Annotated in this window: 53 protein-coding genes and 2 tRNA genes (1 of these 55 cut by a window edge); 29 read left to right on the top strand and 26 right to left on the bottom strand. The window is 66.7% G+C overall.

Annotated features, from left to right (window positions below):
* Positions 1 to 347 precede the first annotated feature (347 nt).
* Positions 348 to 842 (bottom strand): MarR family winged helix-turn-helix transcriptional regulator, encoded by a 495-nt coding sequence (locus LMF57_RS18585; RefSeq protein WP_049467584.1) that lies wholly within the window; start codon positions 840 to 842, stop codon positions 348 to 350.
* Positions 843 to 971: 129 nt separating this feature from the next.
* Here LMF57_RS18585 and hppD point away from each other — a divergent pair, with 129 nt between their 5' ends.
* Complete coding sequence (hppD, locus tag LMF57_RS18580; protein ID WP_170919610.1) at positions 972 to 2084, top strand: 4-hydroxyphenylpyruvate dioxygenase; 1113 nt, start codon at positions 972 to 974, stop codon at positions 2082 to 2084.
* A 78-nt stretch (positions 2085 to 2162) separates the two neighbouring features.
* Positions 2163 to 3461, top strand: a complete 1299-nt coding sequence (gene hmgA / locus LMF57_RS18575) for a homogentisate 1,2-dioxygenase (protein WP_033832408.1) — start codon at positions 2163 to 2165, stop codon at positions 3459 to 3461.
* 165 nt (positions 3462 to 3626) lie between these two features.
* Here hmgA and LMF57_RS18570 read toward each other — a convergent pair whose 3' ends face one another.
* Entirely contained in the window at positions 3627 to 4163 is a 537-nt protein-coding gene (locus LMF57_RS18570) for a hypothetical protein (RefSeq protein WP_229290366.1), read from the bottom strand.
* Between the two features lie 124 nt (positions 4164 to 4287).
* Between LMF57_RS18570 and LMF57_RS18565 the strand changes: the two genes are divergently transcribed.
* Both LMF57_RS18565 and LMF57_RS18560 read left to right on the top strand, forming a co-directional pair.
* A complete protein-coding gene (locus LMF57_RS18565) occupies positions 4288 to 4929 on the top strand; it encodes a hypothetical protein (RefSeq protein ID WP_229290365.1) in 642 nt (213 codons plus the stop codon).
* Positions 4930 to 5002: 73 nt separating this feature from the next.
* The gene (locus LMF57_RS18560; RefSeq protein ID WP_229290364.1) at positions 5003 to 5962 is read left to right on the top strand and encodes a sodium:calcium antiporter; all 960 of its coding nucleotides are present in this window, start codon (positions 5003 to 5005) and stop codon (positions 5960 to 5962) included.
* A gap of 108 nt (positions 5963 to 6070) precedes the next feature.
* Here the strand turns inward: LMF57_RS18560 and LMF57_RS18555 are convergent, their stop codons facing one another.
* The 8 genes from LMF57_RS18555 to LMF57_RS18520 form a co-directional block, all read right to left on the bottom strand.
* A complete protein-coding gene (locus LMF57_RS18555) occupies positions 6071 to 6457 on the bottom strand; it encodes a Na+/H+ antiporter subunit G (RefSeq protein WP_025874597.1) in 387 nt (128 codons plus the stop codon).
* Positions 6454 to 6738, bottom strand: coding sequence for a K+/H+ antiporter subunit F (locus tag LMF57_RS18550; RefSeq protein ID WP_025874598.1), 285 nt, complete (start codon positions 6736 to 6738; stop codon positions 6454 to 6456). The genes LMF57_RS18555 and LMF57_RS18550 overlap by 4 nt, the downstream gene beginning before the upstream one ends.
* Entirely contained in the window at positions 6735 to 7241 is a 507-nt protein-coding gene (locus LMF57_RS18545; protein ID WP_117311600.1) for a Na+/H+ antiporter subunit E, read from the bottom strand. The genes LMF57_RS18550 and LMF57_RS18545 overlap by 4 nt, the downstream gene beginning before the upstream one ends.
* Positions 7238 to 8773 carry a monovalent cation/H+ antiporter subunit D gene (locus tag LMF57_RS18540; RefSeq protein WP_208081540.1) on the bottom strand — a complete coding sequence of 512 codons (1536 nt, stop codon included), beginning with the start codon at positions 8771 to 8773 and terminating at the stop codon, positions 7238 to 7240. Before LMF57_RS18540 ends, LMF57_RS18545 begins: the two co-directional genes overlap by 4 nt.
* Positions 8770 to 9147: a Na+/H+ antiporter subunit C gene (locus LMF57_RS18535; protein ID WP_025874601.1), complete on the bottom strand. Its 378-nt coding sequence runs from the start codon at positions 9145 to 9147 to the stop codon at positions 8770 to 8772. Before LMF57_RS18535 ends, LMF57_RS18540 begins: the two co-directional genes overlap by 4 nt.
* Positions 9147 to 11975 (bottom strand): monovalent cation/H+ antiporter subunit A, encoded by a 2829-nt coding sequence (locus LMF57_RS18530; RefSeq protein WP_208081541.1) that lies wholly within the window; start codon positions 11973 to 11975, stop codon positions 9147 to 9149. Before LMF57_RS18530 ends, LMF57_RS18535 begins: the two co-directional genes overlap by 1 nt.
* Before the next feature lie 332 nt (positions 11976 to 12307).
* The gene (locus LMF57_RS18525; protein WP_025874603.1) at positions 12308 to 12793 is read right to left on the bottom strand and encodes an Mpo1-like protein; all 486 of its coding nucleotides are present in this window, start codon (positions 12791 to 12793) and stop codon (positions 12308 to 12310) included.
* Positions 12794 to 13140: 347 nt separating this feature from the next.
* On the bottom strand, positions 13141 to 14067 hold the full coding sequence (locus tag LMF57_RS18520; RefSeq protein WP_162887706.1) for a phosphoribosylaminoimidazolesuccinocarboxamide synthase: 927 nt from the start codon (positions 14065 to 14067) through the stop codon (positions 13141 to 13143).
* 144 nt (positions 14068 to 14211) lie between these two features.
* On the opposite strand from LMF57_RS18520, the gene LMF57_RS18515 reads away from it, so the two are divergent.
* The 12 genes from LMF57_RS18515 (at position 14212) to LMF57_RS18460 (ending at position 25518) form a co-directional block, all read left to right on the top strand.
* Positions 14212 to 14541, top strand: a complete 330-nt coding sequence (locus LMF57_RS18515) for a DnaJ domain-containing protein (protein ID WP_025874605.1) — start codon at positions 14212 to 14214, stop codon at positions 14539 to 14541.
* A gap of 57 nt (positions 14542 to 14598) precedes the next feature.
* A complete protein-coding gene (rpe, locus tag LMF57_RS18510; RefSeq protein WP_025874606.1) occupies positions 14599 to 15273 on the top strand; it encodes a ribulose-phosphate 3-epimerase in 675 nt (224 codons plus the stop codon).
* 60 nt (positions 15274 to 15333) lie between these two features.
* Positions 15334 to 15813, top strand: a complete 480-nt coding sequence (locus tag LMF57_RS18505; protein ID WP_208081542.1) for a GNAT family N-acetyltransferase — start codon at positions 15334 to 15336, stop codon at positions 15811 to 15813.
* A gap of 26 nt (positions 15814 to 15839) precedes the next feature.
* Positions 15840 to 16427, top strand: coding sequence for a hypothetical protein (locus LMF57_RS18500; protein ID WP_208081543.1), 588 nt, complete (start codon positions 15840 to 15842; stop codon positions 16425 to 16427).
* 256 nt (positions 16428 to 16683) lie between these two features.
* Positions 16684 to 17616 carry a lipid kinase YegS gene (yegS, locus tag LMF57_RS18495; RefSeq protein WP_208081544.1) on the top strand — a complete coding sequence of 311 codons (933 nt, stop codon included), beginning with the start codon at positions 16684 to 16686 and terminating at the stop codon, positions 17614 to 17616.
* A gap of 292 nt (positions 17617 to 17908) precedes the next feature.
* Entirely contained in the window at positions 17909 to 19399 is a 1491-nt protein-coding gene (gene trpE / locus LMF57_RS18490) for an anthranilate synthase component I (protein WP_117311591.1), read from the top strand.
* 79 nt (positions 19400 to 19478) lie between these two features.
* The gene (locus tag LMF57_RS18485; RefSeq protein ID WP_162887705.1) at positions 19479 to 21518 is read left to right on the top strand and encodes an acyltransferase; all 2040 of its coding nucleotides are present in this window, start codon (positions 19479 to 19481) and stop codon (positions 21516 to 21518) included.
* Positions 21519 to 21521: 3 nt separating this feature from the next.
* Positions 21522 to 22298: an SIMPL domain-containing protein gene (locus tag LMF57_RS18480; RefSeq protein WP_229290363.1), complete on the top strand. Its 777-nt coding sequence runs from the start codon at positions 21522 to 21524 to the stop codon at positions 22296 to 22298.
* Positions 22299 to 22300: 2 nt separating this feature from the next.
* A complete protein-coding gene (locus LMF57_RS18475; RefSeq protein ID WP_088101793.1) occupies positions 22301 to 22888 on the top strand; it encodes an aminodeoxychorismate/anthranilate synthase component II in 588 nt (195 codons plus the stop codon).
* Between the two features lie 16 nt (positions 22889 to 22904).
* Positions 22905 to 23936, top strand: coding sequence for an anthranilate phosphoribosyltransferase (gene trpD / locus LMF57_RS18470; protein WP_025874615.1), 1032 nt, complete (start codon positions 22905 to 22907; stop codon positions 23934 to 23936).
* Between the two features lie 74 nt (positions 23937 to 24010).
* Complete coding sequence (trpC, locus tag LMF57_RS18465; RefSeq protein WP_229290362.1) at positions 24011 to 24805, top strand: indole-3-glycerol phosphate synthase TrpC; 795 nt, start codon at positions 24011 to 24013, stop codon at positions 24803 to 24805.
* Positions 24802 to 25518, top strand: a complete 717-nt coding sequence (locus tag LMF57_RS18460; RefSeq protein ID WP_025874617.1) for a haloacid dehalogenase-like hydrolase — start codon at positions 24802 to 24804, stop codon at positions 25516 to 25518. The genes trpC and LMF57_RS18460 overlap by 4 nt, the downstream gene beginning before the upstream one ends.
* A 151-nt stretch (positions 25519 to 25669) precedes the next feature.
* On the opposite strand, the gene LMF57_RS18455 is transcribed toward LMF57_RS18460, so the two are convergent.
* Positions 25670 to 26431: a sulfite exporter TauE/SafE family protein gene (locus LMF57_RS18455; protein WP_117311584.1), complete on the bottom strand. Its 762-nt coding sequence runs from the start codon at positions 26429 to 26431 to the stop codon at positions 25670 to 25672.
* Positions 26432 to 26525: 94 nt separating this feature from the next.
* Positions 26526 to 27215: a cAMP-activated global transcriptional regulator CRP gene (crp, locus tag LMF57_RS18450; protein WP_025874619.1), complete on the bottom strand. Its 690-nt coding sequence runs from the start codon at positions 27213 to 27215 to the stop codon at positions 26526 to 26528.
* Positions 27216 to 27365: 150 nt separating this feature from the next.
* Between crp and speD the strand changes: the two genes are divergently transcribed.
* Together speD and sugE are read left to right on the top strand one after the other, a co-directional pair.
* Positions 27366 to 28160 carry an adenosylmethionine decarboxylase gene (gene speD, locus LMF57_RS18445; RefSeq protein WP_025874620.1) on the top strand — a complete coding sequence of 265 codons (795 nt, stop codon included), beginning with the start codon at positions 27366 to 27368 and terminating at the stop codon, positions 28158 to 28160.
* Positions 28161 to 28325: 165 nt separating this feature from the next.
* Positions 28326 to 28646, top strand: coding sequence for a quaternary ammonium compound efflux SMR transporter SugE (gene sugE, locus LMF57_RS18440; protein WP_025874621.1), 321 nt, complete (start codon positions 28326 to 28328; stop codon positions 28644 to 28646).
* A 95-nt stretch (positions 28647 to 28741) separates the two neighbouring features.
* Here the strand turns inward: sugE and coq7 are convergent, their stop codons facing one another.
* Positions 28742 to 29386, bottom strand: a complete 645-nt coding sequence (gene coq7, locus LMF57_RS18435; RefSeq protein WP_208081548.1) for a 2-polyprenyl-3-methyl-6-methoxy-1,4-benzoquinone monooxygenase — start codon at positions 29384 to 29386, stop codon at positions 28742 to 28744.
* A gap of 196 nt (positions 29387 to 29582) precedes the next feature.
* Between coq7 and rplM the strand changes: the two genes are divergently transcribed.
* Complete coding sequence (rplM, locus tag LMF57_RS18430) at positions 29583 to 30011, top strand: 50S ribosomal protein L13 (protein WP_025874623.1); 429 nt, start codon at positions 29583 to 29585, stop codon at positions 30009 to 30011.
* A gap of 2 nt (positions 30012 to 30013) precedes the next feature.
* Positions 30014 to 30406: a 30S ribosomal protein S9 gene (gene rpsI / locus LMF57_RS18425; protein ID WP_005411311.1), complete on the top strand. Its 393-nt coding sequence runs from the start codon at positions 30014 to 30016 to the stop codon at positions 30404 to 30406.
* A gap of 303 nt (positions 30407 to 30709) precedes the next feature.
* Here the strand turns inward: rpsI and LMF57_RS18420 are convergent.
* Together LMF57_RS18420 and LMF57_RS18415 are read right to left on the bottom strand one after the other, a co-directional pair.
* Positions 30710 to 30784: transfer RNA gene (locus LMF57_RS18420), tRNA-Gln, on the bottom strand.
* 52 nt (positions 30785 to 30836) lie between these two features.
* Positions 30837 to 30913 (bottom strand) — tRNA-Met (locus LMF57_RS18415).
* A gap of 121 nt (positions 30914 to 31034) precedes the next feature.
* Here LMF57_RS18415 and LMF57_RS18410 point away from each other — a divergent pair.
* The 4 genes from LMF57_RS18410 (at position 31035) to bfr (ending at position 32907) form a co-directional block, all read left to right on the top strand.
* Entirely contained in the window at positions 31035 to 31658 is a 624-nt protein-coding gene (locus tag LMF57_RS18410) for an RNA pyrophosphohydrolase (protein ID WP_049466578.1), read from the top strand.
* Positions 31659 to 31768: 110 nt separating this feature from the next.
* Positions 31769 to 31951 carry a hypothetical protein gene (locus tag LMF57_RS18405; protein ID WP_229290361.1) on the top strand — a complete coding sequence of 61 codons (183 nt, stop codon included), beginning with the start codon at positions 31769 to 31771 and terminating at the stop codon, positions 31949 to 31951.
* A gap of 135 nt (positions 31952 to 32086) precedes the next feature.
* On the top strand, positions 32087 to 32296 hold the full coding sequence (locus tag LMF57_RS18400; RefSeq protein ID WP_032951724.1) for a bacterioferritin-associated ferredoxin: 210 nt from the start codon (positions 32087 to 32089) through the stop codon (positions 32294 to 32296).
* A 140-nt stretch (positions 32297 to 32436) separates the two neighbouring features.
* Positions 32437 to 32907, top strand: a complete 471-nt coding sequence (bfr, locus tag LMF57_RS18395) for a bacterioferritin (RefSeq protein WP_025874625.1) — start codon at positions 32437 to 32439, stop codon at positions 32905 to 32907.
* A 1-nt stretch (position 32908) separates the two neighbouring features.
* Here the strand turns inward: bfr and LMF57_RS18390 are convergent, their stop codons facing one another.
* From LMF57_RS18390 to LMF57_RS18380, 3 genes are read right to left on the bottom strand one after another with little or no spacing between them, the layout of a single operon-like run.
* Entirely contained in the window at positions 32909 to 35113 is a 2205-nt protein-coding gene (locus LMF57_RS18390) for an ATP-binding protein (protein ID WP_229290360.1), read from the bottom strand.
* Positions 35114 to 37009 carry an EAL domain-containing protein gene (locus LMF57_RS18385; RefSeq protein WP_229290359.1) on the bottom strand — a complete coding sequence of 632 codons (1896 nt, stop codon included), beginning with the start codon at positions 37007 to 37009 and terminating at the stop codon, positions 35114 to 35116.
* Positions 37010 to 37053: 44 nt separating this feature from the next.
* A complete protein-coding gene (locus tag LMF57_RS18380) occupies positions 37054 to 37671 on the bottom strand; it encodes a DUF4126 domain-containing protein (RefSeq protein ID WP_025874628.1) in 618 nt (205 codons plus the stop codon).
* A 178-nt stretch (positions 37672 to 37849) separates the two neighbouring features.
* Between LMF57_RS18380 and LMF57_RS18375 the strand changes: the two genes are divergently transcribed.
* The 5 genes from LMF57_RS18375 to ampE all read left to right on the top strand — a co-directional run bounded on the left by LMF57_RS18375 (position 37850) and on the right by ampE (position 41542).
* The gene (locus LMF57_RS18375) at positions 37850 to 38593 is read left to right on the top strand and encodes a DUF6776 family protein (RefSeq protein WP_025874629.1); all 744 of its coding nucleotides are present in this window, start codon (positions 37850 to 37852) and stop codon (positions 38591 to 38593) included.
* A gap of 4 nt (positions 38594 to 38597) precedes the next feature.
* A complete protein-coding gene (locus LMF57_RS18370) occupies positions 38598 to 39062 on the top strand; it encodes a polymer-forming cytoskeletal protein (RefSeq protein ID WP_025874630.1) in 465 nt (154 codons plus the stop codon).
* 31 nt (positions 39063 to 39093) lie between these two features.
* On the top strand, positions 39094 to 39486 hold the full coding sequence (gene erpA, locus LMF57_RS18365; protein WP_025874631.1) for an iron-sulfur cluster insertion protein ErpA: 393 nt from the start codon (positions 39094 to 39096) through the stop codon (positions 39484 to 39486).
* Between the two features lie 141 nt (positions 39487 to 39627).
* A complete protein-coding gene (gene nudC, locus LMF57_RS18360; protein ID WP_229290358.1) occupies positions 39628 to 40560 on the top strand; it encodes an NAD(+) diphosphatase in 933 nt (310 codons plus the stop codon).
* A 94-nt stretch (positions 40561 to 40654) separates the two neighbouring features.
* Positions 40655 to 41542 (top strand): regulatory signaling modulator protein AmpE, encoded by an 888-nt coding sequence (ampE, locus tag LMF57_RS18355; protein ID WP_117311579.1) that lies wholly within the window; start codon positions 40655 to 40657, stop codon positions 41540 to 41542.
* Between the two features lie 476 nt (positions 41543 to 42018).
* Here the strand turns inward: ampE and LMF57_RS18350 are convergent, their stop codons facing one another.
* The 8 genes from LMF57_RS18350 to LMF57_RS18315 all read right to left on the bottom strand — a co-directional run.
* Positions 42019 to 42444 carry a DUF2752 domain-containing protein gene (locus LMF57_RS18350; RefSeq protein ID WP_117311578.1) on the bottom strand — a complete coding sequence of 142 codons (426 nt, stop codon included), beginning with the start codon at positions 42442 to 42444 and terminating at the stop codon, positions 42019 to 42021.
* A gap of 43 nt (positions 42445 to 42487) precedes the next feature.
* Positions 42488 to 42772 (bottom strand): CD225/dispanin family protein, encoded by a 285-nt coding sequence (locus LMF57_RS18345; RefSeq protein WP_117311577.1) that lies wholly within the window; start codon positions 42770 to 42772, stop codon positions 42488 to 42490.
* Between the two features lie 33 nt (positions 42773 to 42805).
* On the bottom strand, positions 42806 to 43093 hold the full coding sequence (locus LMF57_RS18340; RefSeq protein WP_117311576.1) for a CD225/dispanin family protein: 288 nt from the start codon (positions 43091 to 43093) through the stop codon (positions 42806 to 42808).
* Positions 43094 to 43274: 181 nt separating this feature from the next.
* Positions 43275 to 45164: an MFS transporter gene (locus LMF57_RS18335; RefSeq protein WP_229290357.1), complete on the bottom strand. Its 1890-nt coding sequence runs from the start codon at positions 45162 to 45164 to the stop codon at positions 43275 to 43277.
* 202 nt (positions 45165 to 45366) lie between these two features.
* Complete coding sequence (gene yccS / locus LMF57_RS18330) at positions 45367 to 47544, bottom strand: YccS family putative transporter (RefSeq protein WP_229290356.1); 2178 nt, start codon at positions 47542 to 47544, stop codon at positions 45367 to 45369.
* A 120-nt stretch (positions 47545 to 47664) separates the two neighbouring features.
* Positions 47665 to 49722: a TonB-dependent receptor gene (locus tag LMF57_RS18325; RefSeq protein WP_229290355.1), complete on the bottom strand. Its 2058-nt coding sequence runs from the start codon at positions 49720 to 49722 to the stop codon at positions 47665 to 47667.
* Between the two features lie 287 nt (positions 49723 to 50009).
* Complete coding sequence (locus tag LMF57_RS18320) at positions 50010 to 53132, bottom strand: efflux RND transporter permease subunit (RefSeq protein WP_099843921.1); 3123 nt, start codon at positions 53130 to 53132, stop codon at positions 50010 to 50012.
* Between the two features lie 31 nt (positions 53133 to 53163).
* Positions 53164 to 56074, bottom strand: partial view of an efflux RND transporter permease subunit gene (locus tag LMF57_RS18315; RefSeq protein WP_229290354.1) — the 3' portion only. The gene runs 323 nt beyond the window's last position; 2911 of the gene's 3234 nt are visible here — the last part of the coding sequence; its start codon lies beyond the right edge, outside the window — the gene reads right to left on this strand; the stop codon is at positions 53164 to 53166.

Genomic DNA, 56074 nt, shown 5'->3' with positions numbered 1-56074 from the left:
CAACCCCGGCAGCGGTGCTCCGCTGCGCGCCTACCCTCGGACCGATGGGACCGGTAGTCCAATAGGCAATGCCACTCGATACGCGAATGTCGATACAGCCGCTCTGTCGGTCAGGACTCTACCGGCCCGATGCCGAAACATCAGGTGGTAAACGCGACACGTTGAGTCGAACCCGGCCGAAAGACCGTTCGTCGGCGGGCCATGAACGCCGCGCGTTGCACGTCATCAATGGCCTGCGCCGGATCCCTCACGGCGCAGCCCGCGACATCATCCACGCGTGGCGTGGATCCATGTGTCGACCAAGGTCGACACCTACCAAGGGCGGCGAGGGCGCCGCCCCGAAGGGGTCAGACCCCTTCGCCCATCCGCTCCAGGCCATCGCCGGCCAGGCGCAGGATCAGTTTCTCCAGCACCTGCTCCTCTTCCTCGCTCAGCACCGACATCAACTTGCGGGTGATCTCGATCACCATCGGCGCGATCGTCTCGTATACCTCGAACCCCGCCGCCGACAGCGCCAGCACCGAACGGCGGCGGTCATCGCCATGCGTCTCACGCTTGATGAAACCGCGCTCCAGCAGGCGGGCCACCGCGCGGCTGACCGCCACCTTGTCCATCGCCGTGCGGTCGGAGACCTCGCTGGCCGACGACCCGGGGTACAGCGCCAGGATGGTGATCACCCGCCACTCCGGAATGGCCAGGCCATAGCGGTCGCCGTACAGCTTGGCGATGTTGCCGCTGACCCGGTTGGACAGCACGCTCAGCCGGTACGGCAGGAACTGTTCCAGGTCGAGCAGGACGTGGGAGGCACGCAGGCGGGTGGAAACGGGATCGGCGGGGCTCATGTTGCGGTGCACCTTGCTGGTGGTTTCAAGTGTAACTATAAGTGTTGGGTCCGTACCCTGCATTCTCGCCGGGTCCAACCCCGCCCGCACCTGGTTTGTGCCGATGCGGCACCGATTCGGAGCCACGCCATGAATACCGCAGTCCCGTCCGCCTCGCATCCCAACCCCGGCATGCAGGTCACCACCTTCGAAAACCCGATGGGCATCGACGGCTTCGAGTTCGTCGAATTCGCCGCACCGGCCGGCCGTGGTGCCGAGCTGCACGAGTACTTCCGCAAGATGGGCTTCAGCGCGGTGCTCAAGCACAAGCAGCGTCCGATTACCGTCTATCGCCAGGGCGACGTCAACTTCCTGGTCAATGAAGACCCCGATTCGTTCGCCGCCGACTTCGCTGAAAAGCACGGCCCGTGCGCCTGCGGCTTCGCCATCCGCTTCAAGAAGCCGGGCGCGGAGGTCTACCAGACCGCGCTGGGCAATGGCGCCGAAGCCATCGCCTTCAAGCCGGAGAGCAAGGCGGTCAACGCCCCGGTCATCAAGGGCATCGGTGACTGCATGCTGTACCTGGTGGACCGCTACGGCGATGCCGGCAGCATCTTCGATGGCGACTACGAGCTGATCGCCGGCGCCGAGCTGCGCCCGAAGGGCTTCGGCCTGACCTTCATCGACCACCTGACCCACAACCTGTACTTCGGCAACATGCAGCAGTGGTCGGACTATTACGAGCGCCTGTTCAACTTCCGCGAGATCCGCTACTTCGACATCAAGGGCCTGAAGACCGGCCTGGTGTCCAAGGCGATGACCGCGCCGGATGGCATCGTGCGCATTCCGCTGAACGAATCGTCCGACCCGAAGAGCCAGATCAACGAGTACCTGGATGCGTACAAGGGCGAGGGCATCCAGCACATCGCCTGCTTCACCGAGAACATCTACGAAACGGTCGAAGCCATGCGCGCGCAGGGCGTGGATTTCCTCGACACGCCGGAGACCTACTTCGATGTGATCGACCAGCGCGTGCCCAACCACGGTGAGGATGTCGCCCGCCTGGCGAAGAACAAGATCCTGATCGACGCCGACCCGGAAACCCACCAGCGCAAGCTGCTGCAGATCTTCACCCAGAACTGCATCGGCCCGATCTTCTTCGAGATCATCCAGCGCAAGGGCAACGAAGGCTTCGGCGAAGGCAACTTCACCGCGCTGTTCGAGAGCATCGAACGCGACCAGATCCGCCGCGGCGTGCTGTAAGGTTTCCACAACGGCACCTTCTCCACCGGTAGCGCCGGGCCATGCCCGGCGGCTTTCCCCAGGCTTCCAGGAACCCCCATGTCTTCCTCCATCACCGCCCGCGGCTACCAGTCCGGTTTCGGCAACGAGTTCGCCAGCGAGGCCGTGCCCGGTGCGCTGCCCGTCGGCCAGAACTCGCCGCAGAAGGTGGCCCATGGCCTGTATGCCGAGCAGCTGACCGGTACCGCATTCACCGCACCGCGCGGCAGCAATCGCCGCAGCTGGCTGTACCGGATCCGTCCGGCGGTTACCCACGGCGAGTTCACTCCCTTCGCGCAATCGCAGCTGCAGTGCGATTTCAGTGCACAGCCGGCTTCGCCGAACCAGCTGCGCTGGAGCCCGCTGCCGCTGCCGGAACTGCCCACCGATTTCGTCGAAGGCCTGTACACCATGGGCGGCAACGGTTCGCCCGACGCGCATGCCGGTGTCGGCATCCATCTGTACGCAGCCAACCGTGACATGGTCGGCCGCTACTTCTACGACGCCGACGGCGAACTGCTGATCGTGCCGCAGCTGGGCAGCCTGCGCCTGCTGACCGAGCTGGGCGTGATCGAGATCGAACCGCAGCAGATCGCGGTGATTCCGCGCGGCGTGCGCTTCCGCGTCGAACTGCCGGATGGCCCGAGCCGCGGCTACATCTGCGAGAACTTCGGCGCACTGCTGAAGCTGCCCGACCTGGGCCCGATCGGTTCCAACGGCCTGGCCAATCCGCGCGATTTCGAGACCCCGCATGCCGCGTTCGAAGACGTCGACGGTGATTTCGAACTGATTGCCAAGTTCGACGGCCGCCTGTGGCGTGCGCCGATCAATCATTCGCCGCTGGACGTGGTGGCTTGGCATGGCAACTACGCGCCATACCGCTATGATCTGCGCCGCTTCAACACCATCGGCTCGATCAGCCACGACCACCCGGATCCGTCGATCTTCCTGGTGCTCCACTCGCCCAGCGACACTCCGGGCACCAGCAACATGGACTTTGCGATCTTCCCGCCGCGCTGGCTGGTGGCGCAGAACACGTTCCGTCCGCCGTGGTTCCACCGCAACATCGCCAGCGAGTTCATGGGCCTGGTGCATGGTGCCTACGATGCCAAGGCCGAAGGCTTCGTGCCGGGCGGTGCGTCGCTGCACAACTGCATGAGCGGCCACGGTCCGGATGCCCCGACCTTCGACAAGGCCTCCAATGCGGACCTGTCCAAGCCGGATGTGATCAAGGACACCATGGCCTTCATGTTCGAGACCCGCGGGGTGATCCGCCCGACCGCGCAGGCGCTGGCAGCAAGCCACCGGCAGGGCGATTACCAGCAGTGCTGGAACGGCCTGCGCAACAATTTCCGTTGATCGTCCGCATCCACGCATGTCGTGGATCTACCGGGAAGCGCGATACCGCATCCACGCATGGCGTGGATCTACCGGAAAGCGCGATACCGCGTGCACGCGTGACGTGGATCCATCCGGGCACGTGATGTAGTAGATCCACGCCATGCGTGGATGCTGTTCACCGGTTCAGGCAATGGCCGCGAACGCGCTGCAATGCTCCACCGGCAGCGCCTCCATCAGCCGCTGCCGCACGCGCTGGCAGTACCCTTCCGAGGTCAGCGCCGGCAGCACCTGCAGCGCCGATTGCATCACCCGCAGCACCTCGCCTTCGGCGCGCGCCTGCTGCAGGTCGCGGAACAGCGCCGCTGCGTTGGGATGCCGCTGCATCTCCAGGATTCCCAGCACATAGATGCGCGCGGCGACCAGCGAGCGGCGGCGCTCGACCGGTGCGGCGGACGCTGCGGCGACTGACGGCGCCAGCGGAGCCGGCATCGCAACCGGCGCAGGTTGCGTGGAGGCGGGGGCGTCCGCAGCGGTCACCAGATATCCGCCCTGGATCAGCTGGATCACCATCGCTGCCGCGTCCTGCCCAAGCAGTGCGGTCAGTTCGGCGATGCTGCGCTGGCCATCACACAGGATCAGCAGCCGTCGCTGGCGCATGTCCAGCGGTGCGCGGTGGGCCTGCAGCGCGGTTCGGGCGAGGTCGGTCTTGCGCGGTTGCATGGGGAGGACAGCCAAGTCGGTGCTCGCCCAGCCTGAATGAGGGCGATGAAACCGCGATGACAATGCAGCGCCTGCACGCCGGCTGCGGTAGCGTGCACCCACCCTGTGCCAAGGATCCGCACCGATGAAGCATCTCCCGATGGCCGGCCTGCTGCTGTTGTCGTTGGCCGCCTGCAACCGTAGTCCCGACACCGCCGCACCGGCAGCGCCGCCCGCCACCGCACCGGCGAAGGATGCCTCCGTTCCCGCCGACGCCGATCTGGCCACCGCTTCGCCGGTGGATCCGCGCAGCGACAGCCCGGCACGCCTGGATGGCTTCGGCGGCGCCACGCTGGGCGCAGGCATCGCCGAGGTCCGCAGTGGCTTCGGCACCCCCTTGCAGGGTCTGGGTACCGACGCCACGGGCAAGCCGCTGCCTGCCGACGATGCCAATGAAGGCTGCTACTTCCTGCGCCCGCAGGGGGCCGAAGACCCGCGCCTGATGTTCGAAGCGCGCAAGCTGGTCCGCTACGACGTACGCAGCCCGTCCATCGTCGCTCCCGGTGGCGGCCGGGTCGGCATGACCCTGGGCGAGCTGCAGGTGCTCTATCCCGAGCGCGCCGACGTCGGTCCTGACAAGTACGACGACAAGGCCCAGCACCTGCGCGTGCGCCCGGCGCAGGAGGGTGCGGCGATCATCGATTTCGCCCTCGGCGCTGACGGCAAGGTCAGCGCCTGGCGGGTCGGCAGGACCCCGCAGGTGGACTACGCAGAAGGCTGCGGCTGATCGGCCGTCCTCGGCTCACCCGCCGCGGGTGGGCCGAGCGTAGAATCGCGCCACGACCGCTGGGGAGCACCCGATGATCGCTATTGCCATTGCCTGGTTCCTGCTCGGCCTGCTGTTGCTGGCCCTGGGTGGGGACTCCATCGTCAAAGCCGTGTCCGGCCTGGCGCAGCGTTTCGGCGCCAGTGCATTCACCGCAGGCCTGCTGTTGCTGGGCATCACCACCTCGCTGCCGGAGCTGGCGGTCAACGCCCGCGCGCTGGTGGTGGGCCAGCCGGAGCTGGCCTTGGGCAATGCCGTCGGCAGCAGCGTGGTCAACCTCGGCCTGACCCTGGCGGTGGCCGCGATGGTGGCGCCGTTGCTGCTGCGCGCGCGCCTGCAGGCCGTGCTGTGGTGGGGGCTGCTGGCCGCGGGCCTGCTGCTGATAGTGTTCGGACTCGATGGCCGCCTGCTGCGCTGGGAGGCCGGCGTGCTGGTGGCCGGGTTCGTGGTGGTGCAGTTGCTGCTGCTGCGTCGCGGACGCCATGAGGGCGCCGAAGTACAGGCGATCATTGCCGAGTCCGCCCTGAGCCGCACCAGCCTGCCGTTGAACGTGCTGCGCCTGCTGGTTGCCGCACTGGCGTTGTATTGGGGCGCGCGCCTGGTGGTCGGTGCCGCCGCTGATTTCGGCGCCGCGCTGGGCTGGACGCCGCTGCTGGTGGGTCTGCTGCCGGTGGCGATCGGCACTGCGTTGCCGGAGGTGGCGGCCGCGGTCGCGGCAGCACGCCGTGGTCACGGCGACATGGTGCTGGGCCACGTGCTCGGCTCCAGCGTGGTCAACCTGATGCTGGTGATCGGTGCGATGGGGCTGCTGCAGCCGCTGGCGTTGCCAGCCTCGTTCGTGCGCCTGGAACTGCCGGCGGTGCTGGCCTTCGCACTGGTGCTGTACCCGATGCTGCGCGGCGACCTGCGCATCAGCCGCATCGAAGGTGCGGTGCTGCTGGGCGCGTTCGTGGCCTGGCTGGGGCTGGAAATCGCGCTGGTCACACCGGTCTGAGGTAGTCCCGGCCGCTGGCCGGCAACCTCGGCGAACTCGCAGCCAGGCATGGCCTGGCTCTACTGGCGGTTATCCGGGGTCGTGCAGACCAACGGTCGGCACCCACCGTCAACGCGCGGTGGTTTCCTCTTCCCGCTCCGGTTCCGGCGGGGGCAGCTGCTCGTCTTCGGCACGCTCGTTGCCCGGCAGGCTGGGGCGCGTTTCCATCAGCAGCGACAGCGCGGCCTTGGCCATCAGGTGCGCGCTGATCGGTGCGGTGATGAACAGGAACACGGTGATCAGCAGCTCGCGCGGCTGCGGGTCCTGGCCCAGGAAGATGTGGTAGCACACCGAGCACACCAGCACGCAGCCCACGCCCAGCGTGCTGGCCTTGGTCGGTGCGTGCAGGCGCTTGAAGAAGGTGGACAGCTTCACCAGGCCCAGCGCGCCGACCAGGATGAAGAAGCAGCCGAACAGCAGCAGGATCGACAGCGCGATCTGGATGAAGGTGATCATTCGACGATGTCCCGGCGCAGCACGAACTTGCTCAGCACCACGGTGCTGCCGAAGCCGAGCATGGCGATGATCAGGGCCGCCTCGAAGTAGATCGCCGAATTGAGGTACATGCCGAACAGCATCAGCTCGGCGATGGCGGTCACCGACAGCGTATCCAGTGCAAGGATGCGGTCGGGCACGGTCGGCCCGCGCAGCAGGCGCCAGGTGGCCAGCAGCATGGCCAGGCCGACCACGTGCATGCACACCACCAGGGTGGTCTGGATGATCTGGAATCCAGTCATGGGAAGATCTCCATCAACGGGGCTTCATAACGGCGCTTGATCGTATCGATCAGCTCCTGCGGGTCGTCCAGGTGCAGCACGTGCACCAGCAGGAATTTGCGGTCGTCGCTGAGGGCAGCCGACACCGTGCCGGGGGTCAGGGTGATCATGCTGGTCAGCGCGGCGATGCCGTGGATGTTGGCGATGTCCAGCGGCAGCCAGATGAAACCAGGGTGGATGTTCTTTTCCGGGCCCAGTACCTGGATGGCCACGCGGATGTTGGACATCAGGATGTCCCACAGGGTCACCAACAGCAGCTTCGGCAGCGGCCGCAGGGTGCCGATGCGGGCGAACTCGCGGTCCAGGCGCGCGGCGAACAGCGGAATGACCACGCCCAGCAGCAGGCCCAGCAGGAACTGGCCGAGCGTGAAGCTGTCGGACATCAACAGCCAGAACACCACCACCATCACGCTCAGCGCGGGTGAGGGCAGCAGGCGGCGGATCGGGGAACGCTTGGCGGTCATGGCTGGCGGATCTCCGGCGTGGTCGCGCGCAGCTGCTGCACGTAGTCGCCCGGCTGCAGCAGCTGGGTGGCGATGGCGTCGGTGTGCTGCATCAGCGGGGCAGCGAACAAGGTCATGCCGATGCCGTAGGCCAGCAGGGCGCAGGCGGCAAACAGCTCCACACGGCGCAGTGGTGCCTTGCGCGATGGCGGTGCATCGGGATCGGGCAGCGGCACGCGCCAGAACAGGCGGATGCCGCCGCGGGTCAGGCCCATGATGACCAGCAGGCTGCTGACCAGCACGGCGGTCCACACCGCGCCGGTGTACTGCGCCGGCATGCCGGCCAACAGCGCGGCCTTGGCCAGGAAGCCGGACAGCGGCGGCAGGCCGGCCACCGACACCGCTGCGATCAGGAACAGCACGGCCGGGGTCTCCTTGCCGGGCATCGGTGCGATCACTTCCTTGCGGTCGCTGGCGCCGCCACGGCGGCGTCGGATCAGGTCGGCGACCAGGAACAGTGCGGCGGCGACGAAGCTGCTGTGCGGCAGGTAGTACAGGCCGGCCGACAGCACCTCAGGCGTGCCCACCGAGAAGGCGATGAACAACGTGGCCGCCGAGACGATCACCAGATACGAAATCAGCACGCGCAGGCGCGCGGCGGCCAACGCGCCCAGGCCGCCCAGCACCAGCGTCGCTACGCCGGCCCACAGCAGCCAGTCGCGGCCGTAGCCGGCCATCGCCCCCGCATCCTCGCCAAACCACAGCATCTGGATGCGCAGCACGGCATACAGGCCCACCTTGGTCATGATCGCAAACAGTGCCGCCACCGCAGCCGGTGCACGCGCATACGATTCGGGCAGCCACAGGTACAGCGGCATCAGCGCGGCCTTGGCACAGAACACCAGCAGCAACAGGCCCATGGTCGCCTTCACCAGGGTCAGCTGCGCAGGCGGCACTTCGGCGATGCGCTGCGAGAGCTCGGCCATGTTCAATGAACCCAGCGAGGCGTACAGCAGGCCCAGTGCGATCAGGAACAGGGTCGAGGCGGTGACGTTGAACACCACGTAGTGCAGGCCGATGCGCATGCGCAGGCCACGGCCGCCACTGAGCAGCAGGCCGTAGGAGGCGATCAGCATCACCTCGAAGAATACGAACAGGTTGAAGATGTCGCCGGTCAGGAAGGCGCCGTTGAGGCCGACCAGCTGGAACTGGAACAGCGCATGGAAGTGCGGCGCGCGCCGGTCCCAACCCGAACACGCATGCAGCAGGCAGGGGATGGCCAGCAGCAGGGTGGTCAGCAGCATCCACGCCGACAGCCGGTCGGCCACCAGTGCGATGCCCAGGCGCGACGGCCAGTCACCCAGCAGGTACACGCGGATGTCGCCGCCAGCGGTGTCGGCGAACAACAGCCCGACCACCACCGCCAGCGCGCCCAGCGCGGTCCACGCCACGGCGCGCTGCACCTTCGGCCCATAGCGGCGGTGTTCAACGAACAGCGACAGCGCAGCGCCGAGCAGCGGTACCAGGATCGGCAGGATCACCAGATGATTCATGCGCGGTCCTCGCCCCGGCGCGGCGGTGCATCGTCATCCGGCTCGTGCGCGTCCACGTGGTCACTGTGGTTGTCGCTGCGGCTGCGCATGGCCAGCACGATGCTGACGGCGGTCATTGCAAAGGCAATGACGATGGCGGTCAGCACCAGCGCCTGTGGAAGCGGGTCGGTGTAGTTGCCCAGGTGGCTCTCCACGCCTTCCTGCAGCACCGGCGCCTTGCCCTGCACCACGCGGCCGCCGGCGAAGATCAGCAGGTTGGTGGCGTAGGACAGGAAGGTCATGCCGAGGATCACATCGAAGCTGCGCGCGCGCAGCAGCAGGTAGATGCCGATGGCGGTCAGCACGCCGATCGCAGAGGCCAGGGCCAGTTCCATCAGTGCATTTCCCCCGTTCGTGCCGAGCGGCGTTGCAGGTCGATCTCGCCCTTGCGCGCGGTGCGCGTCCGCGAGGGTTTGACGGTGGCCATCATCGACAGCATCAGCATCGCGCCACCGAACACCACCAGGTACACGCCGATATCAAAACCAATCGCGCTGGCCAGCGGTACATCGCCGATCAACGGCAGGTGCAGGTCCAGGTGGCCGCTGGTCAGGAACGGCACGCCGAACAGCATCGACGCGGCGCCACTGAGGATGGCGATCAGCAGGCCGATGCCGATGCAGCGGATGTAGTCGAAGCCGAAGCGTGACTCCACCGAGGCGGTGCCCTGGATCACGTACTGGATCAGCAGCGGCACCGCCAGCACCAGGCCGGCGATGAAGCCGCCGCCCGGCGCGTTGTGGCCGCGCAGGAACAGGAAGATGGAGACCGTCAGGGTCAGCGGGAACATGATCTGGGCCAGATCGGCCGGCACCGGCAGCTTGATCGGCGGACCGGGCATGATCTGCTCCGGCGCCATCCGCGTGCGACGCAGCAGCGCGTGCACGACCAGTGCGGCAATGCCGAACACGGTGATCTCGCCGAAGGTATCGAAGCCGCGGAAGTCGACCAGGATCACGTTGACCACGTTCTGGCCGTATGCCTCGGGCAGGGCGCGGGCAAGCAGCTCGCCGGCCATGGTGTTCGGCGGCAGGGTCATCGCGCTGTAGGCCAGCGCGCCCAGGCCCGCACCGGCCAAGATAGCGATCAGCGCATCACGGCGCTTGCGCCAGCGTGGCCGCTCCGGGCCGGACTGTGCCGGCAGGTAGTTCATGCCCAGCAGCATCAGCACCAGGGTCACCATCTCCACCAGCAGCTGGGTCAGCGCCAGGTCCGGTGCGGACAGGAACACGAAGGTCAGCGCCACCATCAGGCCGACGCCGCCGACCAGCAGCACGGCCAGCAGGCGCTGCTTGTACATGCGCAGGGTCGCCACCGCGCAGGACATCATCACCAGCCACAACGCCCAGCCCAGCAGCGGTATCGGCTGCGGTCCGGTCCATTCCGGCGAGGCCGGGTTGGCGATGTAGGGCGCGGCGGCGACCACGATCGCCACCAGCACCAGGCCCAGCAGCATGCGCTGCAGGCTGCCGTTGGCGATGCCGGCGGTCAACCGCTGCGCACCGGCCGACAGCAGGTCCAGCTGGTGGTGGAAGACGTTGCGTCCCGGCGTGGTGTTGGTTACCGCGTGCAGATCGATCAGCTTGCGCAGGCCGAAGTAGAGGAGCACGCCACCAACCACGCCAGCGGCGCTCATCGCCAGCGGCAGGTTGAAGCCATGCCAGATCGACAGGTTGTATTCGGGCATCGCGCTGCCGAGGATCGAGGCGGCTGCCGCGTGCAATACCGGGGCCACGGTCACGGCCGGGGCGATACCCACCGCCACGCAGATCACCACCAGGATCTCCACCGGCACCTTCATCCAGCGCGGCGGTTCGTGCGGCACGCGGTCCAGGCCATGCGGGCCCTTGCCGAAGAACGTGTCGTGCACGAAGCGCAGGCTGTAGGCCACGCCGAACACACCGGCCAGCAGCGCGGCGATCGACACCGCCGTGCGCATGGTGTCGGTGCCGCCCGCCGAAAGCGCTTCGGCGAACAGCATTTCCTTGGACAGGAAGCCATTGAGCAGCGGGATGCCGGCCATCGCCAGCGAGGCGATGATCGCCAGCGCGCTGGTGAACGGCATCAGCCTGCGCAGGCCACCCAGCTTGCGCATGTCACGGGTGCCGGTCTCGTGGTCGATGATGCCGGCGGCCATGAACAGCGAGGCCTTGAAGGTGGCGTGGTTGATGATGTGGAACACGCCGGCGACCACCGCCATCGGCGTGGACAGGCCGAACAGCAGGGTGATCAGGCCCAGGTGCGAGATCGTCGAATAGGCCAGCAGGCCCTTCAGGTCATGCTGGAAGATCGCGTTCCAGGCACCGATCAGCAGGGTGATCGCACCGATGCCGCTGACCGTGTAGAAGAACAGATCGCTGCCGGCCAATGCCGGATGCAGGCGCGCCAGCAGGAACACCCCCGCCTTCACCATGGTGGCCGAGTGCAGGTAGGCCGACACCGGGGTGGGCGCGGCCATCGCGTGCGGCAGCCAGAAGTGGAACGGGAACTGCGCGCTCTTGGTGAAGATGCCCGCCAGCACCAGGAACAGGGCATAGGGGTACAGCGCGCTGGCGCGGATCTGCTCGCCAGCGGCCAGCACCACGTCCAGGTCGAAGCTGCCGACGATGCGGCCGATCAGCAGCACGCCGGCCAGCAGTGCCAGGCCGCCACCGCCGGTGATCACCAGCGCCATCCGCGCGCCCTCGCGCGCGTCCTGGCGGTGCGACCAGAAACCGATCAGCAGGAACGAGCTGATGCTGGTCATTTCCCAGAAGACCATCAGCAGCAACAGGTTGCCCGACAGCACCATGCCCAGCATGGCGCCCATGAACAGCAACAGGTAGGTATAGAAGCGGTGCGCGTTGTCCTGGCTGCTGAGGTAGTAGCGCGCATACAGCACCACCAGCGCGCCGATGCCCAGCACCAGCCCCGCGAACATCCAGGCCAGGCCATCCAGGCGCAGGGTGAAGTCCAGGCCGATCTGCGGCAGCCACGGCACCATCGTGCGCACCACTTGGCCATCAAGCACCGATGGGGTCAGCCAGGCGAGGATCGCCAGCCCGCCCAACGGCGCCAGCGCCGCCAGCCAGGCAGCAGTCGAGCGCGAACTACGGGGGAAGGCTGCGACAGCCACTGCCATCAGGAACGGCAGGGCCAGCAGCAGGGGCAGGCTGGGGAGCATGCAGGGAATCCATGATTCACGAGCAGGTCAGGGAGCATAACAGGCTGCCAAATGTCGCCGAAACCCATTGAACAGCGATCAATTGCATGTAACGTGCGCTGATTCATTTTTTCTGCGATGCAGCATGCCGCGCGGATGACCCATCAGGACCCGTCGGGCAGGTCCACCCTACGCCCACGCAGGGACAGCGCAGCCCCTGTCGCACAGGGACCGCCGCCGCTGGGCGGGGCAAGGTGAGGAGGTCACCGCGGCAGGCTGGCAGGCGCGCCGTGCAGTGTCGGTGACGGGATCTGCCCGTTCAGGAAACGAAGGCGTCGACGCGGCGACGCTGGTCAGTAGCGCCAGTCGAGCTTGCGATAGGCCTTGGCCATCACCCACGCCGGACCGATCAGCAGGTAGGTCAGGTCGGTCAGGAAGCTGGGCTTGCGGCCTTCGAACTTGTGGCCGATGAACTGCGCGATCCAGGCGACGACGAATACGCCGATGGCCAGCGAGCGCAGGTTGTGCAGGCCGATTTCCGCTTCCAGCAGCCGGCACAGGCAGCCGAACACGAAGAACTGGATGAGCATGCCGATGCCCAGCGGACGCGACAGCTTGTTGTAGAAGCACCACGCGCTGAACATCGCGAACGCCGACCAGATGCCGTACTGGAACCAGGTGATCAGCGGCGGCACGCACCACAGCAGGGCCACCACCGACCACAGGATCGCCGGCACCGCCACTACGTGGATGCGCTGGTTGACCACATTGCGGTGGTCGTCGGAGTAGCTGGCGAAATAGCGGTCGATCGGACGCGCAAGCTGGGTGCTGGTCTGCATGTGGCCAGCATACCCCGGCCGGGGCCGGCAGTAGAGCCAGGCCATGCCCGGCTGCAGGTTCGCGGGGTTGCCGGCCAGCGACCGGCACTACCAACCGGCAGTAGAGCCAGACCATGCCTGGCTGCAGGTTCGCCGAGGTTGCCGGCCAGCGGCCGGCACTACCAACCGGCAGTAGTCAGGCCGTGCCTGGCTGCAGTTTCGCCGGGGTTGCCGGCCAGCGGCCGGCCCCATCAACCGTCAGTAGAGCCAGGCCATGCCCGGCTGCAGGTTCGCGGGGTTGCCGGCCAGCGACCGGCAAGTACCGCATACAGAACGCCCCCGCCACGCGGGCAGGGGGCGCAGGGGATTCAGTCGATGCTGATCCCGGCCAGGCGCTGCAGCGCCTCGGCGTACTTGGCGCGGGTGCGCTCGATGATCTCCGCCGGGATGCTCGGGCCCGGGGCGGTCTTGCCCCAGTCCAGCGTCTCCAGGTAGTCACGCACGAACTGCTTGTCGTAGCTCGGCGGGCTGGTGCCCACTTCGTACTCGTCGGCAGGCCAGTAGCGCGAGGAATCCGGCGTCAGCATTTCGTCCATGATGTACAGGCGACCGTCGGCGTCGGTACCGAACTCGAACTTGGTGTCGGCCAGGATGATGCCGTGCTCGCGTGCGTAATCGGCCGCGAACTTGTAGATGCGCAGCGTCGCGTCGCGCACCCGCTCGGCCATTTCCGCACCGACCGTCTTCACCATCGCGTCGAAGTCGATGTTCTCGTCATGGTCGCCAACGGCGGCCTTGGTCGAGGGGGTGAAGATCGGCTCGGGCAGCTGCTCGGCCTGGCGCAGGCCGTCGGGCAGCTCGATGCCGCTGACCTTGCCGGTGCGCTGGTAGTCCTTCCAGCCGCTGCCGATCAGATAGCCACGGGCGATGGCTTCCACCGGTACCGGCTTCAGCTTGCGGGTGACCACCGCGCGCTTGGCGTACAGGGCCGCGTCCACGCCCTCGGGCAGCACGCTGGCCACATCGATGCCGGTCAGGTGGTTGGGCATCAGGTGCGCGGTCTTGGCGAACCAGAAGTTGGACACCTGGCAGAGCATCTCGCCCTTGCCCGGGATCGGGTCGGGCAGGACCACATCGAACGCCGACAGGCGATCGGTGGCGACCATCAAGAGGTAGTCCCCCGGTGGGGTACCGGCCGGCAGCCGCTCGCGCGGGATATCGAACACATCACGCACCTTGCCGCGGTGGCGCAAGGGCAGGCCGGGGAGATCGGATTGCAACAGCGTGGTTGGCACGGGCACTCCTGGGGCTTCGTCGAGACGGCTGCCCAGGGGACCCGGCGGGCCCGCAACTGGTCAGCGGGCGGCCTAGTGTAAAGCGGTCCGGGCCCGCTGTGACGTAAAATGAGCGTCCATTTCGTCGGCCGACCCCGGAGCGCCATGCGCTGGTACGGAAAACTGCTCGGATTCATCGCCGGCGCCCTGCTGTTCCGGCCCAATCCGCTGTTCGGCGCGGTGGTCGGCCTGTTGCTGGGGCATGCCTTCGACAGCGACTGGTTCCGCCTGAACAAGGAGAACCCGTACCGCGAGCTGGGGCTGACCTCCGAGGCCACCGATGCCGAGGTCGAGCGCGCCTACCGCAAGCTGATCTCCCAGTACCACCCCGACAAGCTGGGCGGCGCCGCCCCCGAGCTGCAGCAGCAGGCCGAGCAGAAGTCGCGGCGCATCAACGCCGCCTACGACCGCATCAAGACCCTGCGCAAGCGCTGACCCCATTGCCCCGCCTGCGGGCGGGAGACCCCTTTCCCCGTTCCGAAGGCCCCGGCCATGTCCAACTGCCTCATCGCTCCTTCCATCCTCTCGGCCAACTTCGCCCGCCTGGGCGAGGAAGTCGACAACGTCCTGGCCGCAGGTGCGGACTGGGTCCATTTCGATGTGATGGACAACCACTACGTGCCCAACCTGACCATCGGCCCGATGGTCTGCCAGGCGCTGCGCAAGCACGGCGTCACCGCGCCGATCGACGTGCACCTGATGGTCGAGCCGGTCGACCGCATCATCCCGGACTTCGCCGAGGCCGGTGCCACCTACATCAGCTTCCACCCGGAGGCCAGCCGCCACGTACACCGCACCATCCAGCTGATCCGCTCGCTGGGCTGCAAGCCGGGCATCGTGCTCAACCCGGCCACCCCGGTTGACATCCTCGACTGGGTGCTGGACGACCTCGACCTGGTGCTGCTGATGTCGGTCAACCCGGGCTTCGGCGGCCAGGCCTTCATTCCGTCGGCCTTGGACAAGCTGCGCGTGGTGCGCCAGAAGATCGATGCCAGCGGCCGTGACATCCGCCTGGAGATCGACGGTGGCGTGAAGGCCGACAACATCGGCGAGATCGCTGCTGCCGGTGCCGACACCTTCGTGGCCGGCTCGGCCATCTTCAACGCCAAGACCAGCTACCAGGACGTGATCGCGCAGATGCGCGCCAACGTCGCTGCGGCACGCTGACAAAATGCGGACGGAGGGGATTAAGCTCGCTTAATCCCCTCCGTCCCCTTTTTTCCGCTCATGGCACTCCTGAACATCCGCCCGGCCACCGTCGCCGACGCCGGCCTGATCCTTCGCTTCATCCGCGAACTGGCGATCTACGAGAAGGCCGAGCAGTCGGTGCAGACCGATGAGATCGGCATCGCCGAAAGCCTGTTCGGCGCCGACGCCACCGCCCGCGCGCTGGTCTGCGAGGCGAACGGCGAAGCCATCGGCTACGCGGTGTATTTCTACAACTATTCCACCTGGCTGGGGCGCAAGGGCATCTACCTGGAAGACCTGTACGTGAGCCCGGAAAAGCGTGGCTCCGGCGCGGGCAAAGCGTTGCTGAAGTACATCGCCCGCCAGGCCGTTGCTGAAGGGTGCGGTCGTTTCGAGTGGTCGGTGCTGGACTGGAACACGCCGGCCATCGCGTTCTACACCGCAGCTGGCGCCAGACCGCAGGACGAGTGGACGGTGTTCCGGTTGGAAGGTGAGGCGCTGAAGGCATTCGCCGGGTAGTCCGTGTCCTGGTGACTGGTGTGCCGATGAAATACGCCATTGCCGCACTCCGACAGCGGCTGCCGGCCTCGATTGCTGTCTGCAGGCAGGCGCTGGAGGCTGCCGGCGGTGACCTGTCACAGGCGCACGCCTTGGTGGTTGATCAGCTCGTGGCCGATTACGGGCACCGCACAGGGTTGGGGGTCGCCGAGGCCGCCATCGAGCTGCAGGCCGCTGGCCATGACGTGGAACGCGCCATGATGCTTTGGCGTCGCCGCCACCCATCGCCGCCGCCGCGGCCATTCGCGGCGCTTGAAAAGGGATGGGCGCTGGCAGCGGAGCTGGCTTCGTTGTACACCGGGTTGCGCTGTTTCGCCCATGTCATCTCTGGCGAACAAGACACCTACGAGCTGCGCTTGATCACCCATGCTGCACGCTTCACCGAGACCGCCTATGGCTTCGACTACGACTACGCCATGCAGGACGCGCAGACGCGGGTGGAACGCAGGCTCGTGACCGGAATTCCGGCGCTCAAGCTTCTGTTGCAGGAGTACGCAATTGATGAGGCGATGTTGTGCAGCATCGATGCCTTCGACAGCTGCCTCCTGCACGGTCCCATCGAGGCTTACCTGTAAGCCGATATGCAGCGCCGCACAGCGAAAAAAAAAGCCACGCCAAACACTGGCGTGGCCCTGCTGCATGCGTGGGAGGCTGATCCTGCCTCCATCCGTCGTCCCTGCTATGGCCTTCCATTCTCCCGGTGGCCGATGACACCTGCATGACATGCCGCGCGGGCGAGCCCAGCGCCCTGACCTGAACGGTGGCCAATGCCTTTCACTGGCCCCGAACGCGCGGTTGCTAGCCTGTGCCGCCCTCACCTGGAAGCACCGCATGAGCACACCGCGCTGGCGCCTGATCCTCAACGGCAAGTCCGCAGGCAACGATGACCTGCGCGAGGCCGTGGGCCACTGGCGCGAACGCGGTGTGCAGCTGGAAGTGCGGGTGACCTGGGAAGACGGTGATGCCGAGCGCTACGTCGCCGAGGCCATCGATCACGGCGTGGACGTGATCGTGGCGGCCGGTGGCGACGGAACGCTGAGCGCGGTGGCCGAGACGCTGGCGCATCGCGACGAGCCGGCTGAGGCGCTGCCTTCGCTGGCGCTGGTGCCGATGGGCACCGCCAACGATTTCGCCACCGCCGCGGGCATTCCGGTGGAGCCGCAGGCGGCCTTCGCGCTGATTGCCGGCGGCCACCCACGCCCCATGGACCTGCTGCGCGTCGATGCCGACGGCAAGCCATGGTGGTGCGCCAACCTCGCCAGCGGTGGCTTCGGTACCCAGGTCACGGTGGAAACCGATGCGGGGCTGAAGAAGATGCTCGGCGGCCTGGCCTATGTCATCACCGGCATCGCCAAGCTCGGCCGCATAGAACCCATCACCGCACGCCTGATCGGGCCGGACTTCCAGTGGGAAGGCGGGTTCATCGCACTGGGCATCGGCAACGGCCGTCAGGCCGGTGGCGGCCAGCAGCTGTGCCCGCAGGCACTGATCGATGACGGCCTGCTGGACGTCACCGTGGTGCCGGAACTGGAGGGTGAAGTCGCAGCCACCCTTGGGCAGATGCTGACCGGCGGCAAGGAGGCGGCGCTGGAACGTGTCGCCACGCGCGCGCAGCTGCCGTGGCTGCAGATCGACGCACCGCAGCCGTTGACGTTGAACCTGGACGGCGAACCGGTACAGGCGCGCCGCTTCCGCATCGACTGCGTGTCGGGCAGGGTACGGATGCACCTGCCCGATGACTGTGCGTTGCTGTCGGAACGCTGAGCGCGCGAGGACCGGCCGAGGGACGCGATCGACGCCGGTCGCAAGCAGGAGCGGGGAGATCGCGGTCCCGCAGCAGGTACAGGAAATCCGGGGGCAGGCACGGCGGATGGGCCAGGGGGAAGACAAACCGCCCGTCGCCAAAGGGTTTCCCTGCGGCCAAAGCTGCGATACAGTCAAGGCGTGTCCAGCCTGACGACCCCGCATACCCTTTCTTCCGCACGCCGTTGGTGGCGATGGTGGCCTGTTGCCGTCGTCCGCTCCCATAACGCTGTGTCCCGGAAGGAAAGTCGTCTTGATCTCGCACGCCCAGTTTCAGCAGCAGGCCGCTGAAGGCCACACCCATATTCCCGTTGTCCGCGAAGTGCTGTCCGACCTGGACACGCCGCTTTCGGTCTATCTGAAGCTCGCCGACGGCCCCAATACCTACCTGTTTGAATCCGTCGAAGGCGGCGAGCGCTTTGGTCGTTACTCGATCATCGGCCTGCCGGCACGCCGTGTGTACGCCTTCCACGGCCACACCCTGACGGTGCGCGAGCACGGCCAGGTGGTGGAAACCCGCGAGGTGGCCGATCCGTTTGCCGAGGTCGAGGCGCTGCGCAGCGCCCACTCGGTGCCGAAGCTGGAAGGCCTGCCGGGCTTCACCGGTGGCCTGGTCGGCTGGTTCGGGTTCGAGTGCATCGGCTACATCGAGCCGCGCCTGGCGTCGCCGGCCGGCCGCGACGAACTGGGCACGCCGGACATCCTGCTGCTGCACTCCGATGAGCTGGCGGTGTTCGACAACCTGAAGGGCCGGCTGTACCTGATCGTGCACGCCGACCCGCGCCAAGCGGGCGCCTTCGAGCAGGCGCAGGCGCGCCTGGACGCGCTGGCGGCCAGGCTGCGCGCGCCGGGGGCAGGCTATCCGGCACCGCTCACCAGCGATGTGCTGGACGAGTCCGACTTCGTTTCCGGTTTCACCCGCGAGGGCTTTGTCGATGCGGTCCAGCGCAGCAAGGAGTACATCCGTGCCGGCGACATCTTCCAGGTGGTGCTCAGCCAGCGCCTGAGCGTGCCGTTCAAGGCGCGGCCGGTGGATGTATACCGCGCGCTGCGGGCACTGAACCCGTCGCCGTACATGTATTTCCTCGATGTCGGCGACCTGCAGGTGGTCGGCTCGTCGCCGGAAATCCTGGTGCGTCTGCAGCATACCCATGAAGGCGTGGGCGAAGTGACCGTGCGCCCGATCGCCGGCACGCGCCCGCGCGGCGCCACGCCGGAGCTGGATCAGGCGCTGGAGGCCGAACTGCTGGCCGATCCGAAGGAACGCGCCGAGCACCTGATGCTGATCGACCTGGGCCGCAACGACGCCGGCCGCGTGTCCAAAGCCGGTACCGTGGAAGTGGGCGAGCAGTTCGTGATCGAACGCTACAGCCACGTCATGCACATCGTCAGCGAAGTGACCGGGCAGCTGCAGCCGGGCCTGAGCTACGCCGACGTGCTGCGCGCCACCTTCCCGGCCGGTACGGTCAGCGGCGCGCCGAAGATCCGCGCGCTGGAAGTGATCCGCGAACTGGAACCGATCAAGCGCAATGTCTACGCCGGCAGCATCGGTTACATCGGCTGGCACGGCGATGCAGATACCGCGATCGCGATCCGAACCGCGGTGATCAAGGATGGCCGCCTGTACGTGCAGGCCGGCGCCGGCATCGTCTACGACTCGGACCCGGACAAGGAATGGGACGAGACGATGAACAAGGGCCGCGCGCTGTTCCGCGCCGTCGCCCAGGCCGCCAAGGGCCTGTAACCTCTCCCCGTCGTCCAAGGCTGTCCGTCACGCGGTGCATGGGATGCGCCGCGCCCACTTGAATGGGTTTCTGCAGATCATGAAAAGCGCCACTTCCCGGTACATGCCGCACATCGATGGACTGCGCTGCGTCGCAGTGCTGGCGGTCCTGCTCTTCCACTTCGGCGTGCCTGGACTGGGCGGTGGCTATGTCGGCGTGGACATCTTCTTCGTGATCAGCGGTTACCTGATCACCTCCATCATCCGCAGTGAGCTGGTGGAGACCGGTGGTTTCCGCTTCGGCAATTTCTACGCGCGTCGGGTCCGGCGCATCCTGCCCGCGCTGATCGCCACCCTGCTGGCGACCACCGTGCTGGCCGTGCTCAGCCTCACTCCTGCCGATCTGGTCGCGTACGGCAAGTCCCTGTTGGCCTCGGCGCTGTCGGTATCCAATCTGCTGTTCTGGTCGGAAAGCGGCTACTTCGATGCGGCCTCGCAGACCAAGCCCCTGCTGCACACCTGGTCGCTGAGCGTGGAAGAGCAGTTCTACCTGGTCTGGCCCGCGTTCCTGTTCCTCTGCTACCGGTTCGGCGGCCGCCGCGGCATCGCCTGGGGCATCGTCGTCGCAGGGGTCGTCAGTTTTCTGGCCAACCACCTGGCCGTGGCCGGGCAGAGCCTGGGGTTCGCGTCGGATCTGTTCTTCCTGCCGCAGTTCCGCGTGTTCGAGTTCGCCATCGGCGCAGCCGGCTGTTTCATCGCCGCGCGGCTGCCGTCGTCGCGCTGGCTGCATGAAGGCATGTTCGCTGTCGGCGCGGCGCTGATCGTCCATTCGATCATCACCCTGGTGGAAGGCGATGTGTTCCCGTACACCAACGCCATCGCGCCCTGCGTGGGCACGCTGCTGGTCATCGCATCGAACCGCTCGCGCGCTACCACATTGCTGCTGGCCAACCCGCTGGCGGTATGGTTCGGCAAGATCAGCTACTCGCTGTACCTGACCCATTGGCCGGTGGTGGTTTTCGTCACCCAGTTCATGCCGCACTCGCCGTGGCCGGTGCAGTTCGGCCTGATGGTGGTGCTGTCGCTGCTGACGGCGGTGGCGCTGCATCATTGGGTCGAAGTGCGTTTCCGCTATGTCGATCCGGCAGCGCCCAAGGGGGCGCTGGTGGGCCGTACGCTCGGCGTCTCGTTGTTCTGCTGTGCGCTGGGTGTGACGGTACTGGCATCCAACGGCATGGTCTGGCGCTACCAGTACTTCACCCCCGGCAGGGTGGGGCCGGGCACGACGGCCAGCGCCCTTGGCCAGGGCGCTGTAGCACACGCCCAGGCGCCGGTGTTCCAGCCGCTGGCGGCCGCCGACATCGAAGCCGGCAAGGGACGCCGGTTCGAAGGCCTTGCCGCGGCCTGCAACGTGCAGTCGCTGCAGGATCCAGCGCGCTGCCCCATGGATCGACCGGTGCAGGTGCTGCTGTTCGGCAATTCGCATGAGCCCGATGGCTTCAACGCCTTCGCGCAGATCTACGGGCATGACCGTCGCGTCAACCTGATCAATTTCGGCACGGTCAATGACTGCAAGGTCGTGCTGGAGCGGGATCGCATTGCATCGCCCACGCCCGAACTGGCGTGCGATACCCGCTTCGCCGCACTCGACGATGATCGTCTGGTACAGGCGCTGGACGTGGTCGTCTACAACACGCACCAGGGCTTTGACCCGGTTGCCGCCGATCTGTGGCGGATCCTGGAGATCCTGAAGACGCGCAACCCGCAGCTGAAGATCATTGCGATCGGCTCCTTCCTGCAGACCACGTCCGACTGTGCGTCGCTCTACAACCGCTACGGAAGCTTCGATGCATGCAAACGCCCTGACCTGGTGAATTACTTCAACCCGGATGAGCGCGCCAAGTCGACCATCCCGCAGGTGAAGTCGCTGCCGTACCTGTACATCAGCAAGTACGAACTGCTGTGCGGTGGCAATGCGATGGAGGGCTGCGTGATGGAGGCCAACGGCGAGCCGGCCTTCTATGACCAGCATCACCTGTCGCTGGGCTACGCGCGCTACATGGGCCAGCAACTGGCCAAGCGGCATGCCGCCGACCTGGTTGCCGCCGGCCTGCCCGAGCCCATTTCCAGCAAGGAGTAGACGATGAAGCTGCTGAGTGCATCGCTGTGGTTGTCGCTGCTGTTGCCAGCCGCCCCGGCTGCCTGGGCGCAGGCCAACACCATTCCCTCGCAGCCGCACCTGCTGGTGAAGGGCGAGGGCGCGCGAACGGTGATGCCGGACCGGTTCACCGTTGAACTGCTGGTCAAGTCCACCGATCTGCAGCCGGATGTCGCGCGCTCGCGCGTGCAGGGCAATGTCGAGGCGGTGCTGGCTGCGTTCAGGCGCAACCATGCGCTGCCGGCAAGCGTGCTGGCCGACAATCTGACCATCCAGCCGGACTACCGCTATAGCGTGCAGGGCAAGCAGGAATACCTCGGCACGCGGGTAAGCCGGCGCCTGAAGGGCAGCTTCGGCACCACCGGCGACCTGCAGGCCTTCCTGCGCGCGGTCGACGCCAGCGATGACCTGCAGATCAGCAGCATGCGGTCCGGCTATTCGAAGGAGGCAGCACTGCGTGGCGAACTCAAGGCTGAAGCGGCAACGCAGACACGCGCCTCCGCCAAGCAGCTTGCCGGGGCCTATGGCGCGCGCATCACCGGCCTCTACAGCATCTCCGACGTGGCCCCGAACTTCGCCTACGGCGTGCAGGCAGGCAGCTGGCCGCGCAGCGCTGACATGGTCACCCCGCCCAGCCCGCCAGCTCCGGCACAGACGAGCGTCGAGGCAACCGGCTCGCGCGGTCGCGAATCCATCGAAGCCGGCCCTATCACCTACACCGAAAACGTGTACGCCATTTTCCTGATAAGCGACGGAACCTGACCATGTTGTGGATGATCGACAACTACGACAGCTTCACCTACAACCTCGTGCAGTACCTGCAGACGCTGGGTGCCGAAGTGAAGGTGGTGCGCAACGATGCGATGAGCGTGGACGAGATCGCCGCGCAGAAGCCCGAACGCATCGTCATTTCGCCCGGCCCGTGCACGCCCAACGAAGCGGGCGTGTCGTTGGAGCTGATCCAGCGCCTGGGCCCGACCACGCCGATCCTCGGCGTGTGCCTGGGCCACCAGGGCATCGGCCAGGTCTACGGCGGCACGGTCATCCGCGCCGGCAACATCATGCATGGCAAGACCTCGCCCATCCGGCATGAAGGCAAGGGCGTGTTCGCCGGGCTGCCGGACGGTTACCAGGCCACCCGCTACCACTCGCTGGTGGTGGACAAGAACAGCCTGCCCGACGCGCTGGAAGTGACCGCCTGGACCGAGAACGAGGATGGCTCGATCGAAGAGATCATGGGCCTGCGCCACCGCCAGTTCCCGGTGGAGGGCGTGCAGTTCCATCCCGAATCGATCCTCACCGAGCATGGTCACGCGCTGCTGCGCAATTTCCTGCAGCGCCCGGCTGCCTGATCCAAGGAGTATTCCGATGAGCTTCTCCCCCCAGGAAGCCCTGCAACGCACCATCGAACACCGCGAGATCTTCTTCGACGAAATGGTCGACCTGATGCGGCAGATCATGCGCGGCGATGTCTCGCCGATGATGACCGCCGCCATCCTCACCGGCCTGCGCGTGAAGAAGGAAACCATCGACGAGATCGCCGCCGCAGCGACAGTGATGCGCGAATTCGCGCTGGCCGTGCCGGTAGCCGATACCACCCACCTGGTCGACATCGTCGGCACCGGTGGCGATGGCTCGCATACCTTCAACATCTCCACCTGCGCGATGTTCGTCGCCGCTGCCGCCGGCGCGCGCGTGGCCAAGCATGGCAACCGCAGCGTGTCGTCCAAGTCGGGCAGCGCCGATGCGGTCGAGGCACTGGGTGCGGCCATCGAGCTGCAGCCGGCGCAGGTGGCCGCAGCCATCGAACAGACCGGCATCGGTTTCATGTTCGCGCCGATCCACCATCCATCGATGAAGGTGGTGGCGCCGGTCCGTCGCGAGATGGGGGTGCGCACCATCTTCAACATCCTCGGCCCGCTGACCAACCCGGCCAGCGCACCGTCGGTGCTGATGGGCGTGTTCCATCCCGACCTGGTGGGCATCCAGGCGCGCGTGCTGCGCGAGCTGGGCACCGAGCGTGCGATGGTGGTCTGGGGCCGCGACAACATGGACGAGATCTCGCTGGGCGCCGGCACCCTGGTGGGTGAGCTGCGCGACGGAAAGGTGCGCGAGTACGAGATCCATCCGGAAGACTTCGGCATCGCCATGTCGGCCAGCCGCAACCTGCGCGTGGACGGCCCGGAGCAATCCATTGCCATGCTGCGCGCGGTGCTCGACAACGAGCCGGGTCCGGCGCTGGACATCGTCGCGCTGAATGCGGGCGCAGCGTTGTACGTGGCCGGCGTAGCCAGCGATATCGGCGACGGACTGGCCCGTGCCCGCGCGGTCATCGCCGACGGCAGCGCCCGTGCCCGCCTGCAGCAGTACGTCGATACCACCCGCGCGCTGGTTGCCTGAGCGCGCGGTTCAGCCTGACCCACCCGATGGCCGATAATGGTCGTCCTCACCGCCCCAGCACCGACCCGACGACGATGAGCGATATCCTGCAGACGATCCTGGCCCGCAAGGCCGAAGAAGTAGCCCAGCGCCGCGCCCAGCGGCCGCTTGAGGAGCTGCAGGCCGCGCTGGCCGATGCGCCACCGGTGCGCGGTTTCGTGCGCGCGCTGCAGGCCGCCGTGGCCAATGGCGATCCGGCGGTGATTGCCGAAGTGAAGAAGGCCAGTCCGTCCAAGGGCGTGATCCGCCCCGACTTCCGCCCGGCCGACATCGCGGTCAGCTATGAGTTCGGCGGCGCCAGCTGCCTGTCGGTGCTGACCGACGTGGATTTCTTCCAGGGGGCCGACGTCTACCTGCAGCAGGCCCGCGACGCCTGCACGCTGCCGGTGCTGCGCAAGGACTTCGTGATCGACGCCTACCAGGTGTATGAGGCGCGAGTGCTCGGTGCCGACTGCATCCTGTTGATCGTCGCCGCGCTGGACGATACGCAGCTGGCCACGCTGTCCGAACTGGCGATGTCGCTGGGCATGGACGTGCTGGTGGAAGTGCACGACATCGACGAACTGGAGCGTGCGCTGCAGGTGCCGGCGCCGATGATCGGCATCAACAACCGCAACCTGCGCACCTTCGAGGTGTCGCTGCAGACCACGCTGGACATGCGCCTGGCCGTGCCACGCGACCGCCTGCTGGTTACCGAGAGTGGCATTCTCGGCCCGCAGGACGTGGCGTTGATGCGCGATGCCGGCATCCACTCGTTCCTGGTCGGCGAGGCCTTCATGCGCGTGGAAGAGCCGGGCGAGGGTCTGCGTCAGCTATTCTTCGCAGCATGAAAACGCACTATCCAACGCCGCGCGAGGATGCGCCGCTGGTGGTCTTCGACTTCGACCACACCCTGTATGACGGCGATTCGGGCACCCACCTGTTCGCCTCGCTGATCAAGCGCAACCCGCTGCGGATGCTGGCGGCGCTGCTGGTCACCCCGATCGCCGGGCCGATGGTGGCGATGCTGCCGACCCGCCGTGCCGGCATCTCGGTCTATGTCTGGATCGGCAGTTTCGGGCTGCACCGCGCGCGTGAGTTCAACAAGGTGATCGATGCCTACGTGCTGCGCAACGAGGCGCAGATGCGCGCCAAGCTGCTGCCGCAGGCGCTGGAGGTGTTCGCCGCGCACCGTGCCAAGGGCGACCGCGTGGTGGTGGCCACCGGTGCGCCGCCGGAGCTGGCGCGCGCGATCCTGGCCTTCGTCGCTCACCAGGACGTGCCGGTGATCGGAACCGAGGTGGGGCCGCGTCTGGGCGGGGTAGGGCCGACCCGCCACTGCCATAACGAAGAGAAGATGCGCATGCTGCGCGAGCGCGGCTACGGCGACATCGACATCGCCTATTCCGACAGCACCGCCGACCTTCCGCTGCTGCTGGCGGCGAAAGCGCCGGTGGTGGTCAACCCGAAGCCGGCCAAGGTGGAGTTTTTCCGCCGCGTGCTGCCGGCCGGCACCCGCATTCTCAACTGGGGCTGCGTGGACCGCGGCGGCGACAAGGCGTAATCGATCCCGCCTGCCCGCCGGGCAGGGACCCGGTAGTGCCGGCCGCTGGCCGGCAACCTTGCACGCGTTTCCGGAGTTCATGAGGTTGCCGGCCAGCGGCCGGCACTACCGGATCCCACGCGGGTAGCGCCGGGCCACGCCCGGCTAGCGGTCAGCGGTGCAGGTATCCGAACAGCGCATGGCCCACCTGGAACAGGCTGATGCCCAGCACCAGCACGCCCACCGCGACCAGCACCCAGCGTTCCTTCACCCGCTTCACCAGCACCGCCGCCACCGGCGCGGCCATCATGCCGCCGATCAGCAGGCCGGCGACGATCTGCAGGTGCTGCACCCCCATCGACAGCAGGAACGTGGCCGAAATGGTCAAGGTGACCACGAACTCGGCCGCGTTGACGGTGCCGATCGTGGTCCTGGCCTGTCCACCGCGGGCGAGCAGGGTGGAGGTGGCCACCGGGCCCCAGCCGCCGCCGCCGCTGGCATCGAGCAGGCCAGCGAAGAATCCCAGCACCGGCACCCGGCGGATCTCGCCCTTGGGCATCCAGCGGCCGGCCGCGCGCGCCAGGATGATGATGGCCAGCACCAGCAGGTACAGGTAGATCAGCGGGCGGATCAGGTCGCCAGGGACCTGTGTCAGGACGTACGCGCCGAGTGCACCGCCTAGAGCGCCGGGCAGCGCGAGACGAAAGAACAGGCGTTTGTCGACATTTCCCGCAACCAGATGCGACACACCGGACGCGCCGGTGGTGAACACTTCAGCGGTATGGACGCTGGCGCTGACCTGTGCGGGAGGCAGCCCCATGCTGAGCAGCACCGAAGAAGAAACCAGCCCGAATGCCATGCCCAGCGCACCATCGACCAGCTGTGCGCCAAGGCCGATGAGGATGAACCACCAGAATTCGCTGCTCAGTTCCATGGATCGAGCCTAGCGGAAGCGGGTGTGCGGAACATGCGATGGTACGTCGCACGTACGGCGATCCGCCGGGCCATGCCCGGCGGACACCGGGGGGTCAACGGGTGCCGTACAGCACCACGGTCTTGCCGCGGGCGTGCAGCAGGCCGTCGGTCTGCAGCTTCTTCAGCACGCGGCCGGCCATTTCGCGCGAGCAGCCAACCAGACGGGCCAGTTCCTGGCGCGAGACGCGCAGCTGGCTGCCCTGCGGATGACTCATCGACTCCGGCTCCTGCGCCAGATCGTGCAGGGTGCGCACGATCCGGTCGGTGACATCCAGGAACGCCAGGCGGCTGGCCTTGCGACTGGTGTCCAGCAGGCGCTTGGAGATCTGCTGGCCCAGCGCGTACAGCAGGCGCGGGGCATCGGCCGACAGCGGGCCGAGGAACAGTTGGTGCAGGCGCTCATAGCTGATTTCGGCCAGCTCACAGGCGGTGCGGGTGCGCAGGATCACCTCGCGGCGGTCCGACTCCACGAACAGGCCCATCTCGCCGACGAACTCACCGGCGCCGAAATAGCCCAGTACCAGCTCGCGGTCCTCTTCCTCCTCGGCCATGATCGAAACCGAGCCGCTGATCACGTAATACAGGGTTCCCGCCGGGTCACCGGGTCGGAAGACGTCGGTACGGGTGGGATAGCGCCGCCGGTGGCTGTGTGCCAGGAAGCGGTCGATTGTTGCGATGTCCAAGGCCAATGGGCTGCTAGCTAGGCGCACGGTTGACACGATAGGGGCGCTCCCTCTGCGCATGAACGGATTCACGGGGTCGATAGCGGAGCTTAACCAGCGCAATTGTTAAGGGCAAACAGTGTGCCAGAAGCTGAGCGTGTTCACGTTCCCCCTGGAGACACTTATGCCGCATAATTCCCCCTTTCCCTTCTTACACAGGAATCGACCGCCGTGGTCAAGCCGTTGCCTCGCCTGAGGTTGCAGGGTTTCAACAACCTCACCAAGGCGCTGAGCTTCAACATCTATGACGTGTGTTACGCGCGCACCGAAGAGGAGCGTCAGCGTTACATTGAATACATCGATGAAGAGTACAACGCCGACAGGCTGACTCAGATCTTGACCGATGTCGCTGAGATCATCGGCGCCAACATCCTCAACGTGGCCCGCCAGGATTACGATCCGCAGGGTGCCTCGGTGACGATCCTGATCTCCGAAGAACCGGTGATCGACAAGAAGCAGGCCGGCAAGGAGCTGATCTCCGATGCCGTGGTCGCGCACATGGACAAGTCGCACATCACCGTGCACACCTATCCGGAAACGCACCCGCAGGAAGGCATTGCCACCTTCCGCGCCGACATCGACGTGGCTACCTGCGGCGTCATTTCGCCGTTGAAGGCGCTGAACTACCTGATCGAGAGCCTGGAATCGGACATCGTGATCATGGACTACCGCGTCCGTGGCTTCACCCGTGACGTGAAGGGCAAGAAGCACTACATCGATCACAAGATCAACTCGATCCAGAACTTCCTGGCCAAGAACATCAAGTCGCGTTACGAGATGTTCGACGTCAACGTCTACCAGGAAAACATCTTCCACACGAAGATGCACCTGAAGGACTTCGACCTGGACCAGTACCTGTTCGAAGAGAAGGCCAAGAACATCTCGTTCAAGGAACGCATGAAGATCGAGGCGCTGCTGCGTCGTGAGATCGAAGAGCTGTTCCACGGGCGGAACCTGGCCGAGTAACCCATGCGCGATGCCGGCAGGCATCGCCACCCAGGCGGGACGTCCCGCCCCGTGGAACAGGCGCGCTGCGCAATATTCAGTTCCACGGCGATGTACCGACTTACGGCCCGGTGTGAAAACACCGGGCCGTTTCGTTTTTCCCAAAAAGGTAAGGAGCCCCCACCCATGCCCTGGATCTATCTGCTGCTGGCCGGTCTGTTCGAGATCGGATTCGCCCTTGGAATGAAGTACTCCGAAGGTTTCAGCAAACCCGTGCCGACCGCCCTGACGGTGGTGTCGGCCCTGATCAGCCTGTACCTGATGAGCCAGGCGATGAAGAACATTCCGGTCGGCACGGCCTATGCGATCTGGACCGGCATCGGCGCCATGGGCGTGACGGTGCTGGGCATCTACCTGTTCAACGACAGCGCTTCCCCGGCGCGCCTGGCCTGCGTGGGCCTGATTGTGGCCGGCGTGATCGGCCTGAAGCTGGTGTCACCCAACTAAGCCCTGGTAGTGCCGGCCGCTGGCCGGCAACCTCATGACCTGCGGCGACCCATGCGGGGCCGCCGGCCAGCGGCCGGCACTACCGTCAGTTGGCCTCACAGCCGGTAGGCAATGGTCTTCATCACCCGGGAGGCCAGCGCCATCGCGCCCGGGATCGGGAACGGCAGGCGGCGTGCGCCGGCCTGTTCGGCATGCTCGGCATGCCGGGCCTCGTCTTCCTTCATCACCCGGATGACCGCGCGGCTGCGCAGGTCGCCGGCCGGCAGGTCGACCAGGTGTTCGTCCAGATGGGCTTCCACCTGGCGCTCGGTCTCGACCACGAAACCCAGGTTCCAGCCGTCGCCGCGCAGACCGGCCAGGGTGCCGATGGTGTAGCTGCCGGCGTACCACAGCGGATTGAACAGGCTCGGGCGGCTGTCCAGTTCGCCCAGGCGGGTGGCGCACCAGGCCAGGTGGTCGGTTTCTTCCTGGGCCGCCTCCAGCAGATGTTCGCGGGTCGCCGGGTCGCGTGCCACCGCGGCTTGGCCGAAGTACAGGCCCTGGGCGCAGACCTCACCGACATGGTTGATGCGCATCAGCCCGGCCGCGTGGCGACGCTGGGCGCTGTCCATGCCGGGCTCGCCGGTGTCCATGGCCGGATAGGGGCGGCTGGCCGGCGGGTTGCCGAACACCGTGTCCAGGGCGCGCTGCGCCTCGGTCAGCAGGTGGTCCAGCGGAGTGGTCTGGCGAAGCACGGTCATGGCGGCACGGCGTGGAGCGGGGGAGGCCCGATTCTCGCCCGGCCCCGGTCCCCTGCCAACCCGGGGCAGGGGGCCGGTTGCACCCGCCAGCCAAGCTGCGTACAATGCCGCCCCTTACGCTCCACCTTTCACAACGCGTGGCAGAGTTCCGGCGAGTCCTTCGCCGCAATGAGCCCGACCTAACCAAGAGTTCTTCATGAGCACTTTCACTGCCAAGAACGAGACCGTCCAGCGCGACTGGTACCTCGTCGACGCCGAGGGCAAGACCCTGGGCCGTCTCTGCACCGAGCTGGCCCGCCGTCTGCGTGGCAAGCACAAGCCGGTCTACACCCCGCACGTTGATACCGGCGACTACCTGGTCGTCATCAATGCAGAAAAGATTGTCGTCACCGGCAAGAAGCTGCAGGACAAGATGTATCACCGTTTCACCGGTTACATCGGCAACCTGAAGACCGAATCCCTCGCCCAGGCGCTTGAGCGCCACCCGGAGCGCGTGATCGAGACCGCCGTCAAGGGCATGCTGCCGAAGGGCACGCTGGGTCGCCAGATGTACCGCAAGCTCAAGGTCTACGCCGGCACTGAGCATCCGCACGCCGCACAGCAGCCGCAGGTTCTGGATATCTAATCATGGCTATCACTCAAAACTACGGCACTGGCCGCCGCAAGTCCTCCACCGCTCGCGTGTTCCTGCGCAAGGGTTCGGGCAACATCACCGTCAATGGCCGTCCGCTGGACGAGTTCTTCGGCCGTGAGACCGCTCGCATGATCGTGCGCCAGCCGCTCGAGCTGACCAAGAACACCGAGAGCTTCGACATCCTGGTCACCGCCGCTGGCGGCGGCACCACCGGCCAGGCCGGTGCGATCCGTCTGGGCATCGCCCGTGCTCTGGTCGAGTACGACGAGACCCTGAAGTCCGAGCTGCGCAAGGCTGGCTTCATGACCCGCGACGCCCGCGAAGTCGAACGTAAGAAGGTCGGTCTGCACAAGGCCCGCCGCGCCACCCAGTTCTCCAAGCGCTGATTTACCGCGCCTGGTTGGGCTCCTTCGGGAGCCCGCTGGATGGAAAAGCAAAAGCCCGGCTTCGGCCGGGCTTTTGTCGTTCCGGGGGCCATGCATTTCCAGGTTGCCGGCCAGTGGCTGGCGATGGGGTGGGGTCAGGGCCTTTTCCTTTGGAAAAGGATCCGCCCCCGGATCCCTTTCTGGAGAAGAGCCCCCTTGTTGTTCAAGGGGGCACGCCGACGGGCGCGGGGATAAGGTGGGATGCGTGACCAGACAAAAAAGAAAAAAGCCTGATCTTTCGATCAGGCTTTTTTCTTTTTTGTTTGGCTGCCCCGGATGGATTCGAACCACCGAATGCCTGAGTCAGAGTCAGGTGCCTTACCGCTTGGCGACGGGGCAATGTCGCGTGTAACCATTTTCTCACTTTTCACGTTGAAAAACAACTTCAACGTGGTGGCTATGGGTGGACTCGAACCACCGACCCCAGCATTATGAGTGCTGTGCTCTAACCGGCTGAGCTACATAGCCTTGGTGAGCCCGCTATTCTGCTGATGTGTACGAGGACTGTCAACACCTTTGTATCGTGCTTGTGGCCCGACAGACGGCATGGGATAGTCCCAACCAGTAGATTTTCTTAGGAGTCCGCATCGTGATCGATCCGGACGGCTATCGACCGAACGTCGGCATCGTGCTGATGCGGCAGGACGGGCAGGTGTTCTGGGCACGACGTGTGCGCCGGGATGGCTGGCAGTTCCCGCAGGGTGGCATGAACACCGACGAGACGCCTGTCGAGGCCATGTATCGTGAACTGCAGGAAGAGACCGGGCTGTTGCCGGAGCACGTTGAAGTGCTTGGGGCGACACCGGGCTGGCTGCGCTACAAGCTGCCGGCGCGTGCCATCCGCCGCAACGAACGCCAGGTCTGCATCGGCCAGAAGCAGGTCTGGTTCCTGCTGCGCCTGACCGGTGATGAGGCCCACGTCAGCCTGGACCATACCGACTCGCCCGAGTTCGATCATTGGCGCTGGGTGGACTTCTGGTACCCGGTGGAGCATGTGGTGGTGTTCAAGCGTGGCGTCTACGCGCGCGCCCTGCGACATCTGGCGCCGTTGGCCCAGGGAGTGGCCGGGCAGGGCATCAGCGCCATGCCCAAGAGCGCTGCCGAGGCCTGGATGCCCGGCCATGCCGCTGGCCATGACAGGCCACGCAAGCGCACGCCCAAGCGCGGCGGATACTGGCCGCGCAAGGCGAAGGGTGAGCCGGGGGCCGTTTGACGGGGAAGCTGCGCAAAGCGCGGAGCGAGCTGTCACAACGTCCCCCTGCCGGTTGTTTCCGTCAGCAACTGGCTGTCCGTCTGGCAAGCCTGCCCTGGCTGCTGTTGTGCGTGGTGATCCTCGCCGACATCGCATGGATGCCGCTTGCGCTGGGGGTGGTCCTGGCTCTGGCCACCGGTGCCGGTGCCCTGTTCCTGGCGGACCACCTGATTCGGCGGAGGGCAGCAGGCGGCGAGCGCTGCTGGCTGATCGTCTTCTTTGGCACGCCGGTGCTGGCGCTGTTGTATCTGTAGCCGCCCTACGGCGGGCCGGTTGGACTGGAGGCTGAACCTTATCGAGAATGGTTCAGGTCCCTGATTGACAACCATTCTCGTTTCCATTGGAATAGTGCCCAGGCCGCTACTGGCCTGCTGCCTTGGTTCCTGCCCGTGTACGTCTGCATCTGCAATGGTGTTACCGACCACCAGATCCGCGAAGCCGCCAGCCATGGCGTCACGTCGGTGGCCGAGCTGACCATGCGCACCGGATGCGGCGCCACCTGCGGTTCCTGCCTGGACATGGCCGGCGAGCTGCTGGCCAAGGCGCGTGCCACCCACGATCTGCCGTTGCCGGTACTGGGCTTGGCGCAGGTCGCTTGAGTCGTTTCGCGGCGCGTTGACGCCGCGCTCTCCTGGTCTTCATTGCTGGCCGCAGTGGTCAATGCACACGATTCGCGTTCCTTCACGCGCAGGCGCAAGGCGTTACAGTGCCCGCGATTTCAGCGTGCAGGAGCATCCCCATGAAGGGCGACACCAAGGTCATCGAATTCCTCAACAAGGTCCTCTACAACGAGCTGACCGCGATCAACCAGTACTTCCTGCACGCCAAGATGCTCAAGAACTGGGGCATCAAGGAACTGGCCGAACACGAGTACAAGGAATCGATCGAGGAAATGAAGCATGCCGACATGCTTGCCGATCGCATCCTGTTCCTTGAAGGCCTGCCGAATTTCCAGGCGCTGGGCAAGCTGCGCATCGGTGAGAACCCGACCGAGATCCTGCAGTGCGATCTGTCGCTGGAACGCGATGGCGTGGTCACCCTGCGCGAGGCCGTGGCCTATGCCGACTCGGTCGGTGACTACGTCAGCCGCCAGCTGTTCGTGAAGATCCTCGATTCCGAGGAAGAACACATCGACTGGCTGGAAACCCAGCTGGAGCTGATCGAGCGCATCGGTGAGCCGAAGTACCTGCTGAGCAAGCTCGAAGAGTGACTCAACGGGCCTGGCCGGCGAGGTAGCCGGTCAGCGCCACGCGCGCGCGGGCGAACTCCGCCACCAGCAGCGCCACTGCCACGGCAGGGCGCTGCAGGCTGCCACTGCGGGCTTCGAGTTCGATCCGTCGCGCCACCGCTGACAGCGACAGCGCGCCGACGTTGGCGCTGGAGGATTTCAGGCTGTGCGACAGCGCCTGCAGGCGTTCGATGTCGTTGCCCTGCGCCGCCTGCTGCAGCTGCTGCACCAGCTGCGGTGCGTCTTCCAGGAACACCGTTACGATCTGCGCGGCGGCATCGCCGATCACCGCCTGCAGTTCATCCAGCACACTGCGATCAAGCACCGGCTGAGGAATCGGGATCGCGCGCGTTCGTTCATCGTCCAGGCTTTCGCCGTCGGGCACGCCCGGGGTTGCGGCAGGTTGCACGGGGTCCGGCAGCGGTGCATGTCCGCGATCCACGGAAACCCGGCCCCAGCGCTGCAGCAGCGCATGCAGCGCTTCACGCGTGATCGGCTTGGAAAGATAGTCGTCCATGCCCGCCTGCAGGCAGCGTTCGCGATCACCGGCCATGGCGTTGGCGGTCATCGCGATGATCGGCAACCGCGTGCGCCCGGCTTCGGCTTCCTCCGTGCGCCAGCGCTGTGTCGCGCTGTAGCCGTCGAGCACCGGCATCTGGCAATCCATCAGCACCACGTCGATTCCACCTTCGCGCAGCAGTGCGAGGGCCTGCTCGCCATCGGCCGCGTTGCGCACCTGGCACTGGAAGACCCGCAGCAGGTGCTCGGCCACCATCCGGTTGACAGTATTGTCTTCGACCAGCAGCACCTGCAGATCCAGTGGCGGCAGCGCGGCGGCTGGCTTGGCGTCTTCGGCGTTGGCCAGCAGCGCTGCGGGGCGCGCGGTGGCGGTTGGCTGTGCCAGCAGCGCGTGCAGGTCGGCATCGTTGAAGGTGCTGTGCAGCTGCTGCTGGCGCGGCCGGGCAGCAACCGGATCATCCTGCAGCCACAGCACCTGCAGTGCGTCGTCGGCACCGCGCTCGGCCAAGGCCCGCTGCAGGGCTGCCTCGCCATTGCGGCGGTGGCGCGCGTCCACCAGCAGCCATGCCGGTGTGCTCTGGCCCGGGCGTGGTGCTGCGCGCAGGCGTTCCATTGCCTCATCAATGCTGGCCAGCGGCTGCACCTGCAGGCCGTGGTGCGCGGCGATGCGTTCGACGCGTGGCTGCAGCTGCGCATCGGCGGTGTACAGCAGCAGCGCTGCCGGCGAGCGGGCCAGCGCCGGCAGGTCGCCGGGAATCTTCAGCAGCGGTATTTCAAACCAGAAGGTTGCGCCCTGGCCTGGGGTGGAATGCACGCCGATGTCGCCATGCATCAGGTCGGTGATGCGCTTGCAGATGGCCAGGCCCAGGCCGGTGCCACCGTAGATGCGGGTGGTGGACGCGTCGGCCTGGCTGAAGGACTGGAACAGCCGCGCCTGCAGGGCCTCATTGATGCCGATGCCGGTGTCGACCACTTCGAAACGCAGCTGGTGCTGGGCGGGGCCTTCGCCCAGCCGCTGCACGCGCAACTGCACCTGGCCGCGTGCGGTGAACTTGATGGCATTGGCCAGCAGGTTGCCCAGGACCTGGCGCAGGCGCACGGGGTCGCCGCGTACCGGCAGGCGCACGGCCGGATCCAGTTGCAGGCTCAGCGTCAGGCCCTTGGCTTCGGCGGCGCGCTGCAGCAGCTGCACCACGCCGTCGAGCAGTTCGCGCAGGTTGAAGCTGGTGATCTCCAGCTCCAGCGCCTGGGCTTCCAGGCGCGAGTAGTCGAGGATGTCATCGACGATGCGCAGCAGCTGCTGCGAGCTGGCCGAGGCGGTGGCCAGCATCTGCCGCTGGTCTTCGCCGAGCGGGCCGCGGGCAATCAGCTCCAGCATCGGCAGGATGCCGTTGAGCGGGGTGCGGATTTCATGGCTCATGGTGGCCAGGAATTCGCCCTTGGCCAGCACGGCTGCTTCTGCAGCCTGCTTGGCCTGCAGCAGCTGATGTTCCAGCTGGCCCTGGCGCTCGGTGGTGCGGCGCAGCTGGTCGCGTTCACTGGTCAGGGTGATGCGTTCGCGCTGCAGTGTCGCCAGCGCGCGATTGCGCGAACGCAATCGCAGGCCCAGTACCAGCAGGGCGACGATGGCCAGCGCCAGTACCGCCAACAGCGCGACCGTCGGTGACACTCAGAGCACCGCGTTGTGGAAGTCGAAGTTCAGGTCGCTGCCGGCCGACTGCACCATGTTGCCCTGGATGTAATCGACACCGCCGACCCACATCGCGGCCGCTGCCTGCGGGTCCTCGATCTGCTGGCCGATGATCTGCAGGCCGGCTGCATGCGCCTGCTCGATCGATCGGCGCAGTTCTTCGCGCGTATCGGGGTTGGAGTGGCTGCTGGAAAAGCGTGCGGCCATGCGCACGAACGACAGTGGCAGCTGGGTGAGCAGGGCCAGGGCTTCGCTGCCCGGTTCGAACTGGCTCAGGCAGAAGCGCACGCCGACGCTGGCCATGCGCTGGCAGAACTGCTGCAACGGCACGGTGTGGATCAGTGCATCGGGCAGGCGCACGTCGATCACCAGCGCGCTGCCGGGCAGCCGGCGTTGCTGCAGTGACTCCAGCAGCCAGTCGGCGAAGGCATCGCGCTGCAGGGTACGCAGCGACTGCGAGACGAACAGGTTCAGCGGCTGGGTGGCGTGGCGATACAGGTCGAGCAGACCCATCGCATGCTCCAGCACCTGCTGGTCGAGGTCGGCGATGCGGCCGGCCGCCTCGGCTGCCGGAATCACCTGGCCGGCGGTCAGTACGCTGCCATCGGACCGGCGCAGGCGCAGCAGCAACTGGTACTGCGCGCTGCTGCCGCCGGCGACGGCGACGATCGGCTGGTAAGCGAGCTCGAGCTGGCCTTCCAGCAACGCCAGGTGCTCCTGCTCGGTCGTGACCTGGCGATGCACGTGGCCGGCCACGCCGGCGCTGAGCAGGCGTGCCTGCAGGGTGGTACGTTCGACCGCTTCCAGGGCGCTGCTGGCATCGTCGAAACCCGGCGACAGCGGCGCGTAGCCGACCACGCCACGCAGGTGTACCGACTCGTCGTCGCGGATCACGAAGGCGCGCGCCGACAGCTGCTCGCGCAGGGTGCCGGCGATCGCTTCCAGGCTGTCCTCATCGGCGTTGCGCGCCAGCAGCAGGAAGCTGTTGTCGTTCAGGCGCGCCAGCAGGTGCGGATGGCCAGCCTCGGCAAGGCGTTGCCCGGCCTGCACCATCAGCCGCTCGAAGGCCGCATAGCCATAGCGCTCGCGCAGGCCCAGCGCGCTGGAGATTTCCACGAAGAACACGCCACCGCGGTCGTGCTGCGCCAGCGTCGCGTTGAGTTGCTGCAGCACGTGGTGGCGCGTGGGCAGCCCGGTTTCCGGGTTGCTGGTGGCCGGTGCACCGTTGGCACCGGGCAGGGTCGCTGCCTGCGCGCGTGCGCGGCGGATACGGTTGGCCACCGCGGCAATCAGGTGGCGCGGCCGGATCGGCTTGCTCAGGTAATCGTCGGCACCGCAGTCGAGCACTTCGAACTGGCGCTCCGGATCCGGGTCGCCGCTGAGGAAGACGATCGGCAGCAGCTGCATGCCGGGCTGCTGGCGGATCATCGCGGTCAGCCGCATGCCATCCAGCCCGGGCAGGTGCAGATCCATCAGGATCAGGTCAGGGCGTTGCTCGCGGATGGCCTGCTGCACGCCATCGGCATCGCCGAGCACGATCGCCTGCATGCCGGCGCCATGCAGCACGCTCTGTGCGAACAGCGCCTGGGCACGATCGTCTTCGACGATCAGCACGCGGTAGGGCGAGTCGGCATCGACAGGCGGGATGTCACTGTTGCCCGCCTCGGGCAGTGCCGCGGTGGAGGGCAGGGGCGGCGGAGCCGCCAGTCGGGCGCCGTCGCCGGGCACCGACAGGACGGGTGTCTCTGACACCGCCGGTACTGCTTCGGCAGGCGTTGCCGCGGCCAAGGGGGCGGCCCAACGTTGCCAATGATCGGCCGGAGGGGTTTCAGCGCGTCCCGGGCGGGGGCCCGCGGCGGATTCGTTTGCGGCCATCGATGCTCCTGGTGTTCGCGGCCATTATGCGACAAGCCTGCCGATCAGCCGGTACGCGGTTGCCGTTGTCCGTCGTCGCTGCCGCCACGTGCCAACCAGCGCACGCTTTTCCACAGGGTGCGCCAGACCAGCCAGACCAGCAATGCGCCGGCCAGGCTGCAGGCCAGCACCACCACCAGCGCGATCCATGGATGCGCCAGCGCGAGCGCCAAGCCGCCGATCACCACGGTATCTTCGGCCGCAGAGGCGACCCAGTTGCTGGCCGGTTCCGGTGAGGTATTGAGCAGGGCGCGGGTGCCGGCCTTCAGGCCATGGCTGGCCAGCGCAACCCCCGCGCCGGCGACCAGTGCACCGGTGCCCAGGTCGCCATCGGGCGACAGTGTCGCTGCCGCGAGGAAAGCGCCGGCGGGCACGCGCGCCAGGGTCTGCACCAGGTCCCAGGCTGAATCCACGCCGGGAATCTTGTCGGCGAAGAATTCGGCAATGGCCAGCGCCGCCGACGTGCCGAGCACCCACCACGACTCGGTGGCCTGCAGCGCCGGTGGCAGGTCGACCCAGCCGAGCAGGCCGGCGATGCCGACGCCGAATACGGTGAGGTAAACGCGGATGCCGGCCAGCCAGGCCAGCAGGATGCCGATCACGAACAGGTGGGCTTCGGTCATGGCGGGCTCCGGCGGCGGAACTGTGCGGGGTGCCACACTATCGACCATGGAGTGGCTGAATGCCACCGCCCGGTACCGGCCGGCACCGGGGAAACCTGCCGTTCCTGTCATACACTAGCCCGTCGTTTGCCCCAGGGGCCGTACTGGCGGCGCTTCGGCGCTGCCACGGAGACTACCCATGAACAACCGCCCTCCCATGCGCGTGCAGGTCCGCCTTCCCGGTGCCGCGCAACCCCCCGCCGACCGCCGTCGCCTGCTGGTGATCGCCGGCATCTGGCTGCTGAGCCTGGTGCTTGCGGTGCTGGGTGGCTGCTGGCTGGGCACGCCGCGCGGCGAACAGGGCCAGCGCGTGCAGGCTGCCGAGAAGCGCGCCGATACGCTGCAGACGCAGCTGACCGAACTGCGCCAGAAGCAGGCCACGCTGGAAGCGTCGGACCGCATCAGCCGCGCCGCCAACAACGAAGTGCAGTCCTCTCTGGCCGAGCGCGATGAAGAGATCGCCGGCCTGCGCGCTGACGTCGCCTTCTACGAACGCTTGGTGGGCTCGACCAGCCAGCGCAAGGGCCTGAACACCCATTCGATTGAATTCAGCCCGGAATCGGCCGGCACCTGGCAGTACAGCGTGGTGCTGACGCAGAACCTCAACCGCGGAGCGATCAGCCAAGGGCAGATGCGTTTCACGGTGGAAGGCGTGAAGAACGGCAAGCTGGCCACCATCAGCTGGGACGAGCTGCACCAGCGCAGCAAGGTGCCGGGACAGGATTACTCGTTCCGGTACTTCCAGCAGCTCACCGGCAGCGTGATGCTGCCGGCTGACTTCACCCCGCAACGGGTGAAGGTGACATTGGGGAGTGGTGCGGGGGGCACCACGCAGGTATTCGACTGGAAACAGGCCGGCGCACCGGCCAGCAAAGGGGAGTAGGCAGATGTTCGGAAGCAGCAAATCCAGCCGTGATGGCCAACTGGTGGTGGATGCCCTGATCGGCAACCAGGTGGTGATCCGTGGCGATGTGGAATTCAGTGGTGGCCTGTACGTGGAAGGTCGCATCCACGGCAAGGTGATTGCCCAGGAGGGCGCCAGCGCGGCGACCCTGACCCTCGCCGAGCATGGCGTGATCGAAGGCGAGATCCGCGCCCAGGTGGTGGTCATCAGTGGCCGCCTGGACGGCGATGTCCATGCCACCGAAAAGGTCGAACTGACCCCGAGTGCGCGGGTCAACGGCAATGTTCACTACCAGGTGGTGGAAATGAATGCGGGTGCCCAGCTGAACGGCCGGCTGATCCATGCCAGCGCCCCGATGCAGGCCCTGCCGGCGCCGGAAGGCGAAGCGTCCGCTGACGGCAAGGGCGACACCGCCGCCCGTCGCAAGCTGGCCGAGGCGATGGCTTGAAAGCCAGCGCCGGCGCCCCCATGCTGAGCCCATGAACACGCTCGTCTCCCTCCCCGGCGCCACGCCGGCCGCCGCGCCCGACTACCAGTCGCTGGATCGGCCGCTGAACTTCACCGAGGCCGCTGCGGCCAAGGTCAAGGAACTGATCCAGGACGAGGGCAACCCCGACCTGTCATTGCGTGTGTACATCGAGGGTGGCGGCTGTTCGGGCTTCCAGTACGGGTTCGAGTTCGACGAGAACCGTGCCGGCGATGACCTGGCGGTGCAGACCAGCGGGGTCACCCTGCTGGTCGATCCGCTCAGCCTGCAGTACCTGATGGGTGCTGAAGTGGATTACACCGAGAGCCTGACCGGTGCGCAGTTCGTGATCCGCAATCCGAACGCCAAGACCACCTGCGGCTGCGGCAGCAGTTTCAGCATGTAATTGCAGGGCGTGGGGCATGCACCCCGCGCGCTGCCTTCGCTGGATCCACGCCATGCGTGGATGACCGTTACTGCAACCACAGGCGGGTTTCTGCACAGTCTGCGGCTTGCCACTTGCCGTGATTGGCGGCAGGCTAGCTGGATGCTCAATTCTCCTTCGCCGCTTTCCGGTTTTGCCTTCGTGGGTGAACCGTTGGAGCGCGCCGATGCCATGCGCGAAGATGCCGATGCTCTGGCGCGCCTGTGGCCCGATGCGCGCATTCTTGTCCTGGACCAGGACGGCACCGCCTTCACCGGTGATGACGACCAGCCGCTGGCGTTGACCGGCGCCGATGTCGGTGGCGGGCCAGGTGTTGCGATCTTCCTCGGCCTGCGTGGCGAGCAGGCGTGGTTCTCGGTGGAAGCGGCCAGCGTGGCCGTCACCGCGCCACGCCGGCTCGATCTGCGCCAGGCCGCGCTGCTGTGGACCGTGGCCGATGCGACCGCCTTCAGCTACGCCCGTGGCATGTCCTACTGGCAATCGCGTACCCGCTTCTGCGGTGTCTGCGGCAGTGCCGTGACGTTCGCCCGGGGTGGCTTCGTCGGCCGCTGCCCGCAGTGCGCGACCGAGCACTATCCGCGCGTCGACCCGGCGGTGATCGTCGCGGTGGAAAACCAGGGCCGGCTGTTGCTGGGCCGCCAGTCCAACTGGGCGCCGCGCCGCTATTCGGTGCTGGCCGGCTTTGTCGAGCCGGGCGAGACCTTCGAGCAGACCGTAGCGCGCGAAGTGCACGAAGAGAGCAAGGTGCGGGTGACCGCCTGCCAGTACCTGGGCTCGCAGCCCTGGCCGTTCCCCGGCGCATTGATGGTCGGATTCCGTGCGCAGGCACACGACGACGTGCCGACCGTGGATGGCGAACTGGAAGACGCGCGCTGGTTCAGCGCCGAGGAAGTTGGCGCGGCCCTCGCGCGTGACGTCGAGGACGATGGAGAAGGCATCCGTCTGTCACCGCCGATTTCCATTTCGCGGGGTCTGATCGAGCATTGGTACCGCCAGCAACCGGCATCCGGCGGCGCCAGCATTGCCGCCACCTGAACACGCTGCCGGTTACAGTACGGTTCACCGCTGACGGCGACGCTGCGACAGGTAAGGTAGCGACGCCGAACGCTCGCTCGTAGGGAGACCTGCCATGTTCACCACCCTGGTCGCCGTGTTGGTGGCACTGGCCCTTGGCCATGTCGCCCCGGCCGCTGCCGCGTCGCTGCGCCGTTTCGACGGCTTCCGGCGTTGGCTGGGCTGGCTGGACGCGCGCGGTGGTCGGGCCTGGCAGGGGCCCGCCGGCGTGGCGCTGGCGATCGTACCGCCACTGCTGCTGATGGCGCTGGTCGCCTGGCTGCTGCGCGGGGTGCTGTTCGGCCTTCCGGCGCTGCTGCTGGGCGTGGCCGTGCTGGCCTGGTGCTGGGGCCCGCGCGATCTGGACCGCGACATCGAGGCGATCATCGATGCCGACGATGCGCCGTCCCGGCAGGCGGCGGTACGCAACCTGCAGTCGGCCGGTGGCAGCCTGCGCGAGGATGTTCCTTCACTGGTCGAGGCGACCGTGCTCAACGCCCTGCGGCGCTGGTTCGCGGTGCTGTTCTGGTTCCTGCTGCTGGGTCCGGTGGGGGCTCTCGGTTATCGCCTGCTGGCACTGATGGCGGAAAGCCCGATGCGCGCGCGCGTGCCGGTGGAGCCGTTGGCGCTGGCACAGCGGTTGCTGGGCTGGATCGAGTGGCCGGTGGCACAGTTGATGGCGTTCTCGATGGCCCTGGTCGGCAACTTCGACACGGCCTGGAAAGCATGGCGCCAGGCGCATGGTGAGCGCTTGGCCGGTGGCATCGGTTTCCTGGGTGCGGTGGCGCGCGCCAGCGTCAATGCCGAGCTTCGCGAAGACGCTCACGATTACACCGAAGCCGGCCTGCTGCCGGTGTGGCAGCGGTTGCCTGACCTGCGGGATGCGATGAGCCTGGTGTGGCGGATGCTGCTGCTGTGGCTGGCGGTGCTGGCCCTGCTGGTGATCGCGGGCTGGGTGACTTAGTTGTTCTTTCTGCAGGGCTTGCTGCCCTGCACCCGCTGGAAGCAACTGCAACCGCAACTGCAACTGCAACAGAGGCTCTGGATTTCTGTGGGTTTGGCGGGGCGGTGTGGGGCTGCAGGACACGCCGTTAACCCATCCATGGGGGCTCGATGGCGCCATCCATGGCGCCAACGGTCCTGCAGCCCCACACCGCCCCCCCCTCGACAGTTTCCGATGACGGCCAGTAGATCCACGCCACGCGTGGATGCCGAGCGGAGCGACCCGCTTCTGCTTTTGATCTTCTCTTTCTTTCCGTGGTGGACGCGCACGGAAATTGTCCGTGGCCGGGCGGGTGGGTTGCGCAGGGGCGTAAGCGCCATGGATGGCGCGACCGAGCTTACATGGACGTACTTGCAGCGCCCCCTGCGCAGCCCACCTGCCCGGCCAACCCCAGCTTCTGCCTTCCACCACGAGGGGCTGCGCCGTTGGCGGGAAACCTACACCGGGGCCAGCGCGGTGAACGGTGCCCACGGCAGGTTGCGCAGCACGGCATAGCCGGGCAGCAGCCACAGCCAGAACGTGGGGCTGGCCAGTACCCGCATCAGTGGATCAAGCACGCGCGGGCGCACGCCGGCGGTGTTGAGCAGCATCAGGAACAGGAAGGGCAGGCTGATGACCAGCAACGGGTTCATCGCCATCGCGCCGGGCAGGTCGAAGTGGACCAGTGAATACAGGCAGCGCGTGCTGCCGCAGCCGGGGCAGTAGAAGCCAGTCAGTGCGTACAGCGGACAACCCGGCAGCGGATTGCCGGAGACATACGGATTGACGTGGCGCAGGACCACGGCGGCACCCGCAGCCAGGCCGGATGCGGCCAGCAGCGGAGCCCAGCGGCTGAGTCGGGATCGAGCAGGAAGTGCGGACATGCGGGGGCGGGATCCGGCGCATGGCCGGACCCCGTCGCGGGCATCAGTAGCTGCCGTTGCCGCCGCTCAGGGCGCCCAGGCCGCCAACGGCCATGATGATGATGAAGTACAGCACCATGACGACGACGGCGGCGATAGCCGACCAGATGGCCCACTTCTTGGCCTTGTCGGCCGACTCACGGGCACCGGCGACGTCGCCGGCAGCCAGCTTGCCGTTGACCTGGGCGGCGTAGACGATCGACACGATGCCGGCCGGCAGGCAGCAGAACAGGGTGGACAGGATGGCCCAGACCAGATTGTTGGGGACCTGCGCAGTGGTGGTGTTCATGGTTCAAGCTCCTCGATGGGTGGTGGTGGTGAATCAAAGGTCGGATAGAGCGCCCAGCGCGGCCAAGCCGCCGAACAGCCCGAACCACAACAGCAACAGGACCGGCAGGGCGACGGCCGAAGCCACCGCCCACCAGCCCGCCTTGCGCGACGCGCTATAGGCCCCCGGCAGGTCTCCGGCCGCGCGGCGACCATCGACCTGGGCGGCATACACGATCGACACCACGCCCAACGGCAGGCAGCAGAACAGCGTCGTCAGGATCGCCCAGACCAGATGGTTGGGGATGTAGACCGGACGGCTGAGCGGTGGCGGTTGATTCAAAGCAAGACTCCATTCCTTGGTGGCCGGCCGTGTGAACGGGCCGAACCTCCCCCCTGTGGGTGCGTAATCTACCGCAACCGACGACGCATGTATGCGTTTTCAGCCCCGTTGGGTCGTGCATCGCCTCTGGACGGCGGCGTATGCGGCGACCCGTCATCGCCCGCGGAAGGGGGCGATTGCGTCAGGCGAGGTCGCCGCGCAGGGTGCGGACCTGCGCTTCCAGGGCGGCGGCATCGGTTGAACGGCCATCCACCGCCGGGGCGGCGACCACCTCCACTGTCGCCCGGAACCGGCGCGGTACGCGCATGCGCCCCAGACGGGTATCGCGGCGGCTCCACATGCTTGACCACATGCCGCGCAGCGCCATCGGCACCACCGGCACCGGGCGGCGTTCAAGTATCTTCTCCACGCCGGATTTGAACGGTGCCATCGTGCCGTCCCGGGTCAGTGCGCCTTCCGGGAAGATGCACACCAGCTCGCCCTCGGCGAGTGCGGCATCGACTTCATCGAACGCGCGCTGCATCAGGGCCGGGTCTTCGCGCGCACCGGCGATTGGAATCGCCTTGGCGGTGCGGAAGATCCAGCGCATCACCGGGATGTTGAAGATCCTGTAGTACATGACGAAGCGCACCGGGCGCGGAATCGTCGCCGACAGGATCAGCGCGTCCATGTAGCTGACGTGGTTGCAGACCAGCAGCGCGGGTCCCTCATCGGGCACGTTCGCTTCGATGCCGTGCGGGCGCAGCCGGTACAGCGTGCGTACCATCACCCAGCTGAGGAAGCGCATCAGGAATTCGGGGACGATGGTGAAGATGTAGATCGCCACCACGGCATTGGCGATGGCCAGTGCCAGGAACAGCTGCGGGATGGTCCAGCCGAGCAGCCGCTGGGTGAGCAGGCCGAGTACGGCCGCAGCGACGATGAAGCCGGAGTTCTGGATGTTCAGCGCGGCGAATACGCGCGACATCTCCGATTTCGGCGTGCGGCTCTGGATCAACGCAAACAGCGGCACCACGAAGAAGCCGGTGAACAGGCCGATGCCGAGCAGGTCGATGATGATGCGGATGCTGCCGGCCTGGTGCACGAACTGGGTGACCGACAGGCCCTGCGCGGTGGCTTCACCGGCGCGTGCGAAGTACAGGTCCAGCAGGAAGGCAGTCATGCCGAACGCACCCAGCGGTACCAGGCCGATCTCCACGGTGCGCGCCGACAGCTTTTCGCACAGCAGCGAACCGACGCCGGTGCCGATCGAGAACAGCGCCAGGGCGAAGATGTACAGGGTGGGCTCGCCACCGAGGTTGGTGACCGCATAGGACGGCAGCTGCGCGGTCAGGATGGTGCCGACGAACCAGAACCAGGACACGCCGAGGATGGCGTTGCGGACCGCCTTCTGCTTCCTGGCCATGCGCAGCACGGCCAGCGATTCGGGGACCGGGTTCCAGTTGATCTTCAGGTCCGGGGCGCCGGCATCCACCTTGGGGATCATGCGCGCGGCCAGGTTGCCGCAGATCGCCAGCGCGATGACCGCAGTGGCGGCCACGATCGGGCCATGGCTGCCGACCAGGGTGAACACCAGGCCGCCGACGATCATGCCGGTCAGGATCGACATCGACGTGCCCATCTCGACCAGGCCATTGCCACCGGTCAGTTCTTCCGGGCGCAGCACCGAGGGCAGCACCGAGTACTTCACCGGGCCGAACAGGGTGGACTGCAGGCCGGTACAGAACAGGGCCACCAGCAGCACCGGCAGGCTCTCGGTGAGGAAGCCCACCGCAGCCAGCGTCATGATCACGATCTCCATGGTGGTGGTGATCACGATCAGCCGCGACTTCTCCAGCTTTTCGGCGATCTGCCCGGCCAAGGCAGAGAACAGGAAGTAGGGCAGGATGAACAGCGCCGGCGCCAGGTTGGTGTAGAGCGTGCGCTCGCTCTCGGCCACGCCCAGATAGAACAGCAGGCCGATGATCGCCTGCCGGTACACGTTGTCGTTGAAGGCACCCAAGCCCTGCACGATGAAGAACGGCAGGAAACGGCGCTGGCGCAGCAGGGCGAACTGGTTGTGACCGGACATGGAACCTCCTTGGACCGGCGCAGCCTAGCATTCCTGCCCGTATGCAGGGACGACGGGACCGTCGTTCCGGGGGGTATTGGATGCCGCCGTGGACGCACGCCGCTCCAGCAGATCACGCCATGCGTGGATGCCGCTGCAGTAGATCCACGCCATGCGTGGATGCCGCTGCAGTAGATCCACGCCATGCGTGGATGCCGTCCGCTCAAGCCAGGCCGCGCACCGCGCCATTGGCCGCTGCCCTCACCTTCGGCAGCATCCGCAGCACCAGCGCCATCTGCGTGCGGATCAACTGCAGCTTCGGCGGCATCGTCTCATCGAGCTGCTCCAGTTCCGCAGCCACCGCACGATCGGCGTCGTTGTCTTCCTCTGGCACCGGCTGCTGCGCCGTCAATGCCGACGCCAGCTGCTGCAGCGCTTTACGCACCCGCTCGCCGGCGGCCAGCGCGAGTGGATCGCCCGCGTAGCTGTCGACCTGGTCGCGGTGCGCACCCAGCGCCGACAGATGCCCGAGCAGAGTGTTGGACAACGCCAGGAAGTGGAAACCCGAATCGAGGTTGCGGCGCACGTGGCCCGGTTCGCGCAGCATGTTCGACAATGCGGTGGACAGTGCGGCATCGGCGTTGTGCATGTCGCGGCGGGCGATGCGGTAGGCCAGGTCGTCGCGCATGCCGCTGCGGTACTGGCCCAGCACCGATTCCAGATAACGGGCGGCGGTATCCAGCACCCGCGCCAGCACGCGGTGCAGCTGTCGACCCTGCCAGTCCGGCAGGATCAGGAACGCGGCCGCTGCGGCGATCGCGCACCCCAGGATCGTATCGACCATGCGCGGCACGATCAGCACGAAGCCGTCGCCGATCAGGTTGAAGCAGGTCAGCGCCATCACCGTGATGGCGGCCGAGGCGACCAGATAGCGGTCGGTACGGGTGAAGAAGAACAGCAGTGCCGACAGCAGTGCGATCAGCAGCTGGATCTCCAGCGTTGGGAACAGCTGCAGCAGCGCCCAGGTCAGCACCAGGCCGGCAAGCGTACCGACGATGCGCTGGGCCAGGCGCTGGCGGGTGGCACCGAAGCTGGGCCGGCACACGAATACGATGGTCAGCAGGACCCACGAGCCGTTCTGTGCATTGAACAGACGGATGGCAACGAAACCGGCGATCAGTGCCAGCGCCATGCGCAGGCCATGGCGGAACAATACCGAGCCGGGGGTGAGCTGCTGGCGCAGGCGCACGCCCATTTCGCGCAGTGTGTGCGGGTTGCTGTCGCGCAGGCGGGTGTCGACGTTGTCCAGGCTGGCTTCGGATCGTTCGGCATCGAGCAGGCGGCGCTCGATGCTGCGCAGGTTGTGCACCAGCAGGTCCAGCGAGCCGAGCAGGCGCTGCCACTGCGGGCGTTGCTGGTCGCGCAGGTAGGCCAGGGCATCGGCCAGATCGCGCCCGGCCTGCTGGTTGCTCTCGCCGTAGACGAACGGACGACGCAGCCGGATCGCTTCGCCCAGCCGTGCGCAGGCCTGGCCCTGCAGGTCGAGTAGTCGCTGGCAGCGGTACAGCACGTCGCTGTGGAAGAACGCGTCGACCAGCGCGCCGTACGGGTAATGCGAGGAGCTGGCGCGCTCATGGAAATCCTGTGCCATGTAGTACAGGCGCAGGTACAGGCCGGAGTTGACGCCGGGCCGTCCGGAGCGGCCAAAGCGCGCCAGGATTGCCGTCTTCGCTTCGTTCAGCGCGCCGACTACGCGGCGGTTCTGCTCGGCCAGGTCGAGCTGGCGGCGCTGCAGGTCCGCCTCGCGTACGGGTTCGAACAGCGCGGCCTTGAGCTGCAGGTAACGGCCCAGTTCCACGTACAGGCGGGCCACGCGCTCGCGCACCGGCCGGTTGGCGAACAACGTGGTCCACAGGATCGACAGCAGCCCGTACCAGACCGCACCCGCAAGCAGGTGGCTGACCGCATCCAGCGCACTGTGCAGGTCATGGGCGCCATGCTGTTCCAGGCCGATCATGGTGTAGATGGCCAGCGTGACGGTCGCCTGGGCGATGGACGCGTAGCGCTCGCCCAGTGCACCGAGCAGTGTCAGGCCGAACGTGGACAGCGCCAGGGCCGCGATGAATATCCACGGCCAGGGGAACAGCCAGATCACCGAGGCCGCCGCCAGGCAGAAGCACAACAGCGACAGCAGCACGGCCTTGGTCCGGCCCCACCAGTTGTCATCGGTCTCGGCAATCGCACTGGCGATGATGCCGAGGAACACGCCGGGCAGCGCGGTCAGCGCATCCAGGTGCCAGCACACAGCCAGGGCCGCGGTCAGGGCAATGAACACCCGCAGGCCATAGCTGGCCTTCTCGTGGGCCCACAGGCGGCTGAGGCGGGATTCGCGTGCGGACATGCAGGCTCGGCGAAAGGATCGGCCACCATTATTACGGGCCACGCGTGAAATCCGGTAGCGCCGCGCCATGCGCGGCGTGGCATGCAGCCGCCGGGCATGGCCCGGCGCTACCGAGGCCCGTTACATGTCGAACCGCACGCTGAGCGCGAAGGTGCGCGGCAGGCCGACGCCGGCATTGGACCAGTACCTGCGGTTGGCCAGATTCTCCACGCTGGCACGCAGGGTCACCGGATGGCCGGAGGCCAGCAGGCGGTAACCGATGCCGGCGTTGACGAGGGTGTAGTCGGGCAGCTTCAGGGTGTTGTCGGCGTCGTACCAGACATCGCCGTAGTAGCGCACGGCGGCATAGGTCTCCAGCCCTTCCACCCACGGCAGCTGGTAGGTGGCGTGCAGCACGCCGCTCCAGCGCGCAGCACCGACGGTACGGTTGCCTTCCTGCGCCGCGCTGCCCGGTGACAGCTTGTCGTAGGTCGGGTCCAGCCAGGTCACGCCACCGCCCACGGTCAGCGCATCGGTCAGGTGCAGGTCGGCGCTGGCTTCGACGCCTTCGTACAGGGTGATGCCATCCTGCACCAGGCGCTTGCCTGCATCGGTCAGCTGATCGATGTTGGCGCCACGTTCCAGGCGGAACGCAGCGACATTCGCGTTCCAGCGATTCGCTTCCACCTTGGCGCCGATCTCGTACTGCTTGCTGATGGTGGGGTCGAGCACATCGCCGGCATTGATGTAGCTGTTGCCTACGCGGCTGCCTGCTTCCAGCGACTCGATGTAGCTGGCATACAGGGTGACGGCCTCGCTGGGCTTGAACATGACCGCATAGGTCGGGGTGACCGGATAGGTGTGGTAGGCGCCCTTGGTCTCGAAGTCGTTGTAGCGCCAACCGGCCAGCACCGACCAGCCATGGCCGAGATCGACGGTATCGCTGACGAACACCGCCTGCTGCACGGTCTCGTCACCGCGGGTCATCACCCGGGAACCCACCGCGTCGTGACGGATGCCATGGCGCTGGTAGAGATTGGCGCGGCCGATCAGGCTGAACTCGTAGGGACGGTCCCAGCCCAGCCCGGTCTGGTGGCTGACACCGGCCACCAGCTGGTGCTGCAGTGGGCCGGTGCCGAAGCGGCCCTGCACCAGTGCCTGCGCCAGCTTCCACTCGCTCTTGCCGCCGAGCTCATAGACGTTGACGGCGTAGTCGCCGTTGGTGTCGTCGATGTAGGCGAAGATCTTGTTGACGTCGTTCCACGAGGTGGTGACGCCATAGCTCAGGCTGGCCTTCCAGTCGCTGTTGATCTGCCAGTTCAGCGCGGTGGACAGCAGGCTGGAGCGGGTGTCGTAGTAGGTGCCGGGCACGCTGTTGTCGACATCGCCGGCGATCGGCCGCGGCAGTGAGGTCAGGCCACGGAAGTAGTACTGCGGTGATTCCTCGCGCAGGTCGCGCGACTGGAACACGCCGTCGAAGGTCCAGGTGAGCGCGTCGCTCAGGCGCGCGTCCAGCGACAGTGCACCGACCTTGCGATCGACATGGCCACCGTTGAAGGTTTCGCCCTTTTCCTGGTATGCGTTGAAGCGGTAGCCGAACATCTGCGCGTTGCCGAAGCGGCCGCCGACGTCGATGCCTCCGCTGACGATGCCCTGCTCGCGCCAGCCGAGCTGGGCGGAGAAGGTCGGTACGTCGGTCGGTTTCTTGGTGATGTAGTTGACGATGCCGCCCGGCGCGCCGAAGCCGTACAGGAAACCTCCCGGACCCTTCAGCAGGTCGACCTGTTCCATCACTTCCAGCGGCCATTCGGTGCCCCAGGACGAGACCTGCAGACCGTTGACCCGGTAGCTGTCGAAATTCAGGTCGATGCCACGGTTGCGGATCGGCGAGCTCCAGCCACTGGCATAGGCGCTGACCTGGGTGGTGACCGAGGGGTCGAGCAGGAAGGCTTCGCCCAGCGACACGACCTGGCGCTGTTCGATCTGCTCACGGCCGACGGCGGTGATCGCAAACGGGGTATCACGCAGGGCGCGATCGCCGAGGGCGCCAGCCTCGGTGTGGGTACGCTCGGCGATGACCTTGACCGCGTCCAGATCGGTGGCGCTGCGGGATCCGGCCGGGGCTTCGGCGTGTGCAGTGCAGGCGGCGGACAGCGCGACGGCCAGTACGGCCAGGCGGGGGGAGCGAATCGGCAACATCGATGGAGATCCTCGGCGGGCGGCCACGGGCCATCCGCCCATGCAGGGGGAAAGGTCGGTGGCTGGGATCACGCAGGCGTGCCGGGAACGGCAGCGGGGCGCCACAAGGGGGCGCAGGACCATGGCTGGATGAGAATTGTTCTCTTTTCGTTACAGCGCGTCAAATGGCAACGGTATGCGGACCAACGGTCCGCACCCACCAGAGGCCGGTGGCGCCGGGCCATGCCCGGCGAGCGCGCAGCGCGGACTGCTGAAAGGCCGCCGGGCATGGCCCGGCGCTACCGAAGTCAGGCCCGCTGTGCGCGCCTGAGCAGCTTCGCTTCACGCCTGCGCGCGCGCCGCGCCTTCCAGCGCTCGGCCAGGCACGAGAAGATCACGTACAGCGCCGGCGTGCTGAGCAGGGTCAGGCTCTGCGAGAACAGCAGGCCGCCGATCATCGCGATGCCCAGCGGGCGACGCAGCTCTGAACCTTCGCCCAGGCCGATCGCCAGCGGCACCGCCGCCAGGATCGCCACCATCGTGGTCATCATGATCGGCCGGAAACGCACGATGCTGGCTTCACGGGCAGCATCGCGCGGAGTCAGCCCATGTTCGCGCTGCGCCACCAGGGCGAAGTCGATCATCATGATCGCGTTCTTCTTGACGATGCCGATCAGCAGCACCAGCGCGATCATCGAGATCACCGACAGTTCGGTGTTGGTGCCGAACAGCGCCAGCAACGCACCGACGCCGGCGGCCGGCAGGGTGGACAGGATCGTCACCGGGTGGATCAGGCTTTCGTACAGGATGCCCAGCACCAGGTAGACGGTGAGGATGGCTGCCAGCACCAGGATCAGCATGTCGCTGGGGTCGGAGTTGAAGCCGAAGCCGGCGTCGTCGGCCAAGCGGATGTCGCCGGGCATGCGCATGCCGGCCACGGTGCTGTCGATGATGGCCTTGGCCTCGCCCATGCTGACGCCGGGGGCGAGGTTGTAGCTCAGGTCCATCGTCGTGTACTGGTTTTCGTGGGTGATCTGCGAGGGCGCCAGGCCCGGCGCCTGGCGGGCCACCGCCGTGATCGGCACCATCTCGCCGTTGCGTGCACGCACATGCACTTCGTCCAGCGCCGAAGGCGTAGCGGTCTGCGACGGCAGCGCGTTGACCACCACACTGTACTGGTTGATGTCCGAGTAGATGGTGGAGATCTGGCGCTGGCCGAAGGCGCCGTACAACGCACCGTCGATGGCGCCGACCGAGATGCCCAGGCGCGCGGCCTTGGCCCGGTCGATCTCGATGTTCTGGCGCAGGCCGGCGTTGTCGACGTCGGTGCCGACATCACGCAGCTTCGGGTTCTTCTTCAATGCCGCCTGCAGTTTGGGCAGCCATTCCTGCAGTGCGGCCAGGTCGTTGCCCTGCAGCGAGACGCGGTACTGCGCGCCCTGGCTGTTGCCACCGCCATCGTTGCTGGGCAGGTCCTGGATCGCGCGCAGGCGCAGCTGCAGGTCCGGGTAGCGGTCGGCCTTCGCACTCAGCCGTGCCAGTGCGTGTGCGGTGGTTTCGCGGCGGCCTTCCTTGCGCGACTTCAGTTCCACGTTGAACTGCGCGCTGGAGCCCTGGCGGCCGCTGCCCAGGCGTACGCCCACGGTCTTCACTGCCGGGTCGGCCATCAGCATGTCGGTGATGCGGCGCTGGCGGCTGACCATGTCTTCGAAGGACACCGTCGCACTGGAATTGGCGCGGCCCCAGATCAGGCCGGTGTCCTGCGGCGGGAACGCGCCCTTCTTCACCGCACCGAACAGGAAGATGGTGACGCCGATCAGGATCAACGGCGTCAACGACAGCAGCAGCGCATGGCGCAGCGAAAAATCAAGGAACACGGTGTAGATGCGCAGCATCCGCTCGTGACCGGCATCGAGCCAGCGGCCGAAGCGCGACGGCGCCGCCGTGTGGTCGTGCGCGCTGAGGAAGCGGCTGCACAGCGCCGGGGTCAGCGTCAGCGAAACGATCATCGACACCACGATCGCCGCCACCAGGGTGACGGTGAATTCGCGGAAGAACGCGCCCATCATGCCGCTGGCGAACAGCAGCGGGATGAACACCGCCACCAGCGAGGCGGTGATCGAGACGATGGTGAAGCCGATTTCGCGCGCACCGGCGAAGGCCGCCTGCATCCGCGGCATGCCCTCGTCGAGGTGGCGCATGATGTTCTCGATCACCACGATCGCATCGTCGACCACGAAGCCGATCGCGATCACCAGCGCCAGCAGGCTCAGGTTGTTCAGGGTGAAGCCCATCACGTACATCACCAGCGCGGCGCCGGCCAGCGACAGCGGCACGGTGACCGCCGCGATCAGCGTCGGCGCCAACCGGCGCAGGAACAGCGCCATGGTCAGCACCACCATCGCCAGGCTGATCAGCAGGGTGATCTGCACTTCATGCAGCGACGACCGGATGGTCGGGGTGCGGTCGAAGTAGGGCGTCATCGTGGTGCCCGGCTGCAGGTAGTCGCGCAACGCGGGAATCTGCGCTTTCACCCGGTCCACGGTCTCGACGATGTTGGCGCCGGCGCGGGTGAACACATACATCACCACGGCCGGTTTGTGGTCGAACCACGCGGCCTGGTAGGCGTCCTGCTGGCCGTCGTAGACGTTGGCGATGTCCTTCAGGCGGATCACCCGGCCATCGCCCTGGGTCTTGACCACCAGATCGGCGAAGTCGGCGGCGCGTGCAACCGAATCGTTGGCGATGATCGCCGTGGTGGTGTTGCCATCGCTGAGGAAGCCGGTGGGCGAGGTCACGTTGGCCGCGCGTACGGCATTGCGCAGGTCGTCGGCGGTCAGTCCCAGCGCGTTCATCAGGCGCAGGTTGACGTCCACACGCACCGCCGGCGTCGAGGCACCGGCGATATCCACCGAGGCGACGCCGCCGATCTGGCGGATGCGCTGGGCCAGCAGCGAATCGGCGACGTTGTACAGCTCATCGGCGGACTGCGTCTGCGAGGTCAGCGCGATGGCGATCACCGGGTCGTCGTTCGGGTTCGCCTTCTGGTACATCGGCGAGCCCATGCCCGAGGGCAGGTCGGCCTGCGCCGAATTGATCGCGGTCTGTACGTCCAGCGCGGCCGAATCGATGTCGCGGTCGCTCTGGAAGATCATGAACACCAGCGAGCTGCCTTCCGAGCTCGACGAACGCATGCGGTCGATGCCCGGCAGCTGGCCGAGGTGGCGCTCCAGCGGCGCGGTCACCGTGGAGGCCATGGTCGCCGCATCCGCACCGGACTGGCTGGCGTGCACGAAGATCACCGGGATCTCGATGTTCGGCAGTGCCGACACGCCGAGCCGCAGGTAACAGATCACGCCGACCATGAACAAGCCGATGGCCAGCAGGGCGGTGCCGATCGGGCGGCGGATGAAGGGGCCGGACAGGTTCATCGTGCAGCCCCCCGAAGGTGCGGGGCCAGGGTCATGCCTGCGGCTCCTGCACCGTGCCATCGCGCAGCGCACGCTGTTCACGGCGACGGGCAAGCCATTCCGAGAAGCGTTCCATGTACAGGTAGATCACCGGCGTGGTGTACAGGGTTACCAGCTGCGACAGCAGCAGGCCGCCGACGATGGCGATGCCCAGCGGCCGACGCAGTTCCGAGCCGATGCCGGTGCCCAGCGCCAGCGGCAACGCGCCAAGCATGGCTGCAGCGGTGGTCATCATGATCGGGCGGAAACGCAGCAGGCAGGCGCGGCGGATGGCTTCGCGCGCGTTGGCGCCGGTGCGCCGCGCCTCGATGGCGAAGTCGACCATCATGATGCCGTTCTTCTTGACGATGCCGATCAGCAGCACGATGCCGACGATGCCGTCCACCGACAGGCTCAGGCCACAGACCATCAATGCCAGCAGCGCGCCGACGCCGGCCGGCGGCAGGGTCGAGATGATCGTGATCGGGTGGATGTAGCTCTCGTACAGCACGCCCAGCACGATGTAGATCACCACCAGCGAGGCCAGCAGCAGCCACACCACGTCGGTCTGGCTGCCGGTGAATTCAGCGGCCTTGCCGATGAACTGCGCATGCACGTGCGCCGGCATGTCCAGGCTGGCCTTGGTCTCTTCGATGGCCTTGACCGCATCGGACAGCGAATACCCCGCCGCGACGTTGAAGGAGACCGTCACCGCAGGCAGCTGCTGCTGGTGGCTGACCAGCAGCGGCGCGCTGGAGACCTTCGCATCGGCCAGCGCCGACAACGGGATGATGCCGCCCGCACCGACGGTGATGCCGGTGTTCTGCGCACCGATACCGGTGGCGGTGGACGAGTTGGACGAGGTGACCTGGCCGAAGCTGGTCGCGTTGGTGCCGGTGAGGGCGCCGGCGCCGTTGGAGGCGACCGCCAGCTGTTCCATCAGCGCGGTGCTGGTGCGGAACTGCGGTGCCACTTCCAGCACCACCCGGTACTGGTTGAGCTCGGTGAAGATGGTCGAGATCTGGCGCTGGCCGAACGCATCGTAGAGGGTGTCGTCGATGGTCTGCATCGGCACGCCCAGCACGCTGGCCTTGTCGCGGTCGATGTTCAGTTCCAGTGCGCGGCCCTGGTTGGACAGGTTGTTGTCGACGTCGGCCAGTTCCGGGCGCTGGCGCAGCGCCTGGGTCAGGCGGCTGGCCTGCAGCGCGACTTCCGCGCTGTCCACGTCCGACAGCGAGTACTGGTACTCGGTGGCGGCCACGCGGGTGTCCAGGGTCACGTCCTGTACCGGCTTCAGGTACAGCGCCACGCCGGGAATACCGGCGACGGATTTCTGCAGGCGCGGCAGGATGTCTTCCAGCCCATCACGTTCGCCGCGCTCCTTCAGCACGATCGACAGCTGGCCCTGGTTGAGCGTGGGGTTCATGCTGCCGGCGCCGATGAAGGCCGATACGCCGGTCACGTCCGGATCCCTGCGCAGCGCTTCGGCCACCTGCCGGGTGCGCTGCTCCATCTGCGGGAAGGCGATGTTCTGGTCGGCCTGGACCACGGCGGTGATCAGGCCGGTGTCCTGCTCGGGCAGCAGACCCTTGGGAATCAGCACGTACAGCAGCACGGTCAGTACCAGCGCGGCAGCGGCCACGGCCAGGGTGAGGGGCTGGTGTTCCAGCACCCAGTCCAGGCTGCGCTCATACAGGCCGACGGTGCGCGTCCACAGGTTCTGCTTGCCGGCCGCGGCCGCACGTTCGTGTGCGTCTTCGCCCTCGGGCAGCGCATCGGGCTTGAGCAGGTAGGCGCACATCATCGGGGTGAGCGTCAGCGAGATCAGCATCGACAGCACCACGGCGATGCTCAGCACCCAGGCGAACTCGTGGAACAGGCGGCCGGTGACGCCGGGCATCAGCAGCAGCGGCAGGAACACCGCCACCAGTGAAACCGTCAGCGACAGCACGGTGAAGCCGATCTGCCGCGCACCGATCTCGGCTGCTTCCTTGCCGCTCTTGCCTTGTTCGATGTAGCGCACGATGTTCTCGATCATCACGATCGCATCGTCGACCACGAAGCCGGTGGCCACCACCAGCGCCATCAGCGAGAGGTTGTCCAGCGACATGCCGGTGAAGGCCATCACCGCGAAGGTGCCGGCCAGCGACAACGGCACTGCCACCGAGGGAATGATGGTGGCCCAGAACCGGCGCAGGAACACGAAGATCACCGCCACCACCAGTCCGATGGTCAGGATCAGGGTGAACTGCACTTCATGCACCGAGGCACGGATGGTTTCGGTACGGTCGGAGAACACCTCCAGGTGCACGTCGGCCGGCAGTACGCCCTGCAGCTGCGGCAGCAGCGCGCGGATGCGCTCGACGGTCTGCACGATGTTGGCGCCCGGCTGCCGGCGCACTTCCAGCAGCACGGCCGGCTTGCCGTCGGCCCATGCCGCCAGCTGGTCGTTCTCCACGCCATCAATCACTTCGGCCACGTCGGACAGCCGCACCGGGCGGCCGTTCTTGTAGCTGATGATGGTGTCGCGGTACTCGGCGGCGCTGGCCAGCTGGTCGTTGGTGCCGATGCTGTAGGACTGGGTCTTGCCGTTCAGCGAGCCCTTCGGCGCATTGACGTTGGCCTGGGTGAGCGCGCTGCGCAGCTCTTCCAGGGTCAAGCCCATGTTGGACAGCTGCGCCGGATTGACCTGGATGCGCACGGCCGGACGCACGTTGCCGGCGATCGACACCAGGCCCACGCCCTGCACCTGCGACAGGCGCTGGGCGAGGATCGAGTCAGCGTAGTTGTTGACGTCGCGCAGTGGCCGCGTATCGGAGGTCAGCTTGAGGGTGACGATGGCCGCGTCGGCCGGGTTCACCCGGTTGTAGACCGGCTGGTACGGCAGCGACGAGGGCAGGGTGGCCTGGCGGATCGCCGCCTGC

Source organism: Stenotrophomonas sp. SI-NJAU-1, assembly GCF_020883215.1.
GTDB classification, from domain to species: domain Bacteria; phylum Pseudomonadota; class Gammaproteobacteria; order Xanthomonadales; family Xanthomonadaceae; genus Stenotrophomonas; species Stenotrophomonas indicatrix.
This window is presented reverse-complemented; position numbering and strand designations above follow the sequence as displayed.

Bases quoted from the DNA above. Each gene is read 5' to 3' on its own strand.
- LMF57_RS18585 (WP_049467584.1), bottom strand. From the start codon at position 842: ATGAGCCCCGCCGATCCCGTTTCCACCCGCCTGCGTGCCTCCCACGTC.
- hppD (WP_170919610.1), top strand. From the start codon at position 972: ATGAATACCGCAGTCCCGTCCGCCTCGCATCCCAACCCCGGCATGCAG.
- hmgA (WP_033832408.1), top strand. From the start codon at position 2,163: ATGTCTTCCTCCATCACCGCCCGCGGCTACCAGTCCGGTTTCGGCAAC.
- LMF57_RS18570 (WP_229290366.1), bottom strand. From the start codon at position 4,163: ATGCAACCGCGCAAGACCGACCTCGCCCGAACCGCGCTGCAGGCCCAC.
- LMF57_RS18565 (WP_229290365.1), top strand. From the start codon at position 4,288: ATGAAGCATCTCCCGATGGCCGGCCTGCTGCTGTTGTCGTTGGCCGCC.
- LMF57_RS18560 (WP_229290364.1), top strand. From the start codon at position 5,003: ATGATCGCTATTGCCATTGCCTGGTTCCTGCTCGGCCTGCTGTTGCTG.
- LMF57_RS18555 (WP_025874597.1), bottom strand. From the start codon at position 6,457: ATGATCACCTTCATCCAGATCGCGCTGTCGATCCTGCTGCTGTTCGGC.
- LMF57_RS18550 (WP_025874598.1), bottom strand. From the start codon at position 6,738: ATGACTGGATTCCAGATCATCCAGACCACCCTGGTGGTGTGCATGCAC.
- LMF57_RS18545 (WP_117311600.1), bottom strand. From the start codon at position 7,241: ATGACCGCCAAGCGTTCCCCGATCCGCCGCCTGCTGCCCTCACCCGCG.
- LMF57_RS18540 (WP_208081540.1), bottom strand. From the start codon at position 8,773: ATGAATCATCTGGTGATCCTGCCGATCCTGGTACCGCTGCTCGGCGCT.
- LMF57_RS18535 (WP_025874601.1), bottom strand. From the start codon at position 9,147: ATGGAACTGGCCCTGGCCTCTGCGATCGGCGTGCTGACCGCCATCGGC.
- LMF57_RS18530 (WP_208081541.1), bottom strand. From the start codon at position 11,975: ATGCTCCCCAGCCTGCCCCTGCTGCTGGCCCTGCCGTTCCTGATGGCA.
- LMF57_RS18525 (WP_025874603.1), bottom strand. From the start codon at position 12,793: ATGCAGACCAGCACCCAGCTTGCGCGTCCGATCGACCGCTATTTCGCC.
- LMF57_RS18515 (WP_025874605.1), top strand. From the start codon at position 14,212: ATGCGCTGGTACGGAAAACTGCTCGGATTCATCGCCGGCGCCCTGCTG.
- rpe (WP_025874606.1), top strand. From the start codon at position 14,599: ATGTCCAACTGCCTCATCGCTCCTTCCATCCTCTCGGCCAACTTCGCC.
- LMF57_RS18505 (WP_208081542.1), top strand. From the start codon at position 15,334: ATGGCACTCCTGAACATCCGCCCGGCCACCGTCGCCGACGCCGGCCTG.
- LMF57_RS18500 (WP_208081543.1), top strand. From the start codon at position 15,840: ATGAAATACGCCATTGCCGCACTCCGACAGCGGCTGCCGGCCTCGATT.
- yegS (WP_208081544.1), top strand. From the start codon at position 16,684: ATGAGCACACCGCGCTGGCGCCTGATCCTCAACGGCAAGTCCGCAGGC.
- LMF57_RS18485 (WP_162887705.1), top strand. From the start codon at position 19,479: ATGAAAAGCGCCACTTCCCGGTACATGCCGCACATCGATGGACTGCGC.
- LMF57_RS18480 (WP_229290363.1), top strand. From the start codon at position 21,522: ATGAAGCTGCTGAGTGCATCGCTGTGGTTGTCGCTGCTGTTGCCAGCC.
- LMF57_RS18475 (WP_088101793.1), top strand. From the start codon at position 22,301: ATGTTGTGGATGATCGACAACTACGACAGCTTCACCTACAACCTCGTG.
- trpD (WP_025874615.1), top strand. From the start codon at position 22,905: ATGAGCTTCTCCCCCCAGGAAGCCCTGCAACGCACCATCGAACACCGC.
- trpC (WP_229290362.1), top strand. From the start codon at position 24,011: ATGAGCGATATCCTGCAGACGATCCTGGCCCGCAAGGCCGAAGAAGTA.
- LMF57_RS18460 (WP_025874617.1), top strand. From the start codon at position 24,802: ATGAAAACGCACTATCCAACGCCGCGCGAGGATGCGCCGCTGGTGGTC.
- LMF57_RS18455 (WP_117311584.1), bottom strand. From the start codon at position 26,431: ATGGAACTGAGCAGCGAATTCTGGTGGTTCATCCTCATCGGCCTTGGC.
- crp (WP_025874619.1), bottom strand. From the start codon at position 27,215: ATGCGCAGAGGGAGCGCCCCTATCGTGTCAACCGTGCGCCTAGCTAGC.
- sugE (WP_025874621.1), top strand. From the start codon at position 28,326: ATGCCCTGGATCTATCTGCTGCTGGCCGGTCTGTTCGAGATCGGATTC.
- coq7 (WP_208081548.1), bottom strand. From the start codon at position 29,386: ATGACCGTGCTTCGCCAGACCACTCCGCTGGACCACCTGCTGACCGAG.
- rplM (WP_025874623.1), top strand. From the start codon at position 29,583: ATGAGCACTTTCACTGCCAAGAACGAGACCGTCCAGCGCGACTGGTAC.
- rpsI (WP_005411311.1), top strand. From the start codon at position 30,014: ATGGCTATCACTCAAAACTACGGCACTGGCCGCCGCAAGTCCTCCACC.
- bfr (WP_025874625.1), top strand. From the start codon at position 32,437: ATGAAGGGCGACACCAAGGTCATCGAATTCCTCAACAAGGTCCTCTAC.
- LMF57_RS18385 (WP_229290359.1), bottom strand. From the start codon at position 37,009: ATGGCCGCAAACGAATCCGCCGCGGGCCCCCGCCCGGGACGCGCTGAA.
- LMF57_RS18380 (WP_025874628.1), bottom strand. From the start codon at position 37,671: ATGACCGAAGCCCACCTGTTCGTGATCGGCATCCTGCTGGCCTGGCTG.
- LMF57_RS18375 (WP_025874629.1), top strand. From the start codon at position 37,850: ATGAACAACCGCCCTCCCATGCGCGTGCAGGTCCGCCTTCCCGGTGCC.
- LMF57_RS18370 (WP_025874630.1), top strand. From the start codon at position 38,598: ATGTTCGGAAGCAGCAAATCCAGCCGTGATGGCCAACTGGTGGTGGAT.
- erpA (WP_025874631.1), top strand. From the start codon at position 39,094: ATGAACACGCTCGTCTCCCTCCCCGGCGCCACGCCGGCCGCCGCGCCC.
- nudC (WP_229290358.1), top strand. From the start codon at position 39,628: ATGCTCAATTCTCCTTCGCCGCTTTCCGGTTTTGCCTTCGTGGGTGAA.
- ampE (WP_117311579.1), top strand. From the start codon at position 40,655: ATGTTCACCACCCTGGTCGCCGTGTTGGTGGCACTGGCCCTTGGCCAT.
- LMF57_RS18350 (WP_117311578.1), bottom strand. From the start codon at position 42,444: ATGTCCGCACTTCCTGCTCGATCCCGACTCAGCCGCTGGGCTCCGCTG.
- LMF57_RS18345 (WP_117311577.1), bottom strand. From the start codon at position 42,772: ATGAACACCACCACTGCGCAGGTCCCCAACAATCTGGTCTGGGCCATC.
- LMF57_RS18335 (WP_229290357.1), bottom strand. From the start codon at position 45,164: ATGTCCGGTCACAACCAGTTCGCCCTGCTGCGCCAGCGCCGTTTCCTG.
- yccS (WP_229290356.1), bottom strand. From the start codon at position 47,544: ATGTCCGCACGCGAATCCCGCCTCAGCCGCCTGTGGGCCCACGAGAAG.
- LMF57_RS18325 (WP_229290355.1), bottom strand. From the start codon at position 49,722: ATGTTGCCGATTCGCTCCCCCCGCCTGGCCGTACTGGCCGTCGCGCTG.
- LMF57_RS18320 (WP_099843921.1), bottom strand. From the start codon at position 53,132: ATGAACCTGTCCGGCCCCTTCATCCGCCGCCCGATCGGCACCGCCCTG.